This is a genomic window from Mesorhizobium sp. M4A.F.Ca.ET.022.05.2.1, assembly GCF_003998845.1.
Classification (GTDB): domain Bacteria; phylum Pseudomonadota; class Alphaproteobacteria; order Rhizobiales; family Rhizobiaceae; genus Mesorhizobium.
On record NZ_RZOJ01000005.1, the window covers coordinates 1 to 53,680 of the forward strand.

The following is a 53,680-nucleotide window of genomic DNA, read 5'->3' on the forward strand; positions in this document are numbered from 1 at the left end:
TTCGCCATGGGCGGTACGAACGCAGTTCTGGCATTCAGGCAGGTGTAGAAGCCATGCAAGACGCCTCATTTGAGGTCACCTGTCGTATCTAGCTGCTTGAGGGGCGGGGCATTGTGATACAGGGAGAGCTGTGGGGTCCCTCCTTCTCGGCCTCGACGATGTGGAAGGAGCCTGTGCGGCGAAACGGGCTAGACGCCCCCAGGCCCAGAACTTGGGCGAAACCAACTCCCACCAAAGGACAGCCGGTTTAGTAGCCGAACAATGAAACCTCGCTCGACGAGCCGCCGTCTCTACTGTCTCCGGCCTCACGCGGTTGAAGCGAACAGCGCAGCAGCTACTGTTCCGCACAACTCGGATGGCAATTGGGACAAGTCCGCACATGTCGTCACGTACGCTGAACGCCGCAGGTACAGCCAAACTGGGGCGGGGCGTTTCTGCCGTTTTGATAGAATTCTATCAAACTGACAATTTTCCTTGCATAAATGCAAGGAGAGCTCGGTTGACTCCCCTCCTTTCTTGTCAAGGATGAGTTTGCAGGCTGCGGTGCGGCAGAAGCCGGACAGAACAGCGACCGGTCGAGTAAAGGCCTGCGCAAACCGCATATTGCGAGCGCCCGCGCGGAGGAAGACGCTCGTCCTGGTGAAAGGCAACGATGCTCAGGCGCCATTGCCATTTGCCGAGGGCGTCCGCGCGCCGAAAATTTCGAAGCAACAAAGGTGAGATCGAGAATGATGATGACGAAATACAACACAGCTCACCGTCCAGTGCAGTTCTACCGGCGGGTGGCGGAGTGGGATGGGCTGCCAAATGGAACGTAAAAAGATCAGCAAGGAGATGCTTGGCGATAGTCAGGCGCTGCGCAAGCTGCGTGAGCACCTTGTCAAGGTGGCCAAGGCGAAGACTACGGTCCTGTTGCGAGGTGAATCCGGAACCGGTAAGGAGCTGGTTGCCAAAGCCATTCACGAGCTCTCGCCTCGCGCCAAGCAGCCCTTCATCAAGGTCAATTGCGCGGCGCTCACCGAGACGCTTCTGGAATCTGACTTGTTCGGTCATGAGAAGGGTGCCTTCACCGACGCGAGCAGTTTGCGCAAGGGGCGCTTTGAGGCTGCCGACAAAGGCACATTGTTTCTGGACGAGATTGGCGAAATATCAGGTTCGTTCCAGGCTAAGCTGCTGCGTGTCCTGCAGGAGCAGGAGTTTGAGCGCGTCGGCAGCAACCACACCATTAAAGTTGATGTTCGCGTGATTGCCGCAACGAACAGGGACTTGGAAACGGCAGTTCAACGCAAGGAGTTCCGGCAAGACCTCTATTATCGCATCAACGTCGTCACTTTACGCGTGCCGGCATTGCGCGAAAGGCGAGGTGATATTCCGCTCTTGGCCGCTCAGTTTCTCAAGAATTTCAATACTGAGAATGATCACACGCTGACCTTCGCTCCCGAAGCGATTGAGGTGCTAATGAACTGCGAATTTCCAGGCAACATCCGAGAGCTCGAAAACTGCGTTCAACGGACGGCAGTTCTGGCGACGGGTCCATCAATCCTCAGAACTGACTTTGCCTGTTACGCGGATCAGTGCTTGGCCGCGGCGCTGTGGAAGAACGGACCGCCGACGTCAGAGAAGTCGACTACGATCCAGCCTTCCGCCGCCTGTGCCGCCCCGCCCGTCGGCGACGGGCAAGCGCCGATAGGCCCTGCCACGAGTCGTGGTAGGGTGCCCGATGCCGATACGGTCATTGCTGCCATGGAAAAGTGTGGCTGGGTGCAGGCAAAGGCGGCGCGCCTGCTCGGTTTGACCCCGCGCCAGATCGGCTACGTGCTGAGAAAACGCGGTATCGAGATCAAGCGTCTCTGAAACAACCCGCCGAGCAAGAGCTGGAGCAGGTCAAGCATTGGTGCTCTGGCGAGCCCATCGGCCAGGCTTACGAAGTGGGTGTGAACAGCGCTGCCAAGATTCCGGCCGTGTGCTTTCTACCACGTAGTCATACTGGGGCTCTGCGACTGACAAACTAAAAAGGAGTAATCCTATGGCTAGTAACTTCGCTCTACACCGCAAGGCAAATCAATTCGACGTGCCTGGATCCAGAAATAATCGATGTATTATTGGTGACACGCCAGCATGCGTAGAGGCGACGCGCAGATCTCCGCTGGCGGGACCTGGTCGATACATTAGCTGATGGCTTACCGCTCGATATCACGCAATCTGAGATGGGCATGAAAGTGAGTTCGACCGCTGGACAGTTGCCGACCTCGTCAGGTATTGGCCCCTGCGACCGGTTGATCTGCGATATCCAAATTCGCGGAAGTTGGTCGAGACGAAACTGTCGCCCCGGCTCGTGACCGACCGCGCGCCCGGCAAGACCGAGTTACAAAGTTGCCGAGGCAGTTTGATGTGCGTTCCTGCATCACTGTACGGGACACGACCTGACGGGAGACTATGATGCGTAGCCAAAAAGAAAAGATGCTCGCAGGCGAGTTTTACAATGCGGCGGATCCGGAGATCCAAGCTGACCTGTTGGCCACCGGGGCTTGGCTCAAGCGGTACAATGATACGCTGGGGCAGACCACGGGGCATTGGCATGAGCTTTTGTCCGAGCGGCTGGGAGAGGTTGGGCGCGGAACGGTCATCCGTCCGCCCTTTTTTTGCGACTACGGATTCAATATCCGCATTGGAGCCAATGCCTACATCAACTTCAACTGCGTTATTCTTGACGTGGTAGAGGTCAAAATCGGGCAAGGAACGGCAATTGGGCCTGCTGTGCAGATTTATACCGCCGATCATCCACATGATGCCGAGCAGCGGCAGGCCGGCCTGCAGGTCGGGCGTCCTGTTCACATTGGCAGCCGTGTCTGGATCGGCGGTGGAGCAATCATTCTGCCTGGCGTCACGATTGGTGATAATGCAGTGGTAGGCGCTGGCTGCGTGGTCACACGAGATGTTCCCGCCGGGGCAAAGGTAGTGGGAATTCCTGCTCGCGTGGCCGACCCACATAAACAGGCATAATCAACCTCGTTGACCCTGGAGGTGCATGCGAACTGTCGAAACTGTGCCGAATTTTTGTCGAAGCCATTGAGCGCTGCATATGTTGTCGCGACTCGGGCGCTTCAGTTCTTTTGCCACGGGGGTCACAAGATCATGTGCGTAATGCCGCCGCAACGTGCTCACGTCCCGCAGCAGCGGACCCTTTCACATCGCCCAACGAATTCAGAGCCTACGTTGTGCTGCCACTAGCATTACTACTCACGAATGTATTCCCAACTGAGTTTTCGCCCTTGGAGGCAAGCAGCGACTCACCAGCAATCGCCGGCCATTAATCCTGGCTAGCATCGACCCCGACGAGGCGAGCCGCGGCGTTGCGGATCGGCATGTCGATGACCGTGATTGCGCCTTCGGCAAGGAAACGACGTTCGTTTCTGGTCAGCGTAGCCGAATCGATCACCGCAAAATGTGGGCCAGTGGAGCGCTTCATCAGCTGTCTGGCATATGTGCGCAGCATCTGATCGTTGAAGCGGCAGCCCACGAAGAAAAAACCCCGGTTGACGCGCCGTTGCTTCACCGCGTCCGGGATCGGCGTCTGGATATCAATTTCGGTTAGGACTTCGACGTAATCGGAATCAGCCACGAGGAAGTTTGCCGCCGGCCTGACGCTGCCGTGCGGCGCATAGAGCACCGTCCTAGCCACTTGTTCGGCCTCGAGTTCTGTTCCTGACAAATCGTAAGTTCTCGTCCAGATGTTACCGATTCCGGTCGCGCGCGTCGTTCCTTGTATCTCGACAACGTCTGTTTGGCCGGCCTCTGCAAGGGCTGCTCGCATGGCGCCATCGTACCAGCTGTCGATGATGACAGACAGTTGAAGGGTTGCGAGCCAGGCGTGAAGAACGGTCGGCTCGGCGGGGGCTGCGAATATCTCCGCCATCCACGCTTGGAGAGTCCGACGATGTCGGCGCTGCTCGATAAACTGCGCGACCGACCACATATTGGTGCGAATCCTGGAAGGGGCAGGCGCCCGCTTGTTGAGGGCCGCGGCGACATCTTCAGGGGTGCAAGGTACAGGTGATTCCGGTGGGTTAAGCTGCAGAAGACCAGGACCGAGATAGGGGATCACTCGATCGGCCTTGAGAGCGCCGTTCAGCAGGTCAATCAGTTTTTTGGCAAAACTGCCCCGGACGACGACGAGATGGTCCCAGCTCAGCATCGTGTTCATACGCGTTTCCTCTCCGCCACTGAACCCACCGGCATCAGGCCCCGTCGGAAATCTTCATCGCCTCGACGGTGATCGGCAAACGCGTGTCGCGCGGAAGGTCGGGCAGCATGAGCCGCCAACCGTTCCTGAGCGTCACGGTCCCGCCCCATAAGTCAGCGTTCTCAATCTCGGTGATCGGCTCTTCGAGATCCTTCTTGGGGACATAAGCCGACAAGCCAGTAGCGGTCCTGCGAATCATTACTTTCATCCGGCTGTTCCCCCGTTGGAAATGCCTTCAGCTCCGCAGGGAACCTCGACTTTGTCGAGGCTAATGAGTTCGCGCGCTCGCATGCCGACGACCGTGCCACGATCGATCCATTCGACCGCATAGATGAAGAATTGCTGGAGAAAGGTTCCAATGTCGCGCACGTAGCCTTCGTCGCCCTTCCGCACGAGGTTTTCGCCGATCTCCTTGCCGGGATAGGTGCCGTCGTTTTTTATGTGGCGTATCGCACGGACCCGCTCACCCTGCATGAACCGTGGCGGTCTGCCGATTTCGACCTCCTGTTCGCGTCTGGACCACATGCTGTCCATTCCTTTCTCGAGGCTTTTGTTGTGGTCGCGGGTTGCAGGCGTCGTCGTGCGGCGAACCCGACCGTTTCGGTAGGAATCAAGCGGGAACGCAGGTTTTCGGTACCGGACAGACCGACACGCATTGCTGCGTATCGAAGGCCTCCTTGCATTCGGTGCACTTGTTTGGATCGATCACATAGGCGTCGCCCTTGAACTTGATCGCTTCCGAAGGACATTCGAACTCGCAGGCCCCGCATTGGGTACATTGGGATGCGATGATCTTTAAAGCCATTCTAACTCCTGGTTATCGGACGAGACGGCTCAGGCCGTCGCCGCTAGTGGTCTGATCCCAAACTCTGCCGCGTAAAGTGCGCTGACTGCGGTCTCGATGTAGTCATGGCCATAGGCGTCGGTTACGCGCAGTCCAGCTCGCGAGAGTTGTTCCTTCGGGCGATTTCCGATCTTGGCGCATAGCACTATGTGTATGCCTTCGAGCGCTGCGATGACGCCCTCGAGGATGGCGTCTTCGCCCCCGCCTCCGAGGCAATACCGCTCGACCTTCCGATGCCCGACCAAGCTGATCCCTCTAGGCGAGACTTCATAAACCTGGAATTCCTTCGCGTGGCCGAAGTGTTCGTTGACCCGTCCACCTCCCTTAGTGGCCACCGCAACCAGAAGCGACTTTTCGGAGTCTGTTGCCTTGACCATACCGATGGCCTCGCTCCTCGCCGCCTCATGATCACGGCGCTCGTGTGCGACCACCTGCCGATAGGCCTGACGCTTGCCAGCATCGTAGGCGACATCGTCGGGAATCCCGTCCAGCGTGAATTCCTGGCCACGATCTTCACCGAGCAGGCCGACAGCATCTGCCCGGCACTGCCGGCAGTGGCGCATCAACTTGGCGCCACCTTCAAGTCGATCCTGAAGAGCCATCATCTCCATTGCCGTTGGGCCGCGCTGCCCGATGAGTCCGTAGTGGGTACCGTGCGCCGGGTCCGAAATCAGAGGCATCACGTTGTGCAGAAACGCGCCCCGCTCCCTGACCATTTTGTTCACCTCAAACAGGTGCTGGTCGTTCACTCCAGGAATCATCACCGAGTTGATTTTGGTGAGGATGCCGCGCGCGCTCAGCATCTCCAGGCCCAGCATCTGCCGCGCGTGCAAGATTCGAGCGGCTTCGATGCCGAAGTAGCGGCGATTTTCATAAAAGATCCATGGATAGATCTTCGCGCCGACTTCCGGGTCGACCATGTTGATGGTGACCGTCACGTGATCAACATTCATTTCGGCAAGCTCGGCGACATGGTCCGGCAGCACGAGCCCATTAGTGGAGACGCACAGCTTTATGTCGGGGATTTCCCTGATGACGCGGTCGAGCGTTGCCTTCGTTTTCTCCCAATCGTAACAGGCATCCCCCGGCCCAGCGATGCCAAGAACCGAAAGCTGCGGAACTTTGTTGGCAACGGCGATGACCTTGCGTAGCGCTTGGTCGGGCGTCAACTTCTCAGACACAACACCAGGCCGGCTCTCGTTGGCGCAATCGTATTTGCGATTGCAATAGTTGCACTGGACATTGCAAGCCGGCGCGACCGCCACATGCATACGCGCGAAATAATGATGCGCTTCCTCCGAAAAGCAGGGGTGATCCTTGATCCTTTCCCAAATAGCCGGATCCCCTTCGCCCGGGCTGGTCGGCGACGAGCCGTAGGAGGACGATGCGCAGCCACCGGATTTCGCGGCTGCCAGAAAACCCTCGGATGTCGTGCTAGTCGGCCCCTCAATCGAAACTGTCGGTGAGGACATCAAACGGCTCCGTTGCTGGTAACGTCGCGGTTCAAGGTGCAAGAGCCATACCAACTGAAAAAAGCGGCTTCAGTTCACTATTCGGGTCGATATCGCATTGTGTCAGGCCGGCGCGACACAATTTTGTCCTGCTTGCGACAGTGCAAGTCCAAATCCGTTCAGAAGCACGAAGCACTCCTTGTCGCGCACAGGGCGCGCAAGACCACTGGCCTGACGATTGGCTCATCAGGCTCTTAGAATTTCCTTCACCTCGATACTATGCCGGCGTATCGCCTAGCCGACTTGTCGCAGCTTGAGGCCGAGAATTCGAGCCGCATTAGCCTGAACCCAGCCGGCCTTCTCCATTGTGTCGATCAGCCGTCACGCTCCGTCCGCCGCGGTCTCAGCCCCCGTCCGGCCGTATCGTTAGAATCGCAAGTGGCTATCTCGTGTTCAGGGGGCGCCGATGCGCCGAACCGGCATCGTGCTGGCCCGTGAGAGCTCGTCGATGACATTGCCACGTTCCGAAAGATTGGTTCCTTCCAGAGGAGAACGCCAAGCACGCAGTTCTCCGGCTCGGACGTTGCCGGGGAAATAGCATTGCGAGATCAGCTCAACTGCCGACGGCGCAAAGCCATGGTTCTCCATATTTCAAGGGTAAGCGCTGTGTCCTTCCAGGAGGACCCGCGATCTGTGGGCCTGCCGATTCTGAGGTGGATCGGAGATCGGCTTGTGTCTGAACTTGAACTTACGATTGACCCTGAGCGGCAGCCTCGGCGTTTTCGAGGGTGATCAACGGCGCTGTTGGTCGGCGGCATTGGTCGATGGACGACAAGGCACGGAGTCATTCCGAGACCCTGGAGCCGACGCGGTGATCTCGGAGGTTGCCCGGCGCTACGGGCTGCGGCCGCGGCGGAACGCTCGCAAGCTTGCGACGTCGGCAGGACAGGCCACTCCCGCCTAGTGGTTTCGGTGGCGCCACCGGAACGACCCGTTGGGCCTATCCGTGCACCAGAGCTCAAGGCCACGGCCTGAGAATCGGCCGCCGCTCACCCTACTTGGTTCCTCAGCCGACTGCGCTAAGAAGGAGAGCAACTTCCGTCGGCGCGAGGATCATTGCGTCGTGGCCAGTGGCGAGTTCCTGCCACGCCCAGCCATCCTGCTTCGCGACCCATTCTCGCGCTCCCGCCATCGGCGGGTGGAGTGGATTAGTGCAGACGACATAGGTTCGGGGTCTGCCGTTGCCGAGCGGGTGCTCGAGCTTAAGTCCGCTTTCGTAGGTGCCTGCCGGATGCGGTGTTATCCGGCGCCGCACCCAGTCCGTGAGCGAGTGTCCCTCGGGAATGCCGAATGCTGTTGGCGGCGGAGTCGGCATGAAGATACCCCGTCCTTCCTCCGCAACCAATTTTCGACGGGCCGCGACGATGTCGGGGGGCATGGTGCTGAATACACTTTGACCGCTCTCGACGATGGCGCTGTCGAGATAAACGAGATGGCTGATATGGTCGGGTATCCGGTCGGCGGCGCCGGTGATGCTGATGCCGCCTAGACTGTGACCGACAAGGATCACATCGCTCAGCTCTTCCGTCACAATGTGGTTGACGATGTCGGTCACGAATGTGTCGGGCGTGATGTCCTTGCACAGCAAACGTGCGCGTTCGCCGACACCTGGTCGGCGTGGTCACGTGGCATCCCATCTTGCGAAGATTGGCAGCCACGTCCCGCCAACACCATCCGCCATGCCAGGCACCATGCACTAGCACATACGTCTTTGCCATGGGTTGTGCCGTTCCACTTGCTCACCGGCCGTTGTGGCTGCCATCCGGCACGATGGCCGGGCGTTGTCCCAAAGGGGCTCGACCACGTGACCGGTGGTAAGTCCGGCGCACAGGGCAGCGCCGTGGCCTGAGGACACCGCTAACGAGTCAAGGAAATTTGAATTGCGAAAGGCCAATATTCACTAGCTCTTTGCAAGTGGATGGAGAGGCTCATGGTGTGCCGCAGTTGCTCGCTGCCGGCATGCTCTTGGCACGGTCCCGGCTGATCATCCGAACTTGAACAGGACACCAAAGCCGCCGCGCGGATAGTTCCACTCGATGTCGCCGCCTTTCTCGCACAATATCCGGCAGGTGCCGCATTCCATGCAGCCGTCGGCGGTGATCTCGACTTGACCCTTGTCATTCAACTCATAGCATTTCGCCGGACAGACGTAGGTCAACGCAAGCAAGTTCGCGCTTGGCTTGTCGTGCGGTCGCACTATAATATGGGGGCGGCCGGAATCGACCAGATAGCGGTTCTGGTAAAGTTTGTCCTCGACACGAACCTTCGTCACTGCGATCGTCATCTTGTACCCTCTTCAGCGCCATGCCAATGCCAGGCGGACCGCGTCGCTGACCAACCCCCAGCGCGAGCGCGCGTTGATGAAGGCGGCCGTGGTGTTCTTTTCCTTCTCGATCTTCGGCGTGCCGTCGACACGCATGAAGTTCTGAGCGGCATGCGACATCAGCCGCGGATAGCTGTCAAAAAAGTTGCTGGAATTGGTGTGGAGCAAGGCTGGCATGTCCTTGTATTTCTTAAGATCCTTGATCACAAAGGAGTCATCCAGCATCGTCTTGTAGAGCGCAAGGTTCGCTTTGGTCATAGGACCGTTGCGGCTTTTGACTTTGATGATCGCCTCAGCCGCGACACGACCCGAGGTCATGGCAAGGTTCGAACCCTCACGGTGAATGGCATTGTTCAGTTGCGCTGCGTCGCCGACGATGACCCAACCGTCGCCGAAGAGCTGCGGAATGGCCTTGTAACCACCTTCGGGGATAAGATGGGCGGCATATTCTTTCACCTCCGAGCCAGCGATCAGCGGCCGGATCGAAGGATGGTTTTTCATCGCATCCAGGAGGGCGGACGGGCTCTCCATCGTCGCGGCGAAATCCGAGACCAGGCAGCCGATGCCGAGTGATATCGACTCCTTGTTGGTGTAAAGGAAGCCGAGCCCGGCCATGCTGCGAGAGATCGTGCCCACGGCCTCGATTACGCAGCCTTCATCGCCCTTGACCCCGAACCGCTGGCCAATGACCTCTTCGGGCAAGAAATGCATTTCCTTGACGGCAAGCGCCACGGTCTCCGGCTTCGGCATCTCGCGCAGGCCTGCGCGAGTGCCAAGCAATCCCGACACCCCTTCTGCGAGAACGACCACATTCGCGAAGACCACTCCGCCAGCCCGGTCTGTGCGGACGCCGATCACCTTGCCATTGCCATCACGGACGAGTTCCGTCGCGGTCGTCTCACACAGGACCGTCGCGCCAGCCTCGCGCACCTTGCGGGAAAACCATTTGTCGAACTGGGCGCGAATGATCGTGTAGCGGTTGGGTTTCGCCTCATTGAAGTCGTCCGACCGGTAATGAATTCCGGTGTGAGACGTGTCGTCCAACACCCAAAGTCGCTGTTCGACCAGGTGCCGCTCGAGGGGCGCATCATCCCGGAAGTCCGGGATGATCTTCTCCAGCATGTTCGCGTACATTATGGCACCCTGGACGTTCTTAGAGCCCGGATATTCCCCGCGCTCCAACTGCAGTACCTTCAGCCCCTGGCTTGCCAAAGTGTAAGCAGCTGCGTTTCCAGACATGCCGGCTCCGACCACTATGGCATCGAATTGTTCAATCATGTCCTCTCCCTCAACTCGCAAGCTTGTCTCGACTGTGCGGCGACAGCCGCCGGGTGAAGGCTTCCGTCAGTGCGGGCAGGAAGCGGATTGCATCCGTGACGATCCCGAGGTGGGCGAACTCGAAAATCGGCGCGTTCGGATCGGTGTTGATCGCGACGATGAGATCGGCCCCCTCGACCCCAACTCGGTGCTGGATGGCGCCGGAAATTCCGGCCGCGATGTAAAGCTTCGGTCGAATGGTCTTGCCAGTTTGTCCAATCTGTCGATCAGCCGGCATCCAGCCCTTCTGGACCAAGGGGCGCGAACAGCCATGCTCGGCGCCGATCGCTCGGGCAAGATTCTTCACAAGCTGAAGGTTCTCCGCCGCTCCGAGACCGAGGCCTCCCGCAACCACGACATCCGCATAGGCAAGATTTGCCATTGCCGACTGGTTATCCGGTAGGAAGCCGAGGACTTTGGTGACGATATCGTCCTCAACGAGCGACAGCTTGTGCCGCATGACACGCCCGACCGGCTTATCCACCCGTTGCGGCATAGGCATGACCCTTGGTCGCACCGTCGCCATTTGCGGCCGGTAATTTAGTGTATAGATCGTACACAACAATGAGCCACCAAAAGTCGGACGGGTCGCGGCGAGTGAACCGTCGGAATCTACATCAAGTTCGGTGCAGTCGGCCGTGAGCCCCGTCTGCAGGGTCGTCGCTACCGAGCCTGCAAGATCCCTGCCCAGTGTGGTCGCGCCGAGAAGGAGGATTTCGGGTTTATGGGTATTGACCAGATCCGTGAGCGCCTTGGCGAACGGCTCGTTCCGGTAGTCGGCGAGCGGCGGCGCATCGACGATGTAGACAAGATCCGCCCCGTAAGCGAAGGCCTCGGCAACAGCGTCCTCGACCATCTCGCCCGGCGGTCCCAGCACGACGCCCGCGAGCTGGACTTCAAGCTTGTCGGCCAATTTGCGGCCTTCGCCCAGCAGTTCGAATGATACAGGATGCACATTGCCGCGTTCGAGCTCGAGGAAGACCCACACGTGCCGGTAGTCTTTGAAATGGTCGGGAAGTTCTTTCTTTACACCGGCACGGCCGGGGGCAATGCGAGGGGTGGTTTGGCTTGCGGTCGACATTTTCTGCTCCTGGCCGTCACGTGCCGCTGTTGAAGGCCAGCTCATGTTCCAGCGCCGGCCGGCGGGTTAAGATATCGGCGATGAGTTCATCGGCTATGTCCTGCAAGCCCCTTTCCGCGGTGTCGATCTGCGCCGCCCTTTCTGCCCGTGCGGTGGGGGCGAAAACACGCTTGACGACTGTAGGCGAGCCACGCAGACCGCACCGGGTGAGATCGTCAATGCCGGCGTCGGCTGCAGTCCACTTCACGACTTGCCTGCGCGCCGCGCACAGAGCCTGCTGGAGCGAGCCCCGGCGGATTTCGTTGGTGTCTTCCAGCATGGTAATGAGGCAAGGGAGTCTGCTCTTCAGCAACTGGGTGCCGCCTTCGGCGCGACGCGCGACTTCGATCTCTCGCGTATCGAGATCGATGGAGGCAATCTTCGCGACATAGGTAAGTTGCGATAAATCTAGGCGCTTGGCTATGCCCGGTCCGACCTGGGCGGTATCGCCGTCAATCGTCTGCTTGCCGGTGAAGACGATGTCCGGCCTGCCGAAAGTCTCCCCAATTTTTGCGATTGCTTGCGAAAGAGCAAAGGAAGTCGCCAGCGTATCGGATCCGGCAAAATAGCGGTCCGTCAAGAGAACTGCTCGGTCAGCACCGTAACCGAGCGCCTTTCGCAGCGAGTCCTCCGCCATGGGCGGACCCATTGTGAGCACAGTAACCTCGCCACCATGAACGTCGCGCAGTTTGAGCGCTTCTTCGAGGGCGAACAGGTCGTAAGGATTGATGATGGTCGGAACACCCTGACGCATGATCGTGTTCGTCACCGGGTGCACGCGGATCTGTGCCGAATCCGGCACCTGCTTGATGCAGATTACGATATGCATTGGCGGTTTCTCTAAGCTCCCAGTCCGGATTCGTGCTTGGCGGTTCGCCTCATTGCCTGCATCGTTCATGCCAAGTCGTCTTCCTGCCTCTATTCCAGAAGGTGGCTTCGTTTGCTTCCGAGGAGGCGTCATGAGGACTGGATTTGTCGACTTCTCGACATTGTCGCGTCGCAGCCGTGTCGGGCTCATTACTTTCCGAACCGCTTCAGTGCAGAGTCGAGCGGGACGAAGGCGCGGCCAGGTGCGGGACATATGTTTGGATCGTGGTCCCTTAGCACCTTGAACACACGTTGCGTGAGCGGCGAGGAAGTCGCGAAATCTTCGTAGGCGCGTTCCAGCTTGGCGCGCACCCGCGCGGCGATTACCTGGTTAGGCAGACCGGAGAAATCTTCTTCGGCAAGGTATTGGCCCACGCGCTTCATGATATGGAGCCGCGAGACATTCATCACTTTCGGGTCGTAGGAGACGCCAAGGCAGGCGAAGAAGTCCTCCGCGGCCGACAGGCCCTTCAGTCGCGCTAGGATATCGGTGCGATCGATCGGGCGGCTATCAGCGGAGCAGTTCATTGTATTCTCCCGGCGCGTAATTGTGGTGTCGATGCATTGGTGACATTGCTGACGGCGTGCCGACCTCTGGCACGGCGGCTGGGCAAGAGACTTGGCGATCTCAAGCTTTTCTGAAGTGGTGAAGGCGACCCCGAGTTTGACTGCTCTCCATTGCGCAGGGTCGTCACGTTGAGGAAGACCTCACGGCTCGTCGGCTATTGTGCCGCTCGGACCCGGGCCGGAATGAAGCTGTTCTGCACCTCGCCCGCACAGTCCAGCACTGGGAACGGCCCGTAGCTTCTCGGTGATCGCAGGCAGGACCTCAAGCACGCGGTCTACGTCATCTTCGCCGTTGTCACGCGACAAGGAGAAGCGGACTGCCCCACATGCCGCGTTCATAGCGATCAGAACATGGCTCGGTTCCAGTGAGCCAGAGGCACAGGCGGACCCGGCGGAACAGGCGATTCCCAGCCGGCTCAGGACAATTGGAATTGCATCGCCTTCGATACCTTCGAATCCAATGTTTGCAGTGTTTGGCAATCGCTCTTGCGGATCGCCGTTGATGGATGTGTTTGGGATGCGCTGGATGATCCCGTTCTCAAGGCGGTCGCGCAACCATTTTATTCGTTTTGTCTCGTCCATGAATTTCAAGGCGAGTTCGGCCGCCATGCCCAGTCCGACTATGCCGGGTGTGTTTTCAGTGCCTGCACGCCGGTCGCGCTCTTGGTGCCCACCCTTGATCATGGAGGAGAAGCGCACGCCACGTCTTACATAAAGCGCGCCTATCCCCTTTGGACCATGCAGCTTGTGGGCGGAGAGCGACAGCATGTCGATCGCGGTCGATTTCAGCTCAATCGGAAGCCTTCCGACCGCCTGCACTGCATCAGTGTGGAAAAGCGCGCCGACTTCCCTGGCTAGATCGGCAAGCTTAACCACGGGAAAGATCGTACCGGTCTCATTGTTCGCCCACATTATCGAGACGATTGCCACTTGTGGAGTGAGAGCGGTTCTGTAGGCGTCCAGGTCGAGCCGGCCGTGGTGATCGACTGGGATAATGTGCACCTTGACGCCGCGCGTCTTTTCAAGGTGCGCGCACAACTTCAGAACGGCCGGATGTTCAACCGCGGAAGTCACTATTTCCGTTCGGTCGGGCATCACCTCCAGCGCCGAAAGGATGGCTGTACTGTCGCTTTCAGTCCCGCCCGAGGTGAAGATGATCTCGTCCTCGAATCCCGCGCCGATGAGGGCTTGCAACTGTTGCCTCGCCTTTCTCACGGCTTCAGCAACCGATGCGCCATAGGCGTGCATGGACGAATGATTGCCAAATTGCTCCGTAAAGAAAGGCAACATCGCTCCAACGACTGCAGGATCAACCCGCGTCGTTGCGTTGTTGTCGAGATAGACAGGGTTCATGGGAGTGATCCTTCAACTGCTGAAATGATTCAAGGGTAGGCGGGCCATTGAACCTCTGGCGCATATCGTATCTGGTAAGGTGGGCGGCCGGGCGAGCGATGGCTTGGCTGACCGGTCGCTGTCGACATTGCCCTTTGGTGGCGGCATCTGCCGGGAATTCAGCTGTTTCGGGCAATTTTGTTTGCTTGCCCACGGCAACGATCGATGATCGCGATTTGGCGCATCACCGAACGCAATTGTTCCGGGCCGACAGTGCGTGTCGGCCGGTTCCAGAGCGCCGGCGGTGCCGGTTCGACGCAGTATTCCTTGGCGTCGCTATAGTCGAACATAGCCTGTTCCCTCGCAATCATTTGCAGGACTTGCCGCAGCCGCACGTCTCACGCGCATTGGGGTTATCGAAAACAAAGCCGGATGTTTCGAGCCCAGTGACGAAGTCCACGGTCATGCCGGCTGCATGGGGTTGGGAGCCTCTATCCATGAACACCTTGAGCCCATCTCGCTCGATGATCGCATCGCCCTCACGTGAGACGCTCTCCAGGCCCATTGAGTATTGGAAGCCGGCGCAGCCGCCGGCATGGACCATGATGCGAAATCCTTCCGCCGGCTCGCTGGCGCGGTAAAGAGCGGCCTTGATGGCGGCAACAGCGTTGTCGGTGAGCGTAATCATGGCTCGATTTCTCCTCGGTCCGACGTTTTCGCGGATCATCTCGCATGGACCGTGCCAAAGGGAAGACGTGTCAAAAACCGTAGGACATCCCGACGTCTCTTATGCTCGATTGCTGGGGAGACGTCCGACAACCGACACTTACTGTCGGATTTGTCGCGTCCGCGTCACAGGAAGGGCGCCTGAGTTCGCGATGCACTCACGCGTAAAGCAATGAACAGAGCCAAAGATGTTCAGAGCTTGCCGCGGAGCAACTGGCACGATTTTTGTGAAGCCTTCGTTGCGGCGGCAAAATTGCCGGCCGATTCACCTTTGGGTTGCCCTCGCAATCGAAGAACGAAGGAGAGCAATATGATCCATCAGACCCGCCTTGAGTGGGAAAGCAGCACCGCCGGTGGTACCCGAATGCTCGATCGGCCGATTGGCGCCGACCACCCAACAATCGCTCTCTACCGGCGATTGGCCGCTGACCGCCCGGAGACAGGATTCGACTGGCATGTGCCTGACGATCGATCGCGTCCGCCGTGCACACCCCTGAGGCCCGTTTTTCGATCGATCGTCAAAAGAAGAACGGGGCAGGGGTAAAAACATGGATCAGCGCAAGAAGCGGTCGCCCAACGAAATCCGGCGTGCGTGGGAAGTCTGTCCGAACATTCCCGCGCGTGATTTCGCAGCCCAATTGGCCATTTCGGAAGCGGAACTGGTCGCGGCCCATTGCGGTTTCGGCGCGGCACGCATCGACCCGCGCGTCAATCACGTTCTGACGGGCCTCGAATTCGTGGGCGAAGTGACGGCGCTGACCCGCAATCAAGGTGCCGTGCACGAAAAGATTGGCGTCTTCAACAGAGTGATAACCGGCAACAATCACGCCATGGTCCTTGGTGACGAATTCGACCTTCGCGTCTTCCCGCAAGCTTGGAGGTATGGTTTCGCTGTTGAAAGGCGCCATCGCGGCGGAATCCAGCGCAGTTTGCAATTCTTCGACGCCACCGGCGCAGCAGTGCATAAGGTGCATCTCAGGCCGGTCTCCAACCTTCATGCCTATCGAAAGCTGGTGGCCGAGCTCGTATCCGCCAACCAGGAGCCGACCATGTCGCTTAAGGCGAGAGTAGCCGACCTGGGCGCGAGGACTGCGGACTGGGCCGGCACGGTGGACGACCTACGCGAGCACTGGAGCCGGCTGACTGACGTCAACCTTCTAAAGACGCTCAAGCTCAGCCGCTGCCAGGCTTTGCGCATGGTCGGCCAGGATTACGCTTGGCTGCTCGACAATGCCGCAGTTGGCGCCGTGCTCCAGCGTGCGGCCGAAGACGAATTGCCGATCATGTGCTTCGTCGGCAACCGAGGTTCTATCCAGACCCATTCCGGCTTAATCAAGTCGGTCAAGCAGATCGGGCCGTGCATCCATGTGCTGGACGAAACGTTCCGGCTGCATCTCAGGACCCACCAAATCCGTGAGGTTTGGGCCGTGCGCAAGCCGACCAATGACAGTCACGTCACCTCGCTCGAAGCATATGGGTCCGACGGCAAGATCATCATCCAGTTGTTCGGTGCGCGCAAGGAAGGCGAACGCGAGCGCGACGACTGGCGGGTTCTGGCGGAAAACCTGCCTCGTTTCCCCGACAGCTACATGAGAAAAGACCGATCGTCGTCGGTGGGACGCCGGCGCCCATCTGCCTCCGCAGCCAGTAGCCGGGCATTGAAGCCGAGACCGGGGACACGATGACGCAATAAGCGCGCTGTATTATCGCAACGCGATGAGCAGGAAGCAATTTGGCGCTGCCCCATCGACCGCATGGTTACGACGAAGCCGCGGCCTTTGGGCCGAGCTCAGAGGTGGCAATAGCGTGAACGCCGCCGACCGTCACTCCCCACCAGGCGGTCAGGTTTTGCGGTTCGGGCCGAGCAAAAATACTGTCAAGACAGCGAGGAACGTGGCAACCGCGCTGTAGACAAAGACACTGGCAATACCCGTGTGATCCACCAATAGGCCACCGAAAGTTGTGCCGGCTGCGATGGCCACTTGGAAGGTTATGACCATCAGTACACCAGCGCTCTCGGCCTGTTTCGGAGCGGCGCGTAGCACCATCCATGTCTGCAATCCGACCGGGACCGCGCCAAAAGCAAAGCCCCATACGGCAACTGCAATTGCCGAGGTCAAGGCCGATGCTCCCATAGTCAGGAGCGAGACAGCGGCTACGGCAATGAGCAGGGGCGGCAGGGCCGCGACCGCCTTGAGACTGTGTTTGGTGAGGAATGCGCCGGCTAAATTGCCGAAGACGCCGGCCGTGCCAAAAGCAAGGAACACGAGCGGGATTGACTTCTTTTCGAGCGCAGGAACGCTCTCGAGAAAGGCGCGGATGTAGGCGAAGCTGGCAAAATGGCCGGAAGCGACCAATAGCACGACTAGCACCGCAACCTTCATCGCCGGATTCTTCGCGACATCCAGCGGACTGCGGAATCTGCGCACTTCGATCGGAGGCAGTGGCGGAATGGTTACGAGTTGCACGAGCAGCGCAACGGCACTCACGATTGCGGCGACCTTGAACGAGGCTCGCCATCCCCAAATGTCACCGACATAAGCGCCGATTGGAGCCGCGCAGACGGAGGCGACAGAAACGCCGGTGAGGATGATCGACATGGCGCGCGGCATGAGGTGACTTGGAACCAGCCGCATCGCCAACGCTGCCGAAATAGACCAAAAACCACCAAGCGATATGCCAAGGACGACGCGTGCCGCCAGCAAAACCGGCAGCGACCCCGCAACCTCTGCCAGAACGTTCGACAGGATCAGCAGGAGCGTCATCGCCCAGATGACGACCCTGCGGTCCAGACGCTTTGTCACGATGGCGATTATCGGTGCCGAGATCGCCGCGACGATTGCGGTCGCTGTTAGCGCCTGTCCAGCCGTGCCCGTGGTGATACGGAGATCATGCGCGAGCGGTGTCAGAACGCTGGCGGGCAGAAACTCTGCCGTCACAAGCCCGAAGGTGCCGAAGGAAAGCGAAATGATGGCACCCCATGCAGGGCCAGAACGTTGATAGGGACTTTCTGGGTCAAGCCGATCTCGGTCGAACAAAGCCGCGTCCACTAAATCTGTCGCCGATTCGGTCATGAATGAGTTCTCCGGCTAGGAGCTGTTGCAGCAGGGGTGGCTACATCGCCGGGGATCAAAGCCGCGAGACCTTCCGGCGGCGGCCAGTCGGCATCAGTCGAGGCCTCGGCGCCCGACGCATCCGAGGCCTCATCGGAGGGCCGACGGACCCAACCGTCGACAATGCGGGAGAGTTCTCGGCGCGGTCGCATCGATCGCATTCGTCGAAGTGCGGTCTGTTCACTGCGAACCAAGCAAGCCGAACGCGGTGTCCTCGATCGAGGCCTTGATGGGGGGATGATCGACGATCTCTATATTGCTTTGAAGCAGGAAGTTCCGTCGCCATATGTGGTTATCCTGGCAGCCAGAATTGAGCGGTTGTCGCAAGCACCAAGGCGGTCGCAATGAGTGCAACGAGGCGGAAGTCTGATCGATGGCTGCGGTTCGATGGCCGCGCGATCGACAAAATTGAGGTGATGAGTTATCCCTTTTGAAGCCGTTGCTCCCAATTCTGGGATAAGGTAATTGCAGGCGGTCCCAGCAACGTCGGGCGGCCTTTTTGGTGATCGAATTCATGGGACGACACTCTCGGTCCGTGACGCATCTGCGAATGACTCCGCAAGTTCCGTGCCATCAACGACAAATCTGGCTCTGCTGAGCGGGTGGTGGAGGCACGAGCGTGGGCTATCCCAAGAGCTTGCCGCAAGGTTGTTCGAAGTTGAGGTGCCGGATAGACCGCAAATATGTCGGGCGGCCTGGGGTTGGCCAACACGAAGATGCGCAAGTTCAAAAGGACGAGCTGAACCCTTGCCGATATCCATCCGAGGCTGATCTGGAGAAGGTCAAGAACTGCGTCTTGAAGGCTTCCGCCGCACCGGCAAATGCTAAGCCAAGGTGCTGGGCAAGATGGACAGGGCCATCCAACCCGTCGACTGGACGCTCATTAATGGCGTCGGTGTGGCTCTGTAGCTGGCGAGAAAAACGCCCTGCTGAAAGACAAAAGCTCGTGTGGCCGGCTCTGAAGGACGGCCAGTGAGGCAGGCGAGGAGAGGCTATAGCCCATTCGTGTAGACTGATCTTGTCCCACGGAGGCGGCTAACCACCCCGCCAGACATCATCGAGGGGAGCGCCACTAGGCTTACCCCAAGTGTTGGTCATTTCCACCTGGGTGACCTCGGCCAAGTCACCAAGCCGCTTAGAGCAAGCTTTCGAACTGGATGCTCCCCGGGCACATGATCGGCTAGCTGTGAGCTTTCGGGAGGTTGTCCATTCGGACCGGACCGAGGAGACTGGAGTTACCACGCTTCAGCATCCATCGGAGGATCCGAATGAACATCCATAAGAATGCCCGTCTCACACCGCTGCGTCGAGAGGAGATGGCGCTGTCGGTGATAGAAGGCGCTTTCTCCAAAGCCCATGCGGCGCGTGTCTACGGCGTGTCGGCCAAGATCGTGGCGCGCTGGGTCGAGCGCTACAAGTCCGAAGGGCGGGCCGGCATGATCGACCGTTCCTCGCGGCCCGCCAATATGCCGCAGGCCACCGCTGCGTTGATCGCCGAGCGCATCATGGCGCTGCGGCGGCAACGTTGGACCGGCAAGCACATCGCCCATGAGGTCGGCGTCTCGCCCGCCACCGTTAGCCGGGTTCTCAAGCGTGCCGGACTGTCGCGGTTGCGGGATATCGAACCGGCCGAGCCGATCCGACGCTACGAGCGCGAGCATCCTGGCGAGATGATCCATATCGATATCAAGAAGCTCGGTCGTTTCGAGCGCATCGGTCATCGCATTACCGGCAAGCGCACCGGCAATGCCAGCTCGCGCGGCAGCAGTTGGGAGTTCGTCCATGTCTGCATCGACGACGCCTCCCGCATCGCCTTCTCGCAGATCCTGCCCGACGAGAAAAAAGAAAGCGCCATCGCCTTCCTCAAGGCGGCGGTGGCCTACTACGCCAGCCTCGGCGTCACGATAGCCCGCGTCATGACCGACAACGGCTCCTGCTACAGATCAAAGGCCTTCGCCAAGGCCTGCCGCGATCTCGGCCTCAAGCACGTCAGGACAAGACCCTATACACCCAAGACCAATGGCAAGGCCGAGCGCTTCATCCAGACAGCACTGCGCGAATGGGCTTATGCCATCGCTTATCCGACTTCAGATCACCGCGCCGCAGAGTTGCCGGTCTGGCTGCACAGATACAATTGGCACCGTCCCCACGGGAGCCTAAAGTCCAAAACACCTATCAGTCGCCTCGCTCTAACCGAGGACAACCTGTTGAGGCTCCACAGCTAGCGATCCCACCAGTTGAGTTGCTCCAAGTCGGTGTCTAGCTTTCTACATTCTGTGTCCGACGCTGGACAAGAATGTTGCAATCCCGACCAGCAAGTCAGCGCAGGCGCCACCTGTTGCCCAGCAAACGGCAAGGATTATCGAAAGACGAATTCGGCACGGAGCTTGCACCAACGATTGCATGCAAATGCCGACAGCATCTCATGAACGGTCTCTCGATTCTGGCGCGGTTAAATCGCGGCCGGTTCCAGATCATGTCCCGCCCGAAATGGTGAGGGACTTCAGCCTGTTTACGTCGCCCGGCATGTTGCCGACCGCTAACGGGGATCCGCATGCAGCGGTTGCTTGCGTTCATGCCGGGCCTCCGATCTTTTATTCAACCAGCAACACGCGCGACGGTCGGGGTACCTGGGTCATCACTCGCGCGAGCGACCAGCGCCGGGTGCTGCAGGACACCGAAACGTTTTCCAGCCATCGCAGCATCTTCGCCTCTGTGCTCGGCGAGAGCTGGCCGATGATCCCGCTTGAGCTCGATCCGCCATTCCACGGTGTTTTTCGCTCACTGCTCAATCCGCTGCTTTCGCCAAAGCGGGTAATGGCATTGGAGCCGGCTGTCCGGGAACGAGCGATCAAGCTGATCGACAGGATCGCCGCATCAGGCACGAGCTGCGACATCATGAAGGATTTTGCAGTTCCGTTCGCGGTCAATATCTTCCTTCGCTTTATTGGGCTTTCGGACAACGGACTAGAAACATTTGTCGGCTGGGCTAGAGATCTGCTCCACGGCGATAAGGAGCAACGACCACCCGCAGCCCGGACGATCGTGGCCTTCATCGACGAACTTGCCACCGAGCGCCGCAAGGAGCCGGTCGATGATTTCATGACCTTCATCGTGAAGGCAAAGGTCGAGGGTCGTCTGCTCAGTGACGAAGAAGTCCGTGGCATCGGCGTGCTTGTGTTCGTCGCGGGACTCGACACGGTCTCAGCAGCCATATGCTTCGACTTGGCCCATCTCGCGCGCAACCCCAAAGATCAGGAATTGCTACGAAGCGAACCGGACCGGATTGCCGTCGCTGCGGAAGAATTGCTGCGCGCCTATTCGACCATTCAGATGATCCGAGTGGCAACGAAGGATGTCGACTTCAAAGGCGCGCCGATCCGCAAGGGAGACTATGTTTCCTGTGCCACGATGATTGCCAATCGTGACCCGGCGGAATTCGAATGCCCGAATGAGATCGATCTGGCGCGCGAGGACAACCGGCACGCTGCCTTTGGCTATGGTCCCCATCGTTGTCTTGGCTCACACCTTGCCCGGCGGGAGATTGTCATTGGCCTGGAGGAGTGGCTGGCGCGCATCCCAGCCTTTCGGATCAAGACAGGGACTGAACCTATCACCTTCGGCGGCCATGTGTTCGGGATCGAGAATCTGATCCTGGACTGGTCCTGAAGTTTCAGCCAACGACATTGGAGTTCGCTATGCGTGTCGTCGTACATAAAGCCAGATGCCAGGGTCATGCGCGCTGCTGGGCGCGGGCGCCGAGAGTCTTCAAGCTTGATGACGCCGGCTACATCTTGCCCGGTGATATTGATGTTGCCGATGGGGAGCAACTGCTTGCCTCAAAAGGGGTACGAGCCTGCCCCGAACAAGCTCTGGAAGTTGACGAGCCCCCCGCTAACTCAGTTGTAGAGAGAGACACACGCAAAGTGCAGACTGGCATCGGGAAGGATAAAACAATCATACAATTCGCGACAGACCCTGTCGACCACGCGAAAATTACCGAACTGCGTGACCGAGAGGCGATCCGCAACTGCCTGTATCGGTACTGCCGCGGGATAGACCGCGCCGATGAGGCGGCGCTGCGTAGCGCATACTGGCCCGAAGCGTATGACAGGCACGGTCCCTATTGCGGACCGGCAGAGGACTTCATCCAATTTGCTCTCGGTCTGCCGGGGCACCGTAACATCCATCAAATCACGAACAGCCTGATCGACTTCATCAGTTCAGCAGAGGCCGCGGTCGAGAGCTATTTCACCGCGCTGCAACGCGGACCGGATACAGACCAAGAAATACGTCAGACGCTGCTTTGCGGCCGTTACTGCGATCTGTTTCAGAAGAGGCAGGACGAGTGGCGAATTGCGGAACGGACAGTCGTCTACGATTGGGTTGAGGAGCAAATCCCGCCAGCGATTCTTGAGGCAGATAGGTTCGGCCGGCGACAGCCGATTGGAGCACAACATCCAGACGATCCCATCTACCAGTTGCTCAAGGGTCACATCCCCACCGACCAAGATGGCGTCGAGGGTCCCCAACTGGGAGCTGCATAAGTGGGTAGAAATGGAGGATGAGCGCCCTACGGGAACGACATCTGTGTGGGGCCGCAACTGGCGGTCACTGCAACGATTTGGCTCGGCCCTTCATTCCGCCCAAGGTTGATGGGCTGAGATCACAAGCGGTCATCGTGGAGAAGCTCTCGTGAAACTGGCAGCACGCACCGTAATCATCACAGGCGCTGCGGGCGGGATCGGCCGTGCCCTGGTCGATATCCTTGCCGCGGACGGAGACACTGTAGTTGCGGTGGACCTTCCGGGCAGTGGTGTGGTTGAACTGGCTCGGGATCTCGGGTCGCCGCACGTCGGTCTGGAGTGCGATGTGTCGCGAGAGAAGGACATGCTCTCACTTTTCGGCCAGGTCGAAGCACGGTTCGCGCAAATCGATGTCCTCATCAACAATGCGGCGGTTGGACCCACGATGGATAGGATCATCGACACCGCTGTCGATACCTTCCGACGCGGCGTGACAGTGAACCTTATTGGGCCATTCGTTATGGCCCGGGAAGCGGCGCGGCGCATGAAGCCGGGCGGTGCGATCGTCAATGTGGCTTCGATGGCGGGCGTGGTCGGCAATCCCAGGCGCAACGCCTACGCAGCCTCGAAAGCTGGCGTGATCTCGTTGACAAAGTCCCTTGCATGCGAGTGGGCTATGCGAGGAATCCGCGTCACGGCGGTGGCGCCGGGCTCCGTCCGCACCCCAATGGTCACAGAACTGGCACGCGCTGGCAAAATGGACCTCGCGGCGATACGCCGCCGCGTGCCGATGGGGCGCTTGGCTCGCCCCGACGAGATCGCCAGGGTCGTGCGTTTTCTGAGCAGCACGCAGGCGCGCTACATCACCGGCTCGGTGCTGGCAGTCGACGGAGGCTGGATGTCATGCAACCAGCCGGGGGATGCTCACCCGCCGGTGGATGGTGCGCTCCAAGCCGAGCTCTCCTGTCCGGCCGAATGCACAGATGCGCGAATCGTGCTCGTCACCGGTGGCGCAAAAAGCATTGGCGCGGCCGTCGCTCGCCGCTTTGCCGCGAACGGCGACACCGTCGTGATTGCTGATAAAGATGGCACTGCAGCGGCAGAGCTGGCTACATCGCTCCCCGGCAAGCATCTGGCGAAATCGCTGGACGTGGCCGTCGAGAGCGATGTGGTGTCGATGTTCGAAGAACTGAGGGGACGCTTCGGGTATATCGATGTTCTGGTCAATAGTGCTGATACCGCCGACAGGATTGTGCCTGCGATCGAGCAACTGTCGAAACAGCTCGAACACGTCCTGGATGTCAACCTTACCGGCGCCTTCACCTGCGCGCGCGAAGCGATCAAGGCTATGCGCCCGGGCGGCGTGATCCTCAATCTCGGGTCGATCGACAGCTTTCTGCCGTTCGCGCCGCGCCATGCCTACGGCGCCTCCAAGGCGGGGATGGATATGCTGACCCGTTGCATGGCGGCCGAACTCGGGCCGGTCGGAATTCGGACAGCCACCGTCGCTCCTGGCCACATCCGCACGCCCGCACTTGCTCAGTTGGCCAAAGCCGGCCGCATCGACCTGACAGCAATCGGACGACGCATCCCCATGGGCAGGATGGGACGGCCAGAAGACGTCGCAGATGCATCGTTCTTCCTTGCTTCGTCTGACGCCTCATACATCAACGGCTCGATCCTCTACGTGGACGGCGGCTGGACCTCGTTCGGTGATGCGGGAAACGCCAGCGAACTCTATGACGAATGTTTTGCGGAGGCCGCAGGTTAATTGCCAGGCCTTCGCAGGGCGACCGGCCGAGCATTATGAAGCCTCGGCTCCACGACGCACCTGAGGTGCTTGAGATCCAAGCATGTGCATGCCGAGCACATTCCCGGTCGGCTGACGTGTCTATAACGAGGAGAAATCATGGAATTTGCCACTTTCATTCTGGCCGCCCAGCGTGGCTATCACCAATCCTCAGAAAGCGTCATCCGCAACTCCATCGAACAGGCCGTCGCTTCGGAGCAGGCTGGGTTCAACACCGCGTGGTTTGCTGAGCACCACTTCAACAATTACAGCCTCATACCATCCCCGCTGATGATGGTGGCGCACTGCGCCGGCTTGACAAGCACGATTCGCCTGGGCACTGCCGTCTGCGTGCTGCCGCTTTACCAACCGCAGCGCCTGCTGTCCGAGATCGGCTTCGCCGACATCGTTGCGAACGGCCGTCTCGAGCTCGGCGTAGGCTTGGGATACCAGCAGTTCGAGTTCGAACGGTTCGGCGTGGACATCGATGAGGCGCCGGCCGTCTTTTCGGAATACCTGGACATCATTCTCAAGGGCCTCAACCAAAACGTCTTCGAACACGACGGCCAGTATGAGAAGATCCCCCCAACAGCGATTTCGGTCCGCACAGTCCAGCAGCCGACGCCGCCTATCTGGATCGCTGGCGGAGCCGCACGGATGGCTCGGGCCTACCGCGAGGGGCACAATTTTTTTGTCACAGCCTTCCACGACGGCTTAGAGACTTTGACCACACTGCGTGAATCAGTCGAGAGGGCGGCGGCATCCGAGGAAAAGAACGTCACCGACGTCAAGATATCGCTGCTGCGCTGCTGCTATGCCAGCCACGACGAGTTGGAGATCAACAGCTATCTCGACAATGCCCGCTTCCAGCGCCGGCTTTCTGAAGCCCTGCATCAGCGCCGCCAACAGAGCCACGATGGCTACCTGCTGCAGGAGACACCGACCCAGCAGGATCTGTCCTTCGAGACCATGCGCAAAAATTTGCCGATTGGCAGCGTAAATCGCGTGATTGATCGCCTGCTGGAAGAGATCGATATCTTGAAACCGGACCAGATCGCAGTTCAGACTCAATTGGGCGACTTCGACCAAAAGACGATGCTGCGCCAGATCGAGCTCTGGGGCGACAAGATCATCCCTGCGGTCAACAAGGCGCTTTGTCATGCCGGAAGCTGAAGCCGGCCGTTACGATGATGGCTGCCTATCCAGCGCGCAATGGCGTGGGTCCGAGCTAGGGAGGAGCTTCGATCAGCATGTGCTGCCCTGCGTACATTCACGTTCGCTTGAGGAGGTCCAGGCGGGCGAGGTGTTGGCGACGGAGGGGACAGGCCTTTCGTCTGTCGAATTGCGTGATGTCTTGGCCGCAACTTTCCCGTCTACCTCCAGCAGCGTATTCGCTTTGGAGGAGTTGAGCGAGCCCGAGCCGGAACTGGAAGAGGAGCTGCTACGCCGGCTGCTGCTAGCGCATGCTGCGCCGGCCGACCCGGCGAGCGGCCGCTTGGCCAAGATCATCGCCCGGCGTGCGATGCGCACGGACCATCTTTGGCGGGATCTTGGCCTCTCAAATCGCGCTGAGCTCAGCCGCCTGCTTGCCAGACATTTTCCCGCGCTGGCGGCAGGCAACACAGAAAACATGAAATGGAAAAAGTACTTTTACCGCAAGCTGTGTGAGGCCGAAGGCTTTTCGTCATGCACTGCACCCAGTTGTCGGGAATGCCAGGACTTCGAAAGCTGCTTCGGCCCGGAGGAAGTTGAGAGTCGCCTCTCGCCGACCAGGAATGCCGGTTAGTCACTTCGCTTGATCGCAGCTGCGGACAAACGCTTATCGCGGCGCCGTAGTATGGAGGAAGGGATGTTCATCGCCTCGCGATATTTGGTGACGGTACGGCGAGCGACATTGATGCCGGTCTGCTTGAGCTGAGCAACGATGTCTTCGTCGGAAAGTACCTTGTCGAGCGATTCTTCGGCGATGATTGCCTTGATCCGATGGCGGACAGATTTGGCGGAGTGCGCGTCGCCGCCCTCGCAGGATGCGATTGTCGCTGTGAAAAAATACTTCAGCTCGAACACCCCGCGCGGAGTTAACATGTACCTGTTCGAAGCCACCCGGCTTACCGTCGACTGGTGCATTTTGATCCCGTCAGCGACATTTTTGAGACAGAGAGGCCGCAGATGGGCGACGCCGTGTGTAAAAAAGGCATCCTGCTGGCGCACGATTTCGGTCGCAACCTTAAGGATCGTCTTAGCGCGCTGCTCGAGGCAGCTGATCAGCCAGTTCCCTTTTTCCTGGCAATGGTCGAGAAACGCTTTGCCTTCCGGATTTTGATTGGTCAGCTGCGAGATTTCGGCGACATAGGTGTGGTTGATCAACACTTTGGGCAGCGTGGCCGGATCAAGCTCCACCCGCCATCCACCTTCGGACTTGGGCATTACCCAGACGTCCGGTACGATGGTTTCCGGCGTCCCGGACTGGAACCGGTCTCCAGGCTTGGGATCGAGCGCGCGGATTTCGTTCCTCATGTCGAGGAGATCCTCCTCGTCGACTCCGCAACGCTGCTTCAATCCCTGAAAATCCCCCCGTGCAAGCATCTCGAGATTGGCGACCAAAGCTGCCATAGCCGGGTCGAACCGGTCTTGCTGGCGCAGCTGAATCTCCAGGCATTCGCTGAGAGTTCGCGCAAAAATCCCCGGCGGATCAAATTGCTGCAAGATTCCGATGACCCGTTCCACATCAGCTTGCCGAACGTTTAACCTCCTGGCCAGATCGAAAAGGTTTACCTGAAGATAGCCAGTGTCCTCCAGATGGGCGGCGAGCTGTCCGGCAATCAGCCGCTCCTGGGGGGTGAACGGGGTGAGGGCGACCTGGCGGGCGACATGGTCGTGCAATGTTTCGGTGTGGGCGGTAAACTCCTCGACGGCAGGTCGATCGTTGCCGCTACTGCGTTGCGACTTCCATTGCCCGCGCCCGCCAGACGGCCCGCCAATGGGCGATTCGCCGATTTCGCTTCTGCTTTGACTGCTCCGCTGATCCACCCCTGACAGCGGCGAATCGTCGTCAAACGGGTCAGGCTTCAAAACGGGGTTCCTCTCGAGTGCCTGCTGCACGAGCTGATGGAGTTCAGTATGCGTCAATCGCAGCAAGCGAATAGCTTCAATGGCTTGAGGCGATAAGACCATACGTTGCTTCTGGCGTTGAAGCAGGCTTGCTGAGAGATGCATGTTGAACCGTAATCTGCCGAGGATGCTCTAGTGTGTGCTTGGGTTGTGTGAGACTTGCCACTTCTGGGTCATGCCGCCGCCTTCAGTTTGTCGAGAACGTTTTGCGGGGATGAAACGCCATAGGGGTCCGTCTCGCAGTTGTCACAGAAGCCTTCCTCCTCGAACCACTGCTCCACCACGCCATCGTCGATCAGAGCGGCGTATCGCCAGGAGCGCATGCCAAAGCCCAGATTGTCCTTCGCGACCAGCATGCCCATTTTGCGCGTGAACTCGCCCGACCCGTCTGGGATCAGCTCGATCTTCTGCAGCCCCAAGGACTTTCCCCACGCATTCATGACGAAAGCATCGTTGACCGAGACGCAGTAGATCGCGTCAATTCGCAGTTCCAGAAATTGATCATAGAGTTTTTCGAAATCGGGCAGTTGGAAGGTCGAGCAGGTCGGGGTGAAGGCGCCAGGCAGCGAGAACAGGATGACGCGCTTGCCCCCGAAATAATCGTCGGAGGTCTTGTTCTCCCACCGATAAGGATTTGGCCCCCCGATCGACTCATCGCGAACACGCGTGCGAAAGGTCACGAGAGGAACGTTCTTTCTGTCGGTCATTGATTTGCTCCCAGGCCAAAGTGGTACGGTGCATTTTTCGGTTAAACTGAAGCGGCATCGACTTCGGTCGACAGTTCCGGCAGCCTCGCGCCTTGGCGTGGTTGCCTCGGACCGGTCTTGTGCAAGACCGCCCCCGAGCAGGCACGTTTAAAGGCGACGAGCTTCCGCGGAGACGGGGAATTTCGCTCGCGTGCTTTATCGAGCTTTGAGAGGTAGGCATGGTCTGCAACCGTGATTTTGACTGCGTTCTATCGACCGAGTCGCAAGCGCCATGCCAATTGACCCGATGCCTTGGGTTCACTTCGGTTTTTGCAGCAACTTTCGTGTTGTGCAGTAATGCCGGTCGATATTATTGCTCAAGCAGCACTGGAAATTGGGTGCGACTCCGTTCGGCAAACCCGGCCTTTGTCCGAAGCCGGACACGAATGTCGGAAATAGCCAAACGCCAGGATCTGGGGCGGGTTAAGAAACGTTGCCGTGGGCACCGGCTTCAGCACAATTGCGCCACGCGAGCATGGCTCCCAGCGTCAATGTCGTGCAGCAGCGAGACGAAGTCACTGCAGAATATCAACCTCTGCGAAGTCGTTGAAACCCAGCATGTGCGAGCCGTTCGAGGCGCAGATCAAGGCATGCTCGAGGAAGAGCTCGTGCTCTCGGCAGCAAGTGTTGCGACGTCTGACAAGGATCGTCGCGCTTCAAGGAAAAGAACCTGAATGGTGCACGGCTTGTGAAGGCCGGCGCATGGAAATGGCTGGGCTGATCATCCTCCATGAGGGTTGAATGAAGAGCTGGCCCCTATCTCCCTCAGCTGCAACGGGGGGAGGTAGGGCATGTCCGTCTATCGCGCTGGGTAACATTCCTCGGTGAGGCAATAAGGGGGAGCAATTTCTCATTTCGGCAGACACGACCCAGCTCTCCTTTCATGCGCTGATTCCCCCAAGGGAAATCGCGACTCCAGGCTTCCTATGCAGCGAATCGCGGTGCTGTCCGATGTCCGACAATGTCGGATGCGGATCGTAGCTGGGCTAGATCCGTCACTTTGCCTCGATGGTTTCCCACTGGCCTTATATCTGCTTCGCCCCAAATGCGGCGACATAACCTGTGCGGCATCTGTGAATGGATCGACTTCAATCGAGACCTCGGAGGTCCCGATGCGCGAAGGGAGCTTGCCGATATGACGGCCACCATAGCGAACCACGGTCCGGACGACGAGGGGACTTGGATCGGCGGGCCTGCGGCGCTGGGACACCACCGCCTGGCAATCATCGATATCCAGGGCGGCCGTCAGCCGAGGATGCTCCAGGAGGATGGCCGACCTGACTTGGTGCTCGTCTACACGGGTGAGACTTACAACTACCGCGAGCTGCGTCAACAGCTGGCCGGCCTAGTCCATCGCATGAACACGAGCAGTGACACCGAGGTGGTGCTGCACCGCCCCCGCGAGTGGGGCTCTTCGGCGGGTACACTTTTTTCACGAAATCCGTGAATGTTTCTCGCGACATCATCCCGCAATCGGTGGTGCAGCGGGTGAAGAGCCCGTATCCGGCTATCCAGAATGCCGCCTACGACAAAATACTACGTACGCGGTTCACTGCGATGCTGGACGACCTAGTGCCGGCAGTGGCACCGCTGTTGTCCGTCGACAGGTCCCGCGCTTGCTCGGTGCGACCAACAACCTTAAGCGCTAGGGCGTAACCTGACCCTGCAAGATCTCCTCACCGACTATAAGGTGCGCCTCACGATCTGAGACGATGGGACAGGATGGCTAAGGAGGTGCGCCGTCTTGCATGCCCCGCCACCGAGGCGAACCCTCTTGGCTACGCGCGCCACAGCGACGCTCCATATCGTCAGGCCTGCGTCTCATGCTCAGATGAGCCGGTATTTGGCTCTCTCATCAGCAAACCGAGAGAGCCCATGCCAAGACGGAAGCAAGCAAGACGAACGAGCGTCAGAGATATCCTGCGCCTGACCCATAAACAGGGCAGTCCGGTGGGCCAGGTGGCAGAGCAACTGAGGTTCGGCAAGACTTCGGCTTCCACCTATCTGCGGGCGCTGGAGACGGGCTGTCGTGCAGGCCCTGCATGCGGCTTTGAGGACGATGCGATGTTGAAACACCGTCTGTTGCGCCGAATCGGCCGTCGGCCACACGTTGGGTCGTCATCAGGTTCTCGACAGCTTGCCGGTGTCAAATCCAAACCGTGGTCGGCGATCCCCACCAGGGTGGGAAGGCAGCGCTGATATAGCCGAACGTCGATCAAGTCACGATCAACTATTGCCTCATGTCACATGCCCTGCGGGACTGAAAAACGGAGAAGAACATGTGCGATGCAAAACTGAAGACCGTGCTTTCGCTTTTTTCGCCGGTGGCCAGCAAATTAGATGCTCTCTCGTCCAACGGACCAGCGACGGATGCAAATTGCGTTAAGCTAAATACGAACGAGAACCCGTTTCCGTTGCCGAAGAGCGTAATGCAAAGTGCAATTGCTGCGATCGAACACCAGTATCTTTATCCGGAAGACGACAATCTCAGCTTAAGGGCAGCTGCCTCCGATGCTTACGGATTTTCCAAAGATCAGGTGATTGCCGGCAACGGTTCGTCGGAGCTGCTCGGACTCATCTACAGAGCTTTCCTCGCCCCAGGAGATAGAGTGGCGATGCTGTCGCCCGGATTTTCGTTCAACCGTAAACTTGCCATGTTGCAGGGTGCCGAGTTTCTCGAAATCGCATCGAGCGAAGCTCATCCCCTGCCGATAGAAAAACTGCTGTCCGGCCCCGCAAAAGACGCGAAGTTCATTCTGTTGGCTAATCCGAACAATCCGACCGGAACATTCGTGCCGGTGGCCGAAATCGAACGCCTTGTGGAGCAAGCAGATCGCTTGGTCGTCTTGGATGAGGCCTACGTTGACTTCGCACCCGACAATGCCCTGCGCCTCGTCAATAGACATCCGAATCTTTTGATCTTGAGGACTTTTTCAAAGAGCTATGCTGCTGCTGGCGTGCGAGTCGGCTTCGGTTTCGGTCACCCAGAAATCATTGGCAGGCTGCGCAACATCCAGAATGTCTTCAACATGAACGTGATCGGGCAGGCGGTCGGGAAAAGCATTCTTGCGCATCGCCACGCCTACGAAGAGAACCACAGGCACATCAAGCATGAACGACAGCGAGTGACCCTGGCGCTGTTGCAACTTGGCTTTTCCGTAACACCCTCCCACGCAAACTTTTTGCTGGCCCGTGTGCCGGCGGGACAGGAGGGCTCATGCTGGCAAGCCGCGTTGAAAGAGCAGGCGATCCTCATCGCCAGCTTTCCTGACGTAGATTTGAAGAACTGTATTCGCGTCAGCATTGGCACCACAGAGCAGATGGACAAATTCCTTGCTGCCGCCAAACGCGTCTGTATGAGCTTTAAGAAGAATCGCGGTGTGCACAAGCATTAAGTCAATTCACATTAAGCGCCAAGTAATAGGTGCTGATATGTCGCCAGCTATGATGATTAGCGAATAAATAATAGGTAATTTGGAGAACAATTAATTGAAGAAAATTTCCGCTTCGGGCCTGACCTTCGGCATCTTCGATCATCTGGACGAAAACGGCGATGACATCGCACAACAATATGCAGATCGGCTGAGCCTAGCAGAAGCGTGCGATGGCTATGGCTTTTATGCGTATCATCTCGCCGAGCACCACTGTACGCCGCATGGCAGAGGTCCATCACCGAATTTGTTCTTAGCGAGCGTCGCCCAGCGAACCCGCAGTCTTCGTGTTGGTCCCATGGTAATGCTACTTGCGCTCTATCATCCGCTGCGTGCCTTCGAGGAGATCTGCATGCTTGATCAGTTGAGCGGCGGCAGGCTTGAACTCGGCATAGGGCGCGGCTCTGCTCCCACTGAATTGGGATACTTCGGGGTTGCTGTAGAAGCAGCACCAGAACAGTATGCGGAGGCCAGTGAGATTCTCATCAATGCGATGAAAGGCGGGACGCTTTCTTATCAGGGCCGCCACTTTGAGTTGAAAGATGTTCCGCTGACGTTGAGACCTCACCAATATCCCCATCCGCCGACATGGATCGCCACCAATCGACCCGAGCCGGCTAGCTGGGCCGCTGCGAATGGGGCAAACATCGCCTGCGTCGGACCTTCCACTTCTGTTCGCAGCGTTACCGACGCGTTCCGCGCCGCCCGAATTCACGATGCTGACATTGGCCAGCAAGCGCCATTTCTTGGATTGCTCCGAATGGTGGTGATAGGGCGTTCTGAAACAGATGCGTATTTGCTCGCAGCACCTGCCTATGAACGATGGCTCAATAGCTTCAAATTTCTATACGAACTAAATGCCATTTCCACTCCACCAAACTTGCCTTTGAACTTCGATGCAGCAATTGAAAGTGAATTGTGCGTCGTGGGAACGGCAGATTCTGTCCGAAAAGCTCTCCTTGATCAGCTGGAAGAGGCAGGTGCTAATTATCTTCTGTGTCAACTGGCATTTGGGGATTTGCCGCTGGATGCCTCACTATACACCGCATCGGCCATTCGATCCGAAATCATGGCTCGAGTTGCCGCATCGTGAATCCGTCGTGTGATTGGAGGAGCAGCGGCAGCGCTGCTCCTCATTGCGAAACGGTTGTGGGGGCCGGACTCCTGTCAGGTGTAAACCATTGGAGCACGTCCTATCTGATCCAGGTCATATCCTGCGGCTTTGAAGTAGTTGGCACATTCGGCTGGGGTGAAGAGGTCGACGACCGCGCCGAGGCCTTGCCCCTCTGATCTAATCCGGTTTGAAGTTCGTTCTGGCCCATCCAGAGGATCAGGACATGAAACGCAGCCGCTTCTCTGAAGAGCAGATCATCGGAATTTTGAAGAAACACGAGGCCGGGGTATCGGTTGGCGATCTGTGCCGCAAGCACGGGGTCAGCGACGCCTCGATCTACAATTGGAAGGCCCGCTTCGGCGGGATGGATGTCACCGAGGCTCGGCGACCTGAAGGGCTGGAGGACGAGAACACGCGCCTGAAGCGGCTTCTGGCCGACGCCATGCTCGACAATGCCGCGTTGAAGGACCTTGTGGGAAAGAAATGGTGACGCCCGCCGCCAAGCGGAAAGCTGTCGCTCGCCTGAAGGAAGGCTTCGGGATGAGCAAACGGCGGGCGTGTAAAGCCATCGGCTGTTGCCGCATGACGGTTCGCTACCAGACCAGCAGGCCGGACGACCGGGAGGTTCGCGAGCGGATGAAGGCGATCGCGCAGGAGCGTCGCCGGTTCGGCTACCGGCGTCTTCTCGTGATGCTGAGGCGGGAGGGCCTGGTCGTGAACCACAAGAAGCTGTTCCGGCTCTATCGGGAGGAGAAGCTCGCCGTTCGCCGCCGTGGCGGCCGCAAGCGGGCGATCGGGACCAGGGCGCCAATGCTGGTGCCGCTGAGGCCCGACGAGTGCTGGTCGCTCGACTTCGTATCGGACCAGCTCACCGACGGGCGCCGCTTCCGCATCCTGGCCGTCGTCGACGACTGCACGAGACAGTGCCTGGCACTCATCGTTGATACGTCTCTCTCGGGCATGCGGGTTGCCCGCGAATTGGACCGGCTCATCACTAGCGCGGCCGGCCCAGGATGATCGTCAGCGACAATGGCAGCGAGTTCACCTCGAACGCCATCCTCTCCTGGGCGGATCAGAACCGCGTCGAATGGCATTACATTGCGCCCGGCAAGCCGATGCAGAATGGCTTCATCGAGAGCTTCAACGGCCGACTGCGCGATGAACTGCTCAACGAGACGCTGTTCACCTCGCTGGCTCAGGCGCGCGTAGCCATCGCCCTGTGGCACGCCGACTACAACACCGCGCGGCCGCACTCCCAAATCGCCTGGCAGACCCCGGCCAAGTTCGCCAGCACCTTCAATCCGCGACGGTCGCTCGCGCTGCGCTATGCCAAAGGCTCCGCGCCAGCGCCCGTCGCTTCACCCGCCCAGCAGGGCACAACCCACGCCGGAAACGAACTCAAAACTGCTGGGGCAACGTCAGTCCCATAGAGCCTTGATGGTCGGCCTTTGCTCGCAGCAGCGCCTTAGGTTGGGCGAAGGCGTTCTCAATCGGATTGAAGTCGGGACTGTAGGGCGGCAGGTAGAGCAGGCTCGCCTGCGGCCTCAATCGCGCCGCGCAGGGTTCTCCAGGCGGATGTCGCCAATGTCAAATTTGCTGGCATCCATGTCGCCCTCGCTTTCTGGTTCGAGATCGGAAAATCGCCGAATAATCAGCACATCAACCTGCGCCTGAAGGAGCTCACTGCCACTTTCGGCTGGCGGGGTGTGCCGCCCCACAATTAGAATGTCAATTGTCGTGCCAACCGCACAAGCGAAGGCCAGAAAGCCAACATGTGTTCTGCGGCTTAATTAAGAGTCAGCCGATGTCGGCCGAACATCACCTTGTCTCGAAGTCGACGATCCGACAGCAGATTGCGAAAGTTGGCGCGATGCGAAACAAACTGCTGAAGCGCTCAACTTTTATTGATCACGCGTGTTGGACGCGACGCACTCCCGTTCCAATCGGGCTGAGCGCAAATTCTCCCGGTTCACAAAACTGAGTCGCTGGAGTAGTGGGGGCGCAGAGAAATCTCCGGTCGCAGCCTTACCCGGTCAAAACAAGGATACCAATGATGAAGACTCTCGCCGTCTGCTCTGGCGGATTGGACTCCGTTTCCCTTGCTCACATGGTGGCAGCGGAGCACGAACTCACCGGCCTTCTATCTTTCGACTATGGCCAACGGCACAGGAAGGAATTGGGCTTCGCCGCTCTTTGCGCGCAGCGACTGAAGGTCCCGCACCAGATCATCGACATCGGCGAAATTGGCCGTGGCCTTTCCGGCTCAGCGCTGACTAGCAGTATCGACGTGCCGGACGGCCACTACGCCGAAGACACGATGAAGATTACGGTGGTGCCGAACCGCAATGCCATCATGTTGGCAATCGCCTTCGGTCTCGCCGCCGCCCACAGCGCCGAAGCGGTGGCGGCGGCCGTGCATGGTGGGGACCATTTCATCTATCCCGATTGCCGTCCGGCCTTCATTGAAGCTTTCCAGACAATGCAAGACCGCGCGCTCGACGGCTATGCGCAGATACGCCTCTATGCACCGTATGTGAATCTCGGAAAAGCTGACATTGTTGCGGATGGCGCAAGATACGGCACCCCGTTTGCTGAGACCTGGTCCTGTTACAAGGGCGGCGTGCGTCACTGCGGACGATGCGGGACCTGCGTCGAGCGGCGCGAAGCGTTCCATCTCGCCGGGCACGCTGATCCCACCGACTACGAGGACGCCGATTTCTGGCTTGAGGCGCTGCGCAGGAGGCGCGCGTAATGTTCCACATCACCAAGGAATTCCACTTCTCGGCCTCGCATCAGCTCACCTCCTTGCCTCCCAACCATCAATGCGCGCGCCTGCACGGGCATAACTATGTCGTCGTAGTGGAGCTGTCGGCCAAGGAACTGGACGCCCACGGCTTCGTGCGCGACTATCACGATCTGGCGCCGCTCAAACGCTACATTGACGAGAGCTTCGACCATCGGCACCTCAACGACGTGCTGGGACATGAGAAGGTCACGGCGGAATGCCTGGCCAGACATTTCTATGAATGGTGCAAGGCACGTCTGCCGCAGACCGCGGCCGTGCGCGTTAGCGAAACACCGAAAACTTGGGCGGAATACCGTCCGTGACCGACATGCATCCCGCAATCCGTGTGAGCGAGATATTCGGGCCGACTATCCAGGGCGAGGGCGTGCTCATCGGCTTGCCGACGGTGTTCATCAGAACCGGCGGATGTGATTATCGCTGTTCATGGTGCGACAGCCTTCACGCGGTGGACAATCAGTATCGCCATGAATGGCTACCGATGCCGATCGATGCCGTGTGGCAAACCGTCCATGCGCTTTCCGGCGGCAGGCCGGTTATGGTCTCCTTGTCAGGCGGCAACCCGGCCATTCAGCCGTTCGGTCCCCTCATAGAACGCGGCCATCGCGAGGGCTATCGTTTTGCACTGGAAACGCAGGGTTCCGTGGTGAGGGAGTGGTTTGCGGATCTTGACGTGCTGACCCTTAGCCCAAAGCCGCCGTCCAGCGAGATGACCACCCGTTGGGCTGCGTTTGATGCATGCCTCGAAGCGGCGCAAGAGAAGCCGCAAATCGTGCTCAAGCTCGTCGTTTTCGACGAGAGTGACTATGCCTACGCCAAAGAAGTCGCGGCGAGATATCCGCACCTTCCGATCTATCTGCAACCCGGCAATCACACGCCGCCGCGCCCTGGCAGTGAAGACGCCTCTGTCGACTTGGACGGAATAATGATGCGAATGGAATGGCTTGTCGAAAGGGTGACTAGCGACAGGTGGTTCGAAGCCCGCGTGTTGCCGCAGCTGCACGTTCTGCTTTGGGGTAACAAGAGGGCGGTCTAGTCTGCGGCTTGCGTCGCACCGGAAGGCCGGGCTCCAACGGCTTGGCAGGCTCTCTTCGCGTGCCGAGTACAGCCGAGCTTTGTTCGCGTCAGCGGTCTCGCGATTGTGCGGCTGGAAACCGCCCGGACACCCCGCTGCCGGCGTGTGTCACCTTGACTCCGATGAGCTGTCGTCACGCAAAGTTGAAATCCGCAAGAACTGGCCTTCTCGCCCCACCTGCTCCGTCGCAAGCACGTCATCCCCTCATCCTTGTCCAGCTCTTATCGATGTATCTCATTGTCCGGCCTGACGCACGACTGTCAGCATGGGAATGCATCCATTGCGCAAATGCCTTCCATAAAGAAGATCGATTTCCTCACTGGCCCAACGTGAAATATAGCAACGTTTTCGTGGCGTGGGTCGGCTGCGTCGGGAGTAGCGATGAAAACGTATTAGGGTCGCCTGCGTCTCCTTGGGCAGCGAGTGTAAAGTATAGCGATGCGGCCTCCGGCGCGAACGGCAGCCGCGCAGTGATCACCTTCGCCTGTGCCTTTGCGGCGGGGGTCAAGCGCTGGTCTGCTCAAATTTTTTATCGTTTAGCTGGTTGAAACTGCTCCCGTTGCGGGCTGCAGAAGCCGGCCAGCCGAGAAACGGCAGCCGCACTTATGAAAGCACGCCAAGGCATGCGGGCATCTATCAGTTGCAAAGGACAATACTGGCCGCGCCGATTGGCCATCACGCGTCCATTAGGGCAGCCACCAACATCAGTTCGCAAGAGGAGCAAAAGTAATATGTATCGTCGTCACCTGATCAAAGGGTTGGTTGCGCTCGGCGCATGCCGGATTTGCGTTCAAGCCGCCCAAGCGACCAGTGCCCATTGGGGGTACACCGGTCCGGTCGGACCGGAGCACTGGGCTGATCTGGATAAGGAAAATTTCGTATGCTCTGCCGGCACGCAGCAATCGCCGATCAATATCAACAGCGCGGTCAAGGCGGATATCCCGCATATCGCCATCGGCTGGCACAAGGGCGGCGGCAATATGGTGAACAACGGCCACACCATTCAAATCAATATGCCACAAGGCAGCACGCTGACCCGCAGCGATCGTGTCTACGAACTGGTACAGTTCCATTTCCATGCGCCAAGCGAACATCACGTGGCGGGCAAGAGCTTCCCGATGGAGGTGCATTTCGTTCACAAGGACACGCAAAGTGGTACTCTGGGCGTGCTGGGCGTCTTTTTAACGCCCGGCGCGACAAATGCCAGCTTTGCTGCCCTTGCTGCGGCCTTTCCCGAACTGCCGAATGGGGAGGTGACGATCGACGAGGTGAATCCCAACTGGCTTCTGCCAGCCTCGCTTGGCTATTGGACTTATGAGGGCTCACTGACGACGCCGCCGTGCACCGAAAACGTCGAGTGGATGGTGGCGATGGAACCGGTTGACGTTGATCCGGCAGACATCCAGCGATTTGCCTCCCTCTACCCGTCGAACGCGCGCCCTATTCATTCACCCAATCGACGCTTCATCCTGCGCCAGAGTTGAGCGCCGCCCCAGCGGTTCCGCACGGTCCAACATTCTTGGCACAAGTTGGCGCGAAGCCTCCTCTTCCGGTCTGGCGGTCTGACGGCGCTCCCCAAGCTGGCTAGTCTAAATGATAGGGATTCGGTGCCGACACCACTCGTCCCAAAGACGTCGCGGCGAGGTTTGTCTGCAACCCGGCAATCACACGCCGCCCCGCCGTGGTAATGAAGACGTCTCTGTCGAGTCCGACGGAATATGATGCGCATGGAATCGCTGGTAGAAAAGGTGACCAGCGACAGGTGGTTCGAAGCCCGCGTCTTGCCGCAGCTGCACGTTCTACTCTGGGGTAACAAGAGGGTGGTGTATACCTTCTCCTAGCTTCGCCGCCAACTACTCGGTTTTCCGAATTGCTCTCTATATTCTTGAAGACGATGCGTTCGTTAAAGACATGTGCTGCGCACCTGGTGTAAAAGCTGCTCTCATCATGCAGAGGTCAAGCCAGTCGGGCTCATCCGAGGCTATGGCCGTGAGCACTGTTCAGTTCGGCAGAGAGGGCGCTTTTGTACACACTTTGCGATCGTGGCGGCCCCGTGGGCAGATCTGCAAGCTGCCGCGACACTAACCTCTCGAAGCCCGCCCGCCCGCCTGTTGATGCGTGTCTCCCAGTAAGATTCCTGTCCAAGAACGTGATAATCTTCTTGCCAGTGTTGTAGCTGATGTTGCCCTTGATGCCGCAGCCTACCGCGGCGGGACCAAACTCAATGGCAAGCAGGCCGGCTAGGATCGTGCAGCCAGTCGCGAGCCTCGCCCACAACGGGGTCTCACGCGCATGAGGGCGCCGACCATGGGTTCGGCGGTTCGTACGCGTATAACACGTATCTTTCTGAAAAAATCAATGCTCTCGGCTAAGCTACTGAATTATTTGGCTTCCATATAGCGCGTCGGCGGAACCAACTTGTAGACGGGCTATGAAAGGTTAAGCGCGGATGTCTATCGGCCGCCGGCGTTCCCGCTCTGTAAGCCTGCCTGAACTACCCGCGCCGCGGTCAAGCCCCAGGCTCCTGCTCATCCAGCGACCGCCCGATCAATGGCAGGCTGGAAAGACAAGAGCCGATGTCTTCCGATGGTCTCGCCATCAGCTTTGGGCTAACTTCCCCATTCTCCCGCTTCGAGCTCGACACACGGCGGTTTGGATGGCGCACGACAATCTGTGTCGGCTTTGTCGTGTCCGTGACAGACGCCTGAAAGGCCCGTTCGCGCGTTTTGCCGCCGTCTAAGCGGCTGGAATTTAATGACAAAGTTTTTTCTGGGATCGGCCGATCACGCTGGTACGCTTTTTGCGATGCTTGGTGTGAGGCGGCACGAGCTGCCTATCGGCACTTGTGTCGCGGGCAGTCGCGATGATTAGAACGAAGGAAGGAAAGCTATTATGTCAGGTCTGCGTCAGATCGCCTTTTACGGAAAAGGCGGCATCGGCAAGTCCACCACGTCCCAAAATACGCTCGCTGCCCTTGTCGACCTCGGGCAGAGAATCCTCATCGTAGGATGCGACCCCAAAGCCGATTCCACACGCTTGATCCTGAATTCGAAAGCTCAGGATACCGTCCTGGATCTCGCCGCACAGGAAGGTTCGGTGGAAGACCTCGAACTCCAGGACGTGCTCAAGGTGGGCTACAGAGGCATCAAGTGCGTGGAGTCCGGCGGCCCCGAGCCGGGTGTCGGTTGCGCCGGCCGCGGCGTCATCACCTCGATCAATTTCCTCGAGGAGAATGGCGCTTATGACGATGTCGATTATGTCTCCTATGACGTCCTCGGCGACGTGGTATGCGGCGGCTTCGCCATGCCGATCCGCGAAGGCAAGGCCCAGGAGATCTATATCGTCATGTCCGGCGAGATGATGGCGCTCTATGCCGCCAACAACATCGCCAAGGGCATCCTCAAATATGCCCATTCGGGCGGTGTGCGGCTGGGCGGGCTGATCTGCAATGAACGTCAAACCGACCGCGAACTCGATCTGGCCGAAGCACTGGCTGGCCGATTGAATTCCAAGCTCATCCACTTCGTGCCCCGCGACAACATCGTCCAACATGCCGAACTCAGGAAGATGTCGGTGATCCAGTACGCGCCGGACTCAAAGCAGGCAGGGGAATACCGCGCTCTGGCCGAGAAGATCCACGCCAATTCGGGCCAGGGTACGATCCCGACGCCGATCACCATGGAGGAGCTGGAGGAGATGCTGCTCGACTTCGGCATCATGAAGACCGACGAGCAGATGCTTGCCGAGCTTCACTCCAAGGAAGCGGCGAAGGCGGCGGCCCAGTAGTGACATTAGCGCTGCCATGAATCGGCGCGCCTTGCAGAGAACGGCGCCTATTCTTTGAGGCGTCACCCAACCTTGAAAGGGGGACTCATGAGCCGGGAATACGAGAATGACGGTGCTCTTCATGCGAAGCTTATCGAAGAGGTGCTGTCGCATTATCCCGACAAGGCGGCGAAGCGCCGCAAGAAGCACCTCAACGTCGCAAAGAGCGGCAACGAGGCTGGCGGGGAAAGCGAGGTCCTTTCCGAATGCGACGTCAAATCGAACATCAAGTCCATTCCCGGGGTGATGACGATTCGCGGCTGTGCATATGCTGGTTCGAAAGGCGTGGTGTGGGGGCCAGTCAAGGATATGGTCCATATCTCGCACGGCCCGGTCGGCTGCGGCCAATATTCTTGGTCGCAGCGCCGCAACTACTACGTCGGTACAACGGGCGTCGACACGTTCGGGACAATGCAGTTCACCTCCGATTTCCAGGAGAAGGACATCGTCTTCGGCGGCGACAAGAAGCTGGAACAGATCATTGACGAGATTGAAGTCTTGTTTCCGCTCAACAACGGCATCACCGTGCAGTCCGAATGCCCTATCGGCCTGATTGGCGATGACACCGAGGCCGTTTCTCGCAAAAAGACCAAGGAGTATGACAAGACGATCGTGCCGGTACGCTGCGAGGGCTTCCGCGGCGTCTCGCAGTCGCTTGGCCACCACATCGCCAATGATGCAATCCGGGATTGGGTCTTCGACAAAAAGGATGTCAAGTTCGAGGCCGGCCCCTACGACGTCAACGTCATCGGCGACTACAATATCGGCGGCGATGCCTGGGCCTCGCGCATACTGCTTGAGGAGATAGGGCTGCGCGTGGTTGGCAACTGGTCGGGTGACGCCACACTCGCAGAGATCGAGCGCGCCCCGAAGGCTAAGCTCAATCTTATCCACTGCTACCGGTCGATGAATTACATCTGTCGGCATATGGAGGAAAAGTATGGCGTCGCCTGGATGGAGTACAATTTCTTCGGTCCCTCCCAGATCGAAGCCTCTCTGCGCAACATAGCCAAGCATTTTGGGCCGGAAATCGAGGAGAAGACCGAAAAGGTCATTGCCAAGTACAGGCCGCTTGTTGATGCGGTCATCGCCAAGTACCTGTCGCGCCTGGAAGGAAATACCGTGATGCTCTATGTGGGCGGCCTGCGCCCCCGCCACGTCGTCACGGCCTACGAGGACCTCGGCATGGTCATCGTGGGCACCGGCTATGAATTCGCCCACAGCGACGACTATCAGCGCACCGGCCACTACGTGAAGAACGGCACGCTGATCTACGATGACGTGACCGGCTATGAGTTGGAGAAATTCATCGAAGGGATTCGCCCAAATCTGGTCGGCTCGGGAATCAAAGAAAAATACCCGGTGCAGAAGATGGGCATACCGTTCCGCCAGATGCATTCCTGGGATTATTCAGGCCCGTATCACGGCTACGATGGCTTTGCCATTTTCGCACGTGATGTGGATCTCGCCATTAACAACCCGGTCTGGGACCTATTCCACGCGCCTTGGAAAAGAAGCCGGGGCGATGAGCGGGCGATGGCTGCCGAATAAACATTTGCTTCAGCCCCAGTCTCCCACTGAGACGGTGAACTCCCGCGGCCTCTGATCCGCCGGAGCCTGGAACGTCTTGACGTCCTGAGCTGCCGTCCCGCGCAGCCAGATGCAAAAGAGGTAATCATCATGCCGCAGTCGGCTGAAAAAATTCTCGATCACGCTCCCCTGTTCCGCGAGCCGGAATACAGAAAGATGCTCGCTGAGAAGAAGCTAAACTTCGAATGTCCGCACCCCGATGAAATCATTTCCGATCAGCGCGATTTCACCCAGACGTGGGAATACCGCGAAAAGAACCTCGCCCGCAAAGCGCTTGTCGTGAACCCGGCCAAGGCCTGCCAGCCGCTGGGTGCGGTATTCGCTGCCGCCGGCTTCGAGCGAACCATGTCCTTCGTCCACGGCAGCCAAGGTTGCGTCGCCTATTACCGCTCGCACCTGTCGCGCCATTTCAAGGAGCCTGCCGCGGCGGTCTCCTCCTCAATGACCGAGGATGCGGCGGTGTTTGGCGGCCTGAAGAACATGGTCGACGGGCTCGCCAACACCTACCAGCTCTACGACCCCAAGATGATTGCCGTGTCGACGACCTGTATGGCAGAGGTCATTGGCGACGACCTGCACAGCTTCATCCAGAACGCCAAGGACGAAGATTCAGTCCCGCGCGACTTCGACGTGCCCTTTGCCCACACCCCGGCCTTCGTTGGCAGTCATGTCGACGGCTATGACAACATGGTCAAAGGCATTTTGGAGCACTTCTGGAAAGGTCAGGAGCGTACGCAAATCGAAGGAACCATCAACATCATTCCGGGCTTCGACGGCTTCTGCGTCGGCAACAACCGGGAGCTCAAGCGCCTGCTCGATGTAATGGGCGTGTCCTATACATTGATCCAGGATGCCTCTGACCAGTTCGATACGCCTTCGGACGGTGAATACCGCATGTATGACGGGGGCACGAAGATCAACGAGGTGAAGAAGGCCCTCAACGCCGAGGCAACGCTTTCGCTGCAGCATCACAACACCCGAAAGACACTGGGCTATTGCGAGGAGGTCGGGCAGGCGACGGCCTCGTTCCACTATCCGCTCGGCGTTCAGGCGACGGACGAATTCCTGATGGAGGTCGCGGCGATTTCCGGCAAGGAGATTCCCGAGGCAATTCGCCTCGAGCGCGGCCGACTGGTAGACGCCATGGCGGACAGCCAATCCTGGTTGCATGGTAAGAAATACGCCATCTACGGTGATCCCGACTTCGTTCACGCAATGGCCCGCTTTGTCATGGAGACCGGCGGCGAGCCAACCCATTGCCTCGCCACCAATGGCACCTCGGCATGGGAAGCCGATTTGAAGAAGCTGCTAGCATCCTCGCCTTTCGGCAAGGCTGCCCAGGTTTGGGCGGGCAAGGACCTGTGGGCGCTGCGCTCACTGCTCTTTACCGAGCCGGTGGACCTTTTGATCGGCAATTCCTACGGCAAGTACCTGGAGCGCGACACCGGAACACCGCTGATCCGGCTGATGTTTCCGATCTTCGATCGGCACCATCATCACCGCTTTGCGCTCTTTGGCTACCAGGGAGCGTTGCGCGTGCTGACGACGATCCTCGACAAGATCTTCGACAAACTCGATCGCGAGACGAGCGAGACGGGTGTGACGGATTATTCCTATGACCTCACGCGCTAAGAGCCGTGGCCGGCTTTTCGCCGAGGCCATTCCTTGCCCAATGGACTGGGGAGGCTGAGCAATGTCCTCCCTCAGCGCCAAAATCAAGGACGCCTTCGATGAGCCCGCCTGCGATAAGAACCGTGGCAAAGATGCCAAGGCGCGCAAGGAGGGCTGCTCGAAGTCGCTGACACCAGGGGCGGCAGCCGGCGGCTGCGCCTTTGACGGAGCCAAGATCGTCCTGCAGCCGATCACCGACGTTGCGCATCTGGTCCATGCGCCGCTCGCCTGCGAGGGCAATTCTTGGGACAACCGTGGTGCGGTTTCGTCAGGGCCGACCTTGTGGCGGACAAGCTTCACGACCGACCTCACCGAACTCGACCTTGTGATGGGGCAGGGCGAGCGGAAACTCTTCAAGGCGATCCGCGAGATCAAGCACACATACGCGCCGCCGGCGATCTTCGTCTACTCGACTTGCGTAACGGCGCTGATCGGTGACGACATCGAGGCCGTGTGCAAACGCGCCACGGAAAAGTTCGGTTTGGCCGTGGTGCCGATCAATGCGCCTGGCCTGGCAGGCTCCAAGAACCTCGGCAATAAGCTCGCCGCCGAGGCGTTGCTCGATCATGTCATCGGCACGGTCGAACCCGACGACCCCGGACCCTACGACATCAACATCCTTGGCGAATTCAACCTCTCGGGCGAATTCTGGCTTGTAAAGCCGCTCCTCGATCGGCTCGGGATCCGGGTGCGCGCCTGCATTCCCGGCGATGCGCGTTACCGCGACATTGCTTCCGCGCACCGCGCCCGGGCGGCAATGATGGTGTGCTCGACCGCGCTGATCAGTCTTGCCCGCAAGATGGAGGAGCGCTGGGACATCCCGTTCTTCGAGGGCTCCTTCTATGGCATCTCCGACACATCGCAAGCTCTTCGAAACCTTGTCAGGCTGCTGGTGAGGAAGGGCGCCGATCCGGAGATCCTCGAGCGCACAGAGACGCTGATCGCGCAGCAGGAGGCGATCGCGTGGAAGAAACTCGAATCCTACCGGCAAAGGCTCCAAGGCAAGCGCGTGCTGCTCAACACAGGCGGTGTGAAGTCCTGGTCGGTTGTCCATGCGCTGATGGAGATCGGAATCGAGATCGTCGGCACCTCGATCAAGAAATCTACGGTGCAGGACAAGGAGCGCATCAAACAAGTTCTCAAGCACGACAAGCACATGTTCGAATCCATGGCTGCGAGCGAGCTGTACGCCATGCTCTCTGAACACAGGGCCGATATCATGCTGTCGGGCGGTCGCACGCAATTCATTGCGCTCAAGGCCAAGACGCCCTGGCTCGATATCAACCAGGAGCGCCAGCATCCTTATGCCGGCTATGACGGCATGGTGGAACTCGTACGCCAGATCGACCTCGCCATTCACAATCCGATCTGGTCTCAGGTGCGCCAGCCGGCCCCGTGGGATTGCCAGCCTGAGCTGATAGGCGAATTGCCGTGCACGAGGAACGAGACCGCGTACCTGTTTGATGAATTCGCCTGCGCGACGGCACACGAGTGTTGAGGCGACCGATGGCCCGCATCCTTCCCCAGAGCAAATCGGCGGCAGTCAACCCGCTGAAGTCGTCGCAGCCGCTGGGTGCCGCCTTTGCCTTTCTTGGCGTCGACGGTGCGATGCCGCTGTTCCACGGCAGCCAAGGCTGCACAAGCTTTGCGCTCGTTCTCTTCGTGCGGCACTTCAAAGAAGCGATTCCCTTGCAGACTACGGCGATGGATGAGGTGGCGACCATCCTCGGCGCAGCCGACCATCTGGAAGAGGCGATCCTCAACCTCAAGAACCGCACGAAGCCAACGCTGATCGGGGTGTGCACGACCGCGCTGGTGGAGACGCGTGGCGAAGATTGCGCGGGTGATATTGCCAACATCATGCGGAAGCACACGCAACAGCTTGCGGGTACGGAGGTCGTGCTGGCCAACACGCCGGATTTTGACGGCGCGATCGAAGAGGGCTGGGCCAAGGCAGTCACCGCAATGATCGAAGGGATTACGCGCTCGGGCGAACGGGCGCGGCACCCGAAGAAGATCGCAATCCTGCCCGGATGCAACCTCTCTATCGCCGACATCGAGCATATGCGGGACATGGTTGAAAGCTTTGGGCTCAAGCCGGTTATTCTGCCCGACATTTCAGGCTCGCTCGACGGTACGGTTCCTGACCGCTGGGTAGCGACCACATACGGCGGCACCAGCGTCGAAGACATTCGCGAGTTGGGCACGGCCATGCAATGCATCGCCATCGGTGAGCACATGCGCCGCCCGGCGAAAGCGCTGCACGGGTTGACCGGCGTGCCTTACGTGTTGTTCCAGTCACTGACTGGGCTGCAGGACACGGACCGCTTCGTGTCGCTGCTGTCTGCGATTTCGGGCGCGGCGGTACCGGCCCGCGTGCGCCGGCGCCGGGCGCAATTGCAGGACGCGATGCTCGACGGACATTTCCATTTCGGCGGCAAGAAAATTGCCATCGCTGCCGAACCAGACCAGCTGTTCCAACTTGCGACCTTCTTTGCTGGCCTCGGCTCCGAGATAGCCGCGGCCGTCACAACGACCGACAGGTCTAAAATTCTCGAGAAAGTCCCGGCGGTTTCGGTTCAGATCGGCGATCTCGGCGATCTGGAAAGTCTTGCCGTCGGTGCTGACCTGCTTGTCACGCATTCGCACGGGCGCCAAGCATCGGAGCGGCTCCGAATTCCGCTCATGCGCATCGGGTTCCCGGTCTTCGATCGACTAGGCAGCCAGCACAAGCTCGCAATTCTCTATCAGGGCACCCGCGACATGATCTTCGAGGTCGCCAGCATCTTCCAGGCCAACCAACACGCGCCCACTCCTGAGGCGCTTGATCCACTCCGTAATCGAGAAATATCACGATGAACGCTGTTCGCCGCCTCTCGCTGGTCAGTAGTGAGGTTTTCGCCCCGATGCCTGAACGACGTAAGGGCGCATTGCGCGTTGCGATCGCCACTCAGGACATGCAGGACCTCAACGCCCATTTCGGGTCGGCCAGGCGCTTTGCTGTCTACGACGTGACGCGCGAGGAATGGAATCTCGTAGAAGCCGTGGCCTTCGATGACGTGTCCGATGAAAGCGGGGAGCATCGGGCCGAGCGCGATGATCGCATCACGCCAAAGGTGGATGCGCTCAAGGGCTGTCAGATCCTGTTTTGTCTGGCAATTGGCGGCCCTTCGGCAGCCAAGCTTGTCGCGGCAAAAATCCACCCGATCAAAGTGGCGGAGCCCCAATCGATCCCACAGGTGCTCTTGCGCACGCAGATGATGCTCAGGACGTGTCCTCCGCCTTGGCTGCGCAAGGTGCTGGCGCGAGCGGGCATTGCCGAAAAGAAACCGTCCTTCGAGGACGAGGACTGAAAAGAGGAGGACGCCAATGCCTGACCCCGCAATCCCCCCAGCTGTCGCCGAAGACGAGGCGGCTCTTTGCACCCCGTTCGTCAAATGCCTCGTGCGGCTGATCCGTTCTCAGGATTCCTATGGCTCGTGGGAACGCAAAGCGGACGCTGAGCTGCTGGGCGACTTCATCATTACCAAGGAACAGCGCCGAGGGATCCCAATCATCGGAGATCCCGATCCCGACGTGCTGTGGAGGCTCGACAAGTACTACGCCGCCATCGGGCTTGCGATCGAGGAGCGCTGCGGCCTTATGGCATCGCCGATGATCCAGGTGAGCCATGAGGGTTTTGGTCGGGTGCTTTTCACGACCGGACGGCTGGTCGTTTTGTCCAAAACGCTGCGCGATGTCCACCGGTTTGGCTTCGAGACGCTCCTGAAGCTCGCCACGGCCGGTACGAAGCTGGTCGACGATGCGATTTCAGTCATCGAAACCTTTCCCCACGTGGCGCTGGCATGATGGGCGCGATTTTCGAGAAAGGCCATCATGACGGACCCGAGAAACTATGTTGGCCAGTCCCCTCGATCCAGGGACTCGAGGCCGACCAGGTTGTTGGGGTATCGCCGATGAAGAAGCCGCTGGTCCTGATCTGCTCGCAAGATGCCGAGTTCTATCTGCTCTACAGCCACATACTGGAGGTTGACGGTTTCAGCAGTGAGACGGCAGACGGCGCGAAGGCTGCGCTGGCCTTGGCCGAACAACGGGAGCTTCAGGCCGTAGTGCTGGATTGCGACCCAGCCAGCATAAACGGGTCCGCAATTTGCGCCCACCTCAAGCGGGAACCGCGCACCACCGACCTGCCTATCATCGCCCTGATCGCGCCTGGCGCCGAGCACCAGCACCTCGATCTCTTGAAGGCAGGCGTTGAGAGCTTTGTGCGGCCGGTGGCTCCGGCCAAGCTGCTCGACTGCCTGCGGGCGAGGCTCGGGCTGACCAAGCGTGGTCCGAACGGGGTTGAAAACGACAGTTGGATTTGTTGTGGAGGCCTGGAGATGAAGCTCGATGCCCATCGGGTTCGCGGTAATGGCCACGACATCCATCTCGGACGGATCGATTTCAACGTGCTGCGGCTTATGATTGAGGCCCCCGGCAAGGTCTTCAGCCGGGACGAGCTTATCGGGGCGGCCTGGCTGCCCAACATTCATGTCGGTGCACGCACCGTCGATGTCCATATCAGCCGAATCAGGAGGGCGCTGAAAACGGCCTTGCCCGGCAGCGTCATTCGCACCGTCAGGTCGGCCGGCTACTCGCTCGAGAAGCCGGACGACTGAAATCGGTGATCGAACGTGGTGCCGCTCTCTCTTCCTCCTGAGAGCGGTGTTGCCGCTTTGAGGCGCTCCTAACGAAGACCAGGAGAAGCAGGCAAATGGAATTTAAAAGCATATTCAGTGTGACGGGTGCTGATCATTCTGATGAGGACCTCACAACAGCTGCCGGACTGTGTGCCGAGGTCGGCGCGCACCTATCGGTACTCATTATACCGCCTCCATTGCTCTTGATGTTGTCTCCGCCCCCCGAATGGAATACAGGACGTGCACAGGCAATTGCAGTACCGAACTATCGATTTCAGCAAATCGAGAAATTTTCACAGGACGTGACCAGAATGGAAAGACGGTCCGCGGATATCCTCAAAAGGCTGAAAGCTATGTCGCTTTCCTGTGACGTTGACACCGACTATTGCGATCCGGCTAGCCTCGGTGAAGTGGCACGACAGCGGGCGCTCTGCGCTGACCTGACGATCGTTGGAGGAGACCTCCTCAACGATGAGACTCTCGGACCTCCTGTTGTCAACGGCTGCTTGTTCGATAGCGGAAAGCCGGTGCTCATCGTGCCGAAGGGCGTTAAGGCGACGCTGTCGCCTCGACGCGTGCTGGTCGGCTGGGATTCGCGTGTAGAGGCCTCGCGTGCGGTTCGGGAAGCTCTTAGTATCCTATCCGCTGCCAAGGAAGTCTGTGTCGCTATGGTCGATCCAAAGGCGCAAAACAACGGGAAAGGCGCGCAGTCTGGAGCTGACATCGCTGCCTATCTTACTCGGCACGGTGCTCGGGTCTCCGTTGACCTGCTTAAGAGCGCCGGCAAATCGGCGGGCACAGTGCTGACCCAGCACGCGAACGACATCTGTGCTGACATGATGGTTATGGGTGCTTATGGCAGCCGTGGGCTGCGTGAGCGGATTTTCGGCGGTCCGCCGAGCTGGAGCTTTGGGAAGACCACATTGCCGCTGTTTTTGGCTCGCTGATCAGCTCCGTAGGAACACCGATCAGGTCGTAGGACCGCCAACCAGTCCGAAGTCGTCGTCGGTTACCGGTCGGATTGCGGAGACATGGCTGGATCCGCGAACATCTTGCGACGCTTGTCAGAGCCAAACCGGACGCCTCGACTGCTTCACGACGCTCTCGTGAACCAACTCGTGCGAGATCGTCCGCAACGGGCAGTAAAGACGAACGGCTGCAGCAGACCGCAGCCAAGCCACAGGGCGGGTGTACCAGGAGACCCCGCCTCGTGCGCGAACCCTGTTGGAAGGCCCCTTATCAGTACCCGGACGCGCGTCAAATCGGCGGCTGTCCCTGTCAGCCTGCGGTGTGCAAGGGCCGCTGCCGCGGAGCTTCCCCTGCCCGATCGTCGGGCGTGCGACAATGTCGGATTCCAGACGAGCTGGAACTGCGCGAACTCGTTGGTTTGACAGGTCTTTATCCGGCACGCCGCATGCATGGGAGTCTCCGAAAGCATTAAGAGCCGTTATCCATGGTTACGCCCCTCGAAAGAAAGAGCCGCTTCCGTCGTGGCAGGGAAACAGCCACTCCTGGGGTGGAGGCCGGCGCTAGAAGCCGCCGTAAGATCCGGAAGAGCCGCGCGACAGCATCACACACTTTCCTTCTGCTCTTGGGTTCGGATCACGCCGCGCCGCTGTCGATGCCGCCGACATTGAGCCCAAGACCTGGAAGGCGGCACACGCTTTTGCTGTCCTCTCAGTCGGGACCGCGGCTCAAGCATGCCTGTGAGGTTCGCATTGCTCAATGCCCGGCAATCGACGTCAACATGCCGCTGAGTTGGAAAACACTCCTAGAGGAGTAAGGATAAGTGGACCTCTTTTGTATTGGTGTGGGTGCTGGACCATCTAATTTGAGCCTTGCGTGTCAGATACAGGAAGAGATTGCGCAAGGGGCACTGTTCCTGGACCGGGAGGTCGATTTCCGAGGACATCCAGGCAGCGCTTTCGATTGCGCGGAGCTCCAGGTCGGCCACTTCCAGGATCTGGTTACTCTGGTCAATCCGCGATCAGCCTACACATTCGTAAACTACCTCCACGAGAACGGGCGTCTTTACAATTTCCTCAATGCGCAATTTCACGGGGTGCTTAGAGCCGAGTTCGCCCAATATCTCAACTGGGCGTTCCAGAAGAATCCGCTTGTCCGTGGCGGCGAGGCCGTTCGCGAAATCCGCTTTGACGGCGAGTTTCGCGTGCGGACGGACAACGCGGTCCTTGATGCAAGAAACCTCGTCATCGACATAGGCAAGCAGGCGCAAATTCCGCCTCAGTTTCATGGCTGGACTGGACCCAACCTGTTCCACTCATCTGAGTTGGCCCACATCAATCCTGAGGTGCAAAAAAAGCATGTCTGCGTTGTTGGCGGCGGACAGTCGGGAGCCGAGCTGCTACTGCACCTTGTCGGCCGGCCGAAAGAACGGCGGCCCGCGGCGATCACATGGGTCTTGACGCGCGAGATGCCTTTCGACGACCACGCGTTCACAAACGGGCTGTTCACGCCATGCTTCTCGGATCGTTTTGCTGCGATGAGCGAGGTGCATCGACAGCTGTTCCTGCGGCGTTTCGCGCTTGCCTCCGAGGGCATTTCAGAAAGCAAGTTGCGCGCGGTCTATCAGGCGCTCTACCACCACGCCTTTCTCGAGCCACACCAATGCGAGATCACATTGCGGCCAAGTTGCAACGTGTCGCGCTGCATCAATGCCGGAGCAGGGCACAGGCTCACGCTGCAACGCGGCTTGGACAACATCGGAGAAGTAACCGCCGATATCGTCATCCTGGCCACCGGGTACGAGAAACCGCTGCCGGGTTTCCTAGAACCGATCGCAGATCGCCTCGAACAGATCGGCAATGAGCTCGCCATCGGCGAGGATTTTTCGGTGTACTGGGACGGACCGCGAGACCGACGCCTTTTCGTTCAGAACGCCTGCCTTGGACAGCGCGGGCTGGCTGATCCGAACTTTGGGCTGCTGGCCTGGCGAGCGCGCCGCATCCTTGACAGCCTTCTGCGGCGCGCGCCATGCGCCAATCCCGAGCATCTAGGGTTCATCAACCGTCCCTTGACGGAGTGCTGGCCCGACCTCGGAGTCGAACAAATGGGCAGCGGGATATGATTCGTCGATATTGATGATCGGCGGTGGCATTCAGGAAAGATTTCCGCCTCTGGCGGCAAAAGCGGGACGAGCAATATTCCTACGGCGTCAGATCGCTCTGCTCGCGCTTGAGCAAGGTAGCGTCGCGCGACTCCTGCTTGGCGTGAAACAGCAAAGGGCATTCAATCACGATGCAGCTTTACGTGCTGTCGGGCTCAACGCCACGTGGATCGAGCCCAACGCCGCCGTTGGCAACCGCGACGCGAATTATGACGCCGGGCCACATGCGGCGGTGGCTGCAAGGGTACCGAGCCTCTCCCGCACTTTCGACCCCATCGCCGAAGTGCGACTACTCCAGGACGCCGAAGCCGGTCTTATCGCCAGCGGGCCAGCCAAACTCTCACCTTCCTAAACGGCAGCCGCTAAGGTGAGCCGTCGAAAGCCGACATTCAGGTTAACGTCAGCTGGCCGTGTTAGGGCTCGCTTATTCAAGGCGGTACCGGCGCTTGCCGAAGCTAAGAAGGGTTGGCATGCCCTTTGCCGTGCTTGATGTGCGGCAACACGGTGAGAGCTCCGCTGAAGCAAGCGAGAGGGAGCAATGCCCTCGAGACCGTGTCCGATTTTGACTGGAAAATATTCCGCGACAAAAGAGACGAAAGGTGTGGAATGACTTTGGACACCAAGATGGAACTGCGTATGGGGTCCCCGGCTCCTGCGCTGAAAGTGGAGAACTGGCTGCGTGGCGAGCCCCTCACGAGCCTTCGGCCCGGCAAGGTCTACCTCGTTGAATTTTGGGCGACTTGGTGCCGACCATGTGTCCACGCCATGCCCCATTTGATCGAACTGCAGGAGAAATATAAAGACAGCGGATTTGAGATTATCGGAGTCGCAGCTTGCGAAAAGGCTGCAACCGCGGACGAAGCGCGGACCAACGTGGATGCCTGGCTGACCGAGAAGTTCCCGAATCTGAATTATCGGACAGCGTTCGATTGCACTGGCGAAATGAAAAAGCTCTGGCTGGAACCCAGCTCTTCGTTCGGGATTCCCACCTCGTTCGTGGTCGACCGCGACGGCCACATCGCTTATATCGGCCACCCGGCACCTCTCGATGACGTTTTGCCGAAAGTCCTTAACGGCAGCTGGCGCAGCAGCTATGAAGCGAAAGCCGTCGATGCAAAGCGAATCTCGCGTGTGCGCGAATCGTCGCTGAGTCAGCCGATATACGCCAAACTTGGGCCGGCGATGCAGGACGAGGATTGGGCAGCGGCACTATTGGCCATCGAAGAAGGCCTCGCCGTGATGCCAGACTCTTTTGATTTTCGGCGGGTTCATGCGGATATTCTGCTTCACAAGCTGCGCGACATCAAAACCGGCTTGCCGCTTATGCGCGAATTGGTCGAGGACGCGATCAACAAAAAGTTCGAAGCGATGTCTTGGGTGGTGATGGCGCTGAACCAACTCTTCCATCCCACGATCGACAACTCCCATCTTCCGCATGATGATCGCTTTGCGATGGGCAAGGAGCTCTCCGAACAGATCCTGGAACTTAATCCTCCGCAAGGCGATGGAGACTTTAAATTCGGGTGTTACTTTCCGGTCGCTCAGTATTATTACGAGAGCGGCAACAAGGACCGGGCGATCGAGTTGATCGAGGTGGCAATCAAATCGCTGGACCATTCGGAGCCAGTGCCGGACCAAACCAAACAGCGCTACCTCACCTCGTTGCTCCAAGCCCTGGCCAACTACACGGGTGAGCCTGCCTGTCACGCGGGTCTCTGTGTGGCTCCGCAAAACAAGACTTCCGAAACTCAAAACGCTGTCACTTCCTGAGCAAGGATCGCGAAGGGCATGACAATTGGAATTGAACACCGGCAAATCCGCCCGCCCAGGCGCACTTCGCAGCAATAACGTCGATGCCGCAAAAGTGCGCGGCTTGCGGCAGGTGGAATTTCCATTGCGTTTACCTCGGGTCGAACCGCGGCGCAGGCGTTCGCGCCGCGGTGAAAGGTCTCGCATTGGTGGACGTGCTCGAGGTCGGCCACGGGACACTGTTGCGTGGGATCGGCTCGCCCAAGCCATTCCCCGCCCACGCAAGCGCCCGAACCACACATCGCAGAAAAAGAGATCGTCCTTCAAGAGGAGTACTGAAATTGGGGAAAAGCGAAATTCCTCATGAACCGGTTGGCCCTGCTGTCCACGGGGACGGCGAGGCCCTTGCTTCCCCGTTCGTCAAATGCCTCCTGCGGCTCATTCGTACTCAGGATTCCTTCGGCTTATGGGAAGGCCA

At 58.9% G+C, this 53,680-nt stretch carries 46 protein-coding genes and 5 pseudogenes; 31 read left to right on the plus strand and 20 right to left on the minus strand.

All coding sequences use genetic code 11. The features are described 5' to 3' along the window. Window positions 1–810: 810 nt before the first annotated feature. Window positions 811–1,854 (plus strand): annotated as a pseudogene (nifA, locus tag EN745_RS01375) (nif-specific transcriptional activator NifA); the annotation flags it as partial. Between the two features lie 582 nt (window positions 1,855–2,436). Then, entirely contained in the window at window positions 2,437–3,003 is a 567-nt protein-coding gene (locus EN745_RS01380; RefSeq protein WP_024505228.1) for a sugar O-acetyltransferase, read from the plus strand. A 307-nt stretch (window positions 3,004–3,310) separates the two neighbouring features. Here EN745_RS01380 and EN745_RS01385 read toward each other — a convergent pair whose 3' ends face one another. The 15 genes from EN745_RS01385 to EN745_RS01450 all read right to left on the minus strand — a co-directional run bounded on the left by EN745_RS01385 (window position 3,311) and on the right by EN745_RS01450 (window position 14,812). Beyond that, complete coding sequence (locus EN745_RS01385; protein WP_024505229.1) at window positions 3,311–4,204, minus strand: SIR2 family protein; 894 nt, start codon at window positions 4,202–4,204, stop codon at window positions 3,311–3,313. 34 nt (window positions 4,205–4,238) lie between these two features. After that, window positions 4,239–4,451 carry a putative nitrogen fixation protein NifT gene (gene nifT, locus EN745_RS01390; RefSeq protein WP_024505230.1) on the minus strand — a complete coding sequence of 71 codons (213 nt, stop codon included), beginning with the start codon at window positions 4,449–4,451 and terminating at the stop codon, window positions 4,239–4,241. Next, the gene (locus tag EN745_RS01395; protein WP_024505231.1) at window positions 4,448–4,768 is read right to left on the minus strand and encodes a nitrogen fixation protein NifZ; all 321 of its coding nucleotides are present in this window, start codon (window positions 4,766–4,768) and stop codon (window positions 4,448–4,450) included. The genes nifT and EN745_RS01395 overlap by 4 nt, the downstream gene beginning before the upstream one ends. An 85-nt stretch (window positions 4,769–4,853) precedes the next feature. Beyond that, window positions 4,854–5,048, minus strand: coding sequence for a 4Fe-4S binding protein (locus EN745_RS01400; RefSeq protein WP_024505232.1), 195 nt, complete (start codon window positions 5,046–5,048; stop codon window positions 4,854–4,856). 29 nt (window positions 5,049–5,077) lie between these two features. Continuing rightward, a complete protein-coding gene (gene nifB / locus EN745_RS01405; protein WP_024505233.1) occupies window positions 5,078–6,559 on the minus strand; it encodes a nitrogenase cofactor biosynthesis protein NifB in 1,482 nt (493 codons plus the stop codon). Between the two features lie 273 nt (window positions 6,560–6,832). Beyond that, window positions 6,833–6,904: a helix-turn-helix domain-containing protein gene (locus EN745_RS36495; protein WP_245467364.1), complete on the minus strand. Its 72-nt coding sequence runs from the start codon at window positions 6,902–6,904 to the stop codon at window positions 6,833–6,835. Window positions 6,905–7,604: 700 nt separating this feature from the next. Next, window positions 7,605–8,186, minus strand: coding sequence for an alpha/beta fold hydrolase (locus EN745_RS01415; protein ID WP_287152319.1), 582 nt, complete (start codon window positions 8,184–8,186; stop codon window positions 7,605–7,607). Window positions 8,187–8,582: 396 nt separating this feature from the next. Continuing rightward, entirely contained in the window at window positions 8,583–8,882 is a 300-nt protein-coding gene (locus tag EN745_RS01420; protein WP_024505235.1) for a ferredoxin family protein, read from the minus strand. A gap of 12 nt (window positions 8,883–8,894) precedes the next feature. After that, window positions 8,895–10,199: an FAD-binding protein gene (locus EN745_RS01425; protein ID WP_126080604.1), complete on the minus strand. Its 1,305-nt coding sequence runs from the start codon at window positions 10,197–10,199 to the stop codon at window positions 8,895–8,897. A gap of 10 nt (window positions 10,200–10,209) precedes the next feature. Then, window positions 10,210–11,319: an electron transfer flavoprotein subunit alpha/FixB family protein gene (locus tag EN745_RS01430; protein ID WP_126063815.1), complete on the minus strand. Its 1,110-nt coding sequence runs from the start codon at window positions 11,317–11,319 to the stop codon at window positions 10,210–10,212. 16 nt (window positions 11,320–11,335) lie between these two features. After that, a complete protein-coding gene (locus EN745_RS01435) occupies window positions 11,336–12,187 on the minus strand; it encodes an electron transfer flavoprotein subunit beta/FixA family protein (RefSeq protein WP_126063816.1) in 852 nt (283 codons plus the stop codon). Window positions 12,188–12,375: 188 nt separating this feature from the next. Continuing rightward, window positions 12,376–12,753, minus strand: coding sequence for a nitrogenase stabilizing/protective protein NifW (gene nifW, locus EN745_RS01440; protein WP_024505239.1), 378 nt, complete (start codon window positions 12,751–12,753; stop codon window positions 12,376–12,378). A gap of 180 nt (window positions 12,754–12,933) precedes the next feature. Next, complete coding sequence (nifS, locus tag EN745_RS01445; protein ID WP_126063817.1) at window positions 12,934–14,145, minus strand: cysteine desulfurase NifS; 1,212 nt, start codon at window positions 14,143–14,145, stop codon at window positions 12,934–12,936. A gap of 158 nt (window positions 14,146–14,303) precedes the next feature. After that, window positions 14,304–14,474 carry a hypothetical protein gene (locus EN745_RS35890; RefSeq protein WP_165349961.1) on the minus strand — a complete coding sequence of 57 codons (171 nt, stop codon included), beginning with the start codon at window positions 14,472–14,474 and terminating at the stop codon, window positions 14,304–14,306. A gap of 17 nt (window positions 14,475–14,491) precedes the next feature. Beyond that, window positions 14,492–14,812 (minus strand): iron-sulfur cluster assembly accessory protein, encoded by a 321-nt coding sequence (locus tag EN745_RS01450; protein WP_029356570.1) that lies wholly within the window; start codon window positions 14,810–14,812, stop codon window positions 14,492–14,494. Between the two features lie 586 nt (window positions 14,813–15,398). On the opposite strand from EN745_RS01450, the gene EN745_RS01455 reads away from it, so the two are divergent. Next, complete coding sequence (locus tag EN745_RS01455) at window positions 15,399–16,535, plus strand: ChuX/HutX family heme-like substrate-binding protein (protein WP_126063818.1); 1,137 nt, start codon at window positions 15,399–15,401, stop codon at window positions 16,533–16,535. Window positions 16,536–16,691: 156 nt separating this feature from the next. Here the strand turns inward: EN745_RS01455 and EN745_RS01460 are convergent, their stop codons facing one another. Continuing rightward, the gene (locus EN745_RS01460; protein WP_126063819.1) at window positions 16,692–17,924 is read right to left on the minus strand and encodes an MFS transporter; all 1,233 of its coding nucleotides are present in this window, start codon (window positions 17,922–17,924) and stop codon (window positions 16,692–16,694) included. Between the two features lie 1,307 nt (window positions 17,925–19,231). On the opposite strand from EN745_RS01460, the gene EN745_RS01465 reads away from it, so the two are divergent. From EN745_RS01465 to EN745_RS01490, 7 genes and pseudogenes are all read left to right on the plus strand, one after another. Further along, the gene (locus EN745_RS01465; protein ID WP_127298250.1) at window positions 19,232–20,188 is read left to right on the plus strand and encodes an IS481 family transposase; all 957 of its coding nucleotides are present in this window, start codon (window positions 19,232–19,234) and stop codon (window positions 20,186–20,188) included. Window positions 20,189–20,453: 265 nt separating this feature from the next. Further along, window positions 20,454–21,632, plus strand: a complete 1,179-nt coding sequence (locus EN745_RS01470; RefSeq protein ID WP_164759124.1) for a cytochrome P450 — start codon at window positions 20,454–20,456, stop codon at window positions 21,630–21,632. A gap of 29 nt (window positions 21,633–21,661) precedes the next feature. Beyond that, window positions 21,662–21,784 (plus strand): annotated as a pseudogene (locus tag EN745_RS36735) (ferredoxin); the annotation flags it as partial. 138 nt (window positions 21,785–21,922) lie between these two features. Continuing rightward, window positions 21,923–22,510: a nuclear transport factor 2 family protein gene (locus EN745_RS01475; protein WP_126083656.1), complete on the plus strand. Its 588-nt coding sequence runs from the start codon at window positions 21,923–21,925 to the stop codon at window positions 22,508–22,510. 148 nt (window positions 22,511–22,658) lie between these two features. Further along, a complete protein-coding gene (locus EN745_RS01480) occupies window positions 22,659–24,260 on the plus strand; it encodes an SDR family oxidoreductase (RefSeq protein WP_127420356.1) in 1,602 nt (533 codons plus the stop codon). A gap of 138 nt (window positions 24,261–24,398) precedes the next feature. Continuing rightward, on the plus strand, window positions 24,399–25,451 hold the full coding sequence (locus EN745_RS01485; RefSeq protein WP_024505249.1) for an LLM class flavin-dependent oxidoreductase: 1,053 nt from the start codon (window positions 24,399–24,401) through the stop codon (window positions 25,449–25,451). After that, window positions 25,438–26,064 (plus strand): nitrogen fixation protein NifQ, encoded by a 627-nt coding sequence (locus tag EN745_RS01490; protein ID WP_029356557.1) that lies wholly within the window; start codon window positions 25,438–25,440, stop codon window positions 26,062–26,064. Before EN745_RS01485 ends, EN745_RS01490 begins: the two co-directional genes overlap by 14 nt. On the opposite strand, the gene rpoN is transcribed toward EN745_RS01490, so the two are convergent. Further along, a complete protein-coding gene (rpoN, locus tag EN745_RS01495; protein ID WP_126063822.1) occupies window positions 26,061–27,494 on the minus strand; it encodes an RNA polymerase factor sigma-54 in 1,434 nt (477 codons plus the stop codon). The two genes, EN745_RS01490 and rpoN, sit on opposite strands and share 4 nt — an antisense overlap. Before the next feature lie 68 nt (window positions 27,495–27,562). Then, window positions 27,563–28,096 carry a peroxiredoxin gene (locus EN745_RS01500; RefSeq protein ID WP_029356553.1) on the minus strand — a complete coding sequence of 178 codons (534 nt, stop codon included), beginning with the start codon at window positions 28,094–28,096 and terminating at the stop codon, window positions 27,563–27,565. Window positions 28,097–29,270: 1,174 nt separating this feature from the next. On the opposite strand from EN745_RS01500, the gene EN745_RS01505 reads away from it, so the two are divergent. The 4 genes and pseudogenes from EN745_RS01505 to EN745_RS01520 all read left to right on the plus strand — a co-directional run bounded on the left by EN745_RS01505 (window position 29,271) and on the right by EN745_RS01520 (window position 34,110). Continuing rightward, window positions 29,271–29,582, plus strand: coding sequence for a hypothetical protein (locus tag EN745_RS01505; protein WP_206437555.1), 312 nt, complete (start codon window positions 29,271–29,273; stop codon window positions 29,580–29,582). Between the two features lie 832 nt (window positions 29,583–30,414). Next, window positions 30,415–31,530, plus strand: coding sequence for a histidinol-phosphate transaminase (hisC, locus tag EN745_RS01510; protein ID WP_126063823.1), 1,116 nt, complete (start codon window positions 30,415–30,417; stop codon window positions 31,528–31,530). A 94-nt stretch (window positions 31,531–31,624) separates the two neighbouring features. Continuing rightward, the gene (locus EN745_RS01515; protein WP_095484287.1) at window positions 31,625–32,659 is read left to right on the plus strand and encodes an LLM class flavin-dependent oxidoreductase; all 1,035 of its coding nucleotides are present in this window, start codon (window positions 31,625–31,627) and stop codon (window positions 32,657–32,659) included. Window positions 32,660–32,903: 244 nt separating this feature from the next. Further along, a pseudogene (locus tag EN745_RS01520) lies at window positions 32,904–34,110 on the plus strand (IS3 family transposase). A 13-nt stretch (window positions 34,111–34,123) separates the two neighbouring features. Here the strand turns inward: EN745_RS01520 and EN745_RS01525 are convergent. Both EN745_RS01525 and EN745_RS35895 read right to left on the minus strand, forming a co-directional pair. After that, window positions 34,124–34,241 (minus strand): annotated as a pseudogene (locus tag EN745_RS01525) (transposase); the annotation flags it as partial. Next, on the minus strand, window positions 34,225–34,398 hold the full coding sequence (locus EN745_RS35895) for a hypothetical protein (protein ID WP_167512160.1): 174 nt from the start codon (window positions 34,396–34,398) through the stop codon (window positions 34,225–34,227). The gene EN745_RS35895 and the pseudogene EN745_RS01525, both read right to left, overlap by 17 nt. 335 nt (window positions 34,399–34,733) lie before the next feature. Here EN745_RS35895 and queC point away from each other — a divergent pair, with 335 nt between their 5' ends. The 17 genes and pseudogenes from queC to EN745_RS01610 all read left to right on the plus strand — a co-directional run bounded on the left by queC (window position 34,734) and on the right by EN745_RS01610 (window position 53,223). Beyond that, window positions 34,734–35,432, plus strand: a complete 699-nt coding sequence (gene queC / locus EN745_RS01530; protein ID WP_063170389.1) for a 7-cyano-7-deazaguanine synthase QueC — start codon at window positions 34,734–34,736, stop codon at window positions 35,430–35,432. Next, window positions 35,432–35,788: a 6-carboxytetrahydropterin synthase QueD gene (gene queD, locus EN745_RS01535; RefSeq protein ID WP_126063824.1), complete on the plus strand. Its 357-nt coding sequence runs from the start codon at window positions 35,432–35,434 to the stop codon at window positions 35,786–35,788. Before queC ends, queD begins: the two co-directional genes overlap by 1 nt. Window positions 35,789–35,793: 5 nt before the next feature. After that, a complete protein-coding gene (gene queE / locus EN745_RS01540) occupies window positions 35,794–36,519 on the plus strand; it encodes a 7-carboxy-7-deazaguanine synthase QueE (RefSeq protein WP_164752747.1) in 726 nt (241 codons plus the stop codon). Window positions 36,520–37,289: 770 nt separating this feature from the next. After that, window positions 37,290–38,042, plus strand: a complete 753-nt coding sequence (locus EN745_RS01545; protein WP_126063825.1) for a carbonic anhydrase — start codon at window positions 37,290–37,292, stop codon at window positions 38,040–38,042. 160 nt (window positions 38,043–38,202) lie between these two features. Then, window positions 38,203–38,399 (plus strand): annotated as a pseudogene (locus tag EN745_RS36740) (7-carboxy-7-deazaguanine synthase QueE); the annotation flags it as partial. A gap of 1,051 nt (window positions 38,400–39,450) precedes the next feature. Beyond that, window positions 39,451–40,344, plus strand: coding sequence for a nitrogenase iron protein (gene nifH / locus EN745_RS01555; protein ID WP_024505261.1), 894 nt, complete (start codon window positions 39,451–39,453; stop codon window positions 40,342–40,344). Window positions 40,345–40,431: 87 nt separating this feature from the next. Beyond that, window positions 40,432–41,934, plus strand: a complete 1,503-nt coding sequence (gene nifD / locus EN745_RS01560; RefSeq protein WP_024505262.1) for a nitrogenase molybdenum-iron protein alpha chain — start codon at window positions 40,432–40,434, stop codon at window positions 41,932–41,934. Between the two features lie 129 nt (window positions 41,935–42,063). Then, the gene (gene nifK, locus EN745_RS01565) at window positions 42,064–43,605 is read left to right on the plus strand and encodes a nitrogenase molybdenum-iron protein subunit beta (protein ID WP_126063826.1); all 1,542 of its coding nucleotides are present in this window, start codon (window positions 42,064–42,066) and stop codon (window positions 43,603–43,605) included. Between the two features lie 61 nt (window positions 43,606–43,666). Beyond that, complete coding sequence (gene nifE / locus EN745_RS01570; RefSeq protein WP_095489376.1) at window positions 43,667–45,142, plus strand: nitrogenase iron-molybdenum cofactor biosynthesis protein NifE; 1,476 nt, start codon at window positions 43,667–43,669, stop codon at window positions 45,140–45,142. Between the two features lie 8 nt (window positions 45,143–45,150). Then, on the plus strand, window positions 45,151–46,503 hold the full coding sequence (gene nifN, locus EN745_RS01575; RefSeq protein ID WP_126063827.1) for a nitrogenase iron-molybdenum cofactor biosynthesis protein NifN: 1,353 nt from the start codon (window positions 45,151–45,153) through the stop codon (window positions 46,501–46,503). Continuing rightward, window positions 46,500–46,997, plus strand: coding sequence for a nitrogen fixation protein NifX (gene nifX / locus EN745_RS01580; protein WP_063169371.1), 498 nt, complete (start codon window positions 46,500–46,502; stop codon window positions 46,995–46,997). The genes nifN and nifX overlap by 4 nt, the downstream gene beginning before the upstream one ends. Before the next feature lie 16 nt (window positions 46,998–47,013). Further along, window positions 47,014–47,493: a NifX-associated nitrogen fixation protein gene (locus EN745_RS01585; protein ID WP_024505267.1), complete on the plus strand. Its 480-nt coding sequence runs from the start codon at window positions 47,014–47,016 to the stop codon at window positions 47,491–47,493. Between the two features lie 107 nt (window positions 47,494–47,600). Then, window positions 47,601–48,305 (plus strand): response regulator transcription factor, encoded by a 705-nt coding sequence (locus tag EN745_RS01590; protein WP_224571202.1) that lies wholly within the window; start codon window positions 47,601–47,603, stop codon window positions 48,303–48,305. Between the two features lie 95 nt (window positions 48,306–48,400). Next, a complete protein-coding gene (locus EN745_RS01595; RefSeq protein ID WP_126087041.1) occupies window positions 48,401–49,273 on the plus strand; it encodes a universal stress protein in 873 nt (290 codons plus the stop codon). An 842-nt stretch (window positions 49,274–50,115) separates the two neighbouring features. Continuing rightward, window positions 50,116–51,414 carry a SidA/IucD/PvdA family monooxygenase gene (locus EN745_RS01600; protein WP_063169368.1) on the plus strand — a complete coding sequence of 433 codons (1,299 nt, stop codon included), beginning with the start codon at window positions 50,116–50,118 and terminating at the stop codon, window positions 51,412–51,414. A gap of 13 nt (window positions 51,415–51,427) precedes the next feature. Next, window positions 51,428–51,805 carry a hypothetical protein gene (locus EN745_RS01605; RefSeq protein ID WP_024505270.1) on the plus strand — a complete coding sequence of 126 codons (378 nt, stop codon included), beginning with the start codon at window positions 51,428–51,430 and terminating at the stop codon, window positions 51,803–51,805. Between the two features lie 254 nt (window positions 51,806–52,059). Next, window positions 52,060–53,223, plus strand: coding sequence for a TlpA disulfide reductase family protein (locus EN745_RS01610; RefSeq protein WP_245438181.1), 1,164 nt, complete (start codon window positions 52,060–52,062; stop codon window positions 53,221–53,223). Window positions 53,224–53,680 lie beyond the last annotated feature (457 nt).

What these genes read in the sequence shown, in the direction of transcription:
- EN745_RS01450 (WP_029356570.1), bottom strand. Translation starts at nt 14,812, where the DNA reads ATGATTACGCTCACCGACAACGCTGTTGCCGCCATCAAGGCCGCTCTT.
- EN745_RS01400 (WP_024505232.1), bottom strand. Translation starts at nt 5,048, where the DNA reads ATGGCTTTAAAGATCATCGCATCCCAATGTACCCAATGCGGGGCCTGC.
- EN745_RS01605 (WP_024505270.1), top strand. Translation starts at nt 51,428, where the DNA reads ATGATCGGCGGTGGCATTCAGGAAAGATTTCCGCCTCTGGCGGCAAAA.
- EN745_RS01585 (WP_024505267.1), top strand. Translation starts at nt 47,014, where the DNA reads ATGCCTGACCCCGCAATCCCCCCAGCTGTCGCCGAAGACGAGGCGGCT.
- nifB (WP_024505233.1), bottom strand. Translation starts at nt 6,559, where the DNA reads ATGTCCTCACCGACAGTTTCGATTGAGGGGCCGACTAGCACGACATCC.
- EN745_RS01435 (WP_126063816.1), bottom strand. Translation starts at nt 12,187, where the DNA reads ATGCATATCGTAATCTGCATCAAGCAGGTGCCGGATTCGGCACAGATC.
- queE (WP_164752747.1), top strand. Translation starts at nt 35,794, where the DNA reads ATGCATCCCGCAATCCGTGTGAGCGAGATATTCGGGCCGACTATCCAG.
- rpoN (WP_126063822.1), bottom strand. Translation starts at nt 27,494, where the DNA reads ATGCATCTCTCAGCAAGCCTGCTTCAACGCCAGAAGCAACGTATGGTC.
- queD (WP_126063824.1), top strand. Translation starts at nt 35,432, where the DNA reads ATGTTCCACATCACCAAGGAATTCCACTTCTCGGCCTCGCATCAGCTC.
- EN745_RS01455 (WP_126063818.1), top strand. Translation starts at nt 15,399, where the DNA reads ATGGATCAGCGCAAGAAGCGGTCGCCCAACGAAATCCGGCGTGCGTGG.
- nifT (WP_024505230.1), bottom strand. Translation starts at nt 4,451, where the DNA reads ATGAAAGTAATGATTCGCAGGACCGCTACTGGCTTGTCGGCTTATGTC.
- EN745_RS01465 (WP_127298250.1), top strand. Translation starts at nt 19,232, where the DNA reads ATGAACATCCATAAGAATGCCCGTCTCACACCGCTGCGTCGAGAGGAG.
- EN745_RS01610 (WP_245438181.1), top strand. Translation starts at nt 52,060, where the DNA reads ATGACTTTGGACACCAAGATGGAACTGCGTATGGGGTCCCCGGCTCCT.
- nifS (WP_126063817.1), bottom strand. Translation starts at nt 14,145, where the DNA reads ATGAACCCTGTCTATCTCGACAACAACGCAACGACGCGGGTTGATCCT.
- EN745_RS01485 (WP_024505249.1), top strand. Translation starts at nt 24,399, where the DNA reads ATGGAATTTGCCACTTTCATTCTGGCCGCCCAGCGTGGCTATCACCAA.
- nifK (WP_126063826.1), top strand. Translation starts at nt 42,064, where the DNA reads ATGCCGCAGTCGGCTGAAAAAATTCTCGATCACGCTCCCCTGTTCCGC.
- nifW (WP_024505239.1), bottom strand. Translation starts at nt 12,753, where the DNA reads ATGAACTGCTCCGCTGATAGCCGCCCGATCGATCGCACCGATATCCTA.
- EN745_RS01380 (WP_024505228.1), top strand. Translation starts at nt 2,437, where the DNA reads ATGATGCGTAGCCAAAAAGAAAAGATGCTCGCAGGCGAGTTTTACAAT.
- EN745_RS01545 (WP_126063825.1), top strand. Translation starts at nt 37,290, where the DNA reads ATGTATCGTCGTCACCTGATCAAAGGGTTGGTTGCGCTCGGCGCATGC.
- nifE (WP_095489376.1), top strand. Translation starts at nt 43,667, where the DNA reads ATGTCCTCCCTCAGCGCCAAAATCAAGGACGCCTTCGATGAGCCCGCC.
- nifX (WP_063169371.1), top strand. Translation starts at nt 46,500, where the DNA reads ATGAACGCTGTTCGCCGCCTCTCGCTGGTCAGTAGTGAGGTTTTCGCC.
- EN745_RS01590 (WP_224571202.1), top strand. Translation starts at nt 47,601, where the DNA reads ATGAAGAAGCCGCTGGTCCTGATCTGCTCGCAAGATGCCGAGTTCTAT.
- EN745_RS01430 (WP_126063815.1), bottom strand. Translation starts at nt 11,319, where the DNA reads ATGTCGACCGCAAGCCAAACCACCCCTCGCATTGCCCCCGGCCGTGCC.
- EN745_RS01420 (WP_024505235.1), bottom strand. Translation starts at nt 8,882, where the DNA reads ATGACGATCGCAGTGACGAAGGTTCGTGTCGAGGACAAACTTTACCAG.
- nifN (WP_126063827.1), top strand. Translation starts at nt 45,151, where the DNA reads ATGGCCCGCATCCTTCCCCAGAGCAAATCGGCGGCAGTCAACCCGCTG.
- EN745_RS01385 (WP_024505229.1), bottom strand. Translation starts at nt 4,204, where the DNA reads ATGAACACGATGCTGAGCTGGGACCATCTCGTCGTCGTCCGGGGCAGT.
- EN745_RS01460 (WP_126063819.1), bottom strand. Translation starts at nt 17,924, where the DNA reads ATGACCGAATCGGCGACAGATTTAGTGGACGCGGCTTTGTTCGACCGA.
- EN745_RS01490 (WP_029356557.1), top strand. Translation starts at nt 25,438, where the DNA reads ATGCCGGAAGCTGAAGCCGGCCGTTACGATGATGGCTGCCTATCCAGC.
- EN745_RS01470 (WP_164759124.1), top strand. Translation starts at nt 20,454, where the DNA reads ATGGTGAGGGACTTCAGCCTGTTTACGTCGCCCGGCATGTTGCCGACC.
- EN745_RS01595 (WP_126087041.1), top strand. Translation starts at nt 48,401, where the DNA reads ATGGAATTTAAAAGCATATTCAGTGTGACGGGTGCTGATCATTCTGAT.
- queC (WP_063170389.1), top strand. Translation starts at nt 34,734, where the DNA reads ATGAAGACTCTCGCCGTCTGCTCTGGCGGATTGGACTCCGTTTCCCTT.
- nifH (WP_024505261.1), top strand. Translation starts at nt 39,451, where the DNA reads ATGTCAGGTCTGCGTCAGATCGCCTTTTACGGAAAAGGCGGCATCGGC.
- EN745_RS01500 (WP_029356553.1), bottom strand. Translation starts at nt 28,096, where the DNA reads ATGACCGACAGAAAGAACGTTCCTCTCGTGACCTTTCGCACGCGTGTT.
- EN745_RS01505 (WP_206437555.1), top strand. Translation starts at nt 29,271, where the DNA reads ATGACGGCCACCATAGCGAACCACGGTCCGGACGACGAGGGGACTTGG.
- hisC (WP_126063823.1), top strand. Translation starts at nt 30,415, where the DNA reads ATGTGCGATGCAAAACTGAAGACCGTGCTTTCGCTTTTTTCGCCGGTG.
- EN745_RS01395 (WP_024505231.1), bottom strand. Translation starts at nt 4,768, where the DNA reads ATGTGGTCCAGACGCGAACAGGAGGTCGAAATCGGCAGACCGCCACGG.
- nifD (WP_024505262.1), top strand. Translation starts at nt 40,432, where the DNA reads ATGAGCCGGGAATACGAGAATGACGGTGCTCTTCATGCGAAGCTTATC.
- EN745_RS35890 (WP_165349961.1), bottom strand. Translation starts at nt 14,474, where the DNA reads ATGTTCGACTATAGCGACGCCAAGGAATACTGCGTCGAACCGGCACCG.
- EN745_RS01425 (WP_126080604.1), bottom strand. Translation starts at nt 10,199, where the DNA reads ATGATTGAACAATTCGATGCCATAGTGGTCGGAGCCGGCATGTCTGGA.